The organism is Pseudobdellovibrionaceae bacterium, assembly GCA_020635075.1.
Lineage (GTDB): Bacteria > Bdellovibrionota > Bdellovibrionia > Bdellovibrionales > UBA1609 > JADZEO01.
In genome coordinates this window covers 1845485-1903155 of sequence record JACKAM010000001.1, presented here as the reverse complement: position 1 = coordinate 1903155, position 57671 = coordinate 1845485, and the positions used below count along the sequence as shown (strand labels likewise).

50 protein-coding genes and 1 tRNA gene (2 of these 51 running past the window's edge) are annotated in these 57671 nt (G+C 49.3%); 33 read left to right on the top strand and 18 right to left on the bottom strand.

From position 1 onward, the window contains the following. Positions 1 to 137 carry the end of a hypothetical protein gene (locus H6624_08265; GenBank protein ID MCB9084326.1) on the top strand. 469 nt of this gene lie to the left of the window's left edge, so only the last 137 of its 606 coding nucleotides appear in the window; the start codon falls outside the window, past its left edge; its stop codon occupies positions 135 to 137. Positions 138 to 227: 90 nt separating this feature from the next. Here H6624_08265 and H6624_08260 read toward each other — a convergent pair whose 3' ends face one another. Further along, entirely contained in the window at positions 228 to 479 is a 252-nt protein-coding gene (locus tag H6624_08260; GenBank protein MCB9084325.1) for a hypothetical protein, read from the bottom strand. 219 nt (positions 480 to 698) lie between these two features. Here H6624_08260 and H6624_08255 point away from each other — a divergent pair, with 219 nt between their 5' ends. The 18 genes from H6624_08255 (at position 699) to H6624_08170 (ending at position 22666) form a co-directional block, all read left to right on the top strand. Further along, positions 699 to 1169 (top strand): hypothetical protein, encoded by a 471-nt coding sequence (locus tag H6624_08255; GenBank protein MCB9084324.1) that lies wholly within the window; start codon positions 699 to 701, stop codon positions 1167 to 1169. Further along, positions 1139 to 2485 carry a nodulation protein NfeD gene (locus H6624_08250; protein ID MCB9084323.1) on the top strand — a complete coding sequence of 449 codons (1347 nt, stop codon included), beginning with the start codon at positions 1139 to 1141 and terminating at the stop codon, positions 2483 to 2485. The genes H6624_08255 and H6624_08250 overlap by 31 nt, the downstream gene beginning before the upstream one ends. An 18-nt stretch (positions 2486 to 2503) precedes the next feature. After that, the gene (locus tag H6624_08245) at positions 2504 to 3241 is read left to right on the top strand and encodes a slipin family protein (GenBank protein ID MCB9084322.1); all 738 of its coding nucleotides are present in this window, start codon (positions 2504 to 2506) and stop codon (positions 3239 to 3241) included. A gap of 12 nt (positions 3242 to 3253) precedes the next feature. Continuing rightward, positions 3254 to 4510 (top strand): SpoIID/LytB domain-containing protein, encoded by a 1257-nt coding sequence (locus tag H6624_08240; protein ID MCB9084321.1) that lies wholly within the window; start codon positions 3254 to 3256, stop codon positions 4508 to 4510. A gap of 488 nt (positions 4511 to 4998) precedes the next feature. Further along, the gene (locus H6624_08235) at positions 4999 to 5760 is read left to right on the top strand and encodes a hypothetical protein (protein MCB9084320.1); all 762 of its coding nucleotides are present in this window, start codon (positions 4999 to 5001) and stop codon (positions 5758 to 5760) included. Positions 5761 to 5771: 11 nt separating this feature from the next. Continuing rightward, on the top strand, positions 5772 to 6419 hold the full coding sequence (locus tag H6624_08230) for a hypothetical protein (protein ID MCB9084319.1): 648 nt from the start codon (positions 5772 to 5774) through the stop codon (positions 6417 to 6419). Positions 6420 to 6442: 23 nt separating this feature from the next. Continuing rightward, on the top strand, positions 6443 to 7099 hold the full coding sequence (locus H6624_08225) for a hypothetical protein (GenBank protein MCB9084318.1): 657 nt from the start codon (positions 6443 to 6445) through the stop codon (positions 7097 to 7099). Positions 7100 to 7306: 207 nt separating this feature from the next. Next, positions 7307 to 9106 (top strand): hypothetical protein, encoded by a 1800-nt coding sequence (locus tag H6624_08220; GenBank protein MCB9084317.1) that lies wholly within the window; start codon positions 7307 to 7309, stop codon positions 9104 to 9106. 106 nt (positions 9107 to 9212) lie between these two features. Beyond that, the gene (locus tag H6624_08215) at positions 9213 to 11075 is read left to right on the top strand and encodes a cytochrome c biogenesis protein ResB (protein MCB9084316.1); all 1863 of its coding nucleotides are present in this window, start codon (positions 9213 to 9215) and stop codon (positions 11073 to 11075) included. A 4-nt stretch (positions 11076 to 11079) separates the two neighbouring features. Continuing rightward, entirely contained in the window at positions 11080 to 12762 is a 1683-nt protein-coding gene (ccsA, locus tag H6624_08210) for a cytochrome c biogenesis protein CcsA (GenBank protein MCB9084315.1), read from the top strand. A 47-nt stretch (positions 12763 to 12809) separates the two neighbouring features. Beyond that, a complete protein-coding gene (locus H6624_08205; GenBank protein MCB9084314.1) occupies positions 12810 to 14138 on the top strand; it encodes a hypothetical protein in 1329 nt (442 codons plus the stop codon). After that, positions 14138 to 16672 carry a hypothetical protein gene (locus H6624_08200; GenBank protein ID MCB9084313.1) on the top strand — a complete coding sequence of 845 codons (2535 nt, stop codon included), beginning with the start codon at positions 14138 to 14140 and terminating at the stop codon, positions 16670 to 16672. Before H6624_08205 ends, H6624_08200 begins: the two co-directional genes overlap by 1 nt. Beyond that, the gene (locus H6624_08195; protein ID MCB9084312.1) at positions 16673 to 17218 is read left to right on the top strand and encodes a TlpA family protein disulfide reductase; all 546 of its coding nucleotides are present in this window, start codon (positions 16673 to 16675) and stop codon (positions 17216 to 17218) included. A 168-nt stretch (positions 17219 to 17386) separates the two neighbouring features. Next, positions 17387 to 18733 (top strand): NAD(P)-binding domain-containing protein, encoded by a 1347-nt coding sequence (locus tag H6624_08190; GenBank protein MCB9084311.1) that lies wholly within the window; start codon positions 17387 to 17389, stop codon positions 18731 to 18733. 23 nt (positions 18734 to 18756) lie between these two features. After that, a complete protein-coding gene (locus H6624_08185) occupies positions 18757 to 19602 on the top strand; it encodes a hypothetical protein (GenBank protein MCB9084310.1) in 846 nt (281 codons plus the stop codon). A gap of 124 nt (positions 19603 to 19726) precedes the next feature. Next, positions 19727 to 20599, top strand: coding sequence for a tyrosine-type recombinase/integrase (locus tag H6624_08180; GenBank protein ID MCB9084309.1), 873 nt, complete (start codon positions 19727 to 19729; stop codon positions 20597 to 20599). 404 nt (positions 20600 to 21003) lie between these two features. Further along, positions 21004 to 22494, top strand: coding sequence for an ATP-binding protein (locus tag H6624_08175; protein MCB9084308.1), 1491 nt, complete (start codon positions 21004 to 21006; stop codon positions 22492 to 22494). 98 nt (positions 22495 to 22592) lie between these two features. Next, a tRNA-Cys gene (locus tag H6624_08170) sits at positions 22593 to 22666 on the top strand. A gap of 488 nt (positions 22667 to 23154) precedes the next feature. On the opposite strand, the gene H6624_08165 is transcribed toward H6624_08170, so the two are convergent. Continuing rightward, the gene (locus H6624_08165; protein MCB9084307.1) at positions 23155 to 24735 is read right to left on the bottom strand and encodes a cytidine deaminase; all 1581 of its coding nucleotides are present in this window, start codon (positions 24733 to 24735) and stop codon (positions 23155 to 23157) included. A 401-nt stretch (positions 24736 to 25136) separates the two neighbouring features. Here H6624_08165 and H6624_08160 point away from each other — a divergent pair, with 401 nt between their 5' ends. Further along, on the top strand, positions 25137 to 25781 hold the full coding sequence (locus tag H6624_08160; protein MCB9084306.1) for a hypothetical protein: 645 nt from the start codon (positions 25137 to 25139) through the stop codon (positions 25779 to 25781). Between the two features lies 1 nt (position 25782). Further along, complete coding sequence (locus H6624_08155; GenBank protein ID MCB9084305.1) at positions 25783 to 26859, top strand: HNH endonuclease; 1077 nt, start codon at positions 25783 to 25785, stop codon at positions 26857 to 26859. A gap of 495 nt (positions 26860 to 27354) precedes the next feature. On the opposite strand, the gene H6624_08150 is transcribed toward H6624_08155, so the two are convergent. Then, positions 27355 to 27969 carry a hypothetical protein gene (locus tag H6624_08150; GenBank protein MCB9084304.1) on the bottom strand — a complete coding sequence of 205 codons (615 nt, stop codon included), beginning with the start codon at positions 27967 to 27969 and terminating at the stop codon, positions 27355 to 27357. Between the two features lie 179 nt (positions 27970 to 28148). Between H6624_08150 and H6624_08145 the strand changes: the two genes are divergently transcribed. The 4 genes from H6624_08145 (at position 28149) to H6624_08130 (ending at position 32521) form a co-directional block, all read left to right on the top strand. Beyond that, positions 28149 to 28535: a hypothetical protein gene (locus H6624_08145; GenBank protein ID MCB9084303.1), complete on the top strand. Its 387-nt coding sequence runs from the start codon at positions 28149 to 28151 to the stop codon at positions 28533 to 28535. Next, a complete protein-coding gene (locus H6624_08140) occupies positions 28535 to 28732 on the top strand; it encodes a helix-turn-helix domain-containing protein (GenBank protein ID MCB9084302.1) in 198 nt (65 codons plus the stop codon). Before H6624_08145 ends, H6624_08140 begins: the two co-directional genes overlap by 1 nt. A gap of 10 nt (positions 28733 to 28742) precedes the next feature. Further along, positions 28743 to 29879, top strand: coding sequence for a site-specific integrase (locus tag H6624_08135; GenBank protein ID MCB9084301.1), 1137 nt, complete (start codon positions 28743 to 28745; stop codon positions 29877 to 29879). A 569-nt stretch (positions 29880 to 30448) separates the two neighbouring features. Next, positions 30449 to 32521: an amidohydrolase family protein gene (locus H6624_08130; GenBank protein ID MCB9084300.1), complete on the top strand. Its 2073-nt coding sequence runs from the start codon at positions 30449 to 30451 to the stop codon at positions 32519 to 32521. 15 nt (positions 32522 to 32536) lie between these two features. Here H6624_08130 and H6624_08125 read toward each other — a convergent pair whose 3' ends face one another. Together H6624_08125 and H6624_08120 are read right to left on the bottom strand one after the other, a co-directional pair. Continuing rightward, positions 32537 to 32692: a hypothetical protein gene (locus tag H6624_08125; protein ID MCB9084299.1), complete on the bottom strand. Its 156-nt coding sequence runs from the start codon at positions 32690 to 32692 to the stop codon at positions 32537 to 32539. Between the two features lie 104 nt (positions 32693 to 32796). Continuing rightward, on the bottom strand, positions 32797 to 33207 hold the full coding sequence (locus tag H6624_08120) for a VOC family protein (protein ID MCB9084298.1): 411 nt from the start codon (positions 33205 to 33207) through the stop codon (positions 32797 to 32799). Between the two features lie 231 nt (positions 33208 to 33438). Between H6624_08120 and H6624_08115 the strand changes: the two genes are divergently transcribed. Further along, positions 33439 to 34689: a hypothetical protein gene (locus H6624_08115; GenBank protein ID MCB9084297.1), complete on the top strand. Its 1251-nt coding sequence runs from the start codon at positions 33439 to 33441 to the stop codon at positions 34687 to 34689. A gap of 15 nt (positions 34690 to 34704) precedes the next feature. Here H6624_08115 and H6624_08110 read toward each other — a convergent pair whose 3' ends face one another. Together H6624_08110 and H6624_08105 are read right to left on the bottom strand one after the other, a co-directional pair. Beyond that, positions 34705 to 36846 (bottom strand): hypothetical protein, encoded by a 2142-nt coding sequence (locus tag H6624_08110; protein MCB9084296.1) that lies wholly within the window; start codon positions 36844 to 36846, stop codon positions 34705 to 34707. Continuing rightward, the gene (locus H6624_08105) at positions 36836 to 38224 is read right to left on the bottom strand and encodes a hypothetical protein (GenBank protein MCB9084295.1); all 1389 of its coding nucleotides are present in this window, start codon (positions 38222 to 38224) and stop codon (positions 36836 to 36838) included. The genes H6624_08110 and H6624_08105 overlap by 11 nt, the downstream gene beginning before the upstream one ends. A gap of 302 nt (positions 38225 to 38526) precedes the next feature. Here H6624_08105 and H6624_08100 point away from each other — a divergent pair, with 302 nt between their 5' ends. Both H6624_08100 and H6624_08095 read left to right on the top strand, forming a co-directional pair. Next, positions 38527 to 40299 (top strand): hypothetical protein, encoded by a 1773-nt coding sequence (locus H6624_08100; protein ID MCB9084294.1) that lies wholly within the window; start codon positions 38527 to 38529, stop codon positions 40297 to 40299. Between the two features lie 102 nt (positions 40300 to 40401). After that, positions 40402 to 41142, top strand: a complete 741-nt coding sequence (locus H6624_08095) for a matrixin family metalloprotease (GenBank protein MCB9084293.1) — start codon at positions 40402 to 40404, stop codon at positions 41140 to 41142. 10 nt (positions 41143 to 41152) lie between these two features. Here H6624_08095 and H6624_08090 read toward each other — a convergent pair whose 3' ends face one another. The 3 genes from H6624_08090 to H6624_08080 form a co-directional block, all read right to left on the bottom strand. Further along, positions 41153 to 41806, bottom strand: coding sequence for a hypothetical protein (locus H6624_08090; GenBank protein MCB9084292.1), 654 nt, complete (start codon positions 41804 to 41806; stop codon positions 41153 to 41155). A 17-nt stretch (positions 41807 to 41823) separates the two neighbouring features. Further along, a complete protein-coding gene (locus H6624_08085; protein MCB9084291.1) occupies positions 41824 to 42306 on the bottom strand; it encodes a hypothetical protein in 483 nt (160 codons plus the stop codon). 154 nt (positions 42307 to 42460) lie between these two features. Further along, a complete protein-coding gene (locus H6624_08080; protein ID MCB9084290.1) occupies positions 42461 to 42847 on the bottom strand; it encodes a hypothetical protein in 387 nt (128 codons plus the stop codon). Positions 42848 to 43063: 216 nt separating this feature from the next. Between H6624_08080 and H6624_08075 the strand changes: the two genes are divergently transcribed. Next, positions 43064 to 43927 (top strand): aspartoacylase, encoded by an 864-nt coding sequence (locus H6624_08075; protein MCB9084289.1) that lies wholly within the window; start codon positions 43064 to 43066, stop codon positions 43925 to 43927. A gap of 3 nt (positions 43928 to 43930) precedes the next feature. On the opposite strand, the gene H6624_08070 is transcribed toward H6624_08075, so the two are convergent. After that, positions 43931 to 45064 (bottom strand): GNAT family N-acetyltransferase/peptidase C39 family protein, encoded by a 1134-nt coding sequence (locus H6624_08070; protein MCB9084288.1) that lies wholly within the window; start codon positions 45062 to 45064, stop codon positions 43931 to 43933. Between the two features lie 29 nt (positions 45065 to 45093). On the opposite strand from H6624_08070, the gene H6624_08065 reads away from it, so the two are divergent. Next, positions 45094 to 46569, top strand: coding sequence for a RimK family protein (locus H6624_08065; protein MCB9084287.1), 1476 nt, complete (start codon positions 45094 to 45096; stop codon positions 46567 to 46569). Positions 46570 to 46571: 2 nt separating this feature from the next. Here H6624_08065 and H6624_08060 read toward each other — a convergent pair whose 3' ends face one another. Genes H6624_08060 through H6624_08035 form a run of 6 tightly spaced genes read right to left on the bottom strand, consistent with a single transcriptional unit; the run spans position 46572 to position 53418 of the window. Next, the gene (locus H6624_08060) at positions 46572 to 47759 is read right to left on the bottom strand and encodes an aminotransferase class I/II-fold pyridoxal phosphate-dependent enzyme (GenBank protein MCB9084286.1); all 1188 of its coding nucleotides are present in this window, start codon (positions 47757 to 47759) and stop codon (positions 46572 to 46574) included. 2 nt (positions 47760 to 47761) lie between these two features. Continuing rightward, positions 47762 to 48379 (bottom strand): hypothetical protein, encoded by a 618-nt coding sequence (locus tag H6624_08055; GenBank protein MCB9084285.1) that lies wholly within the window; start codon positions 48377 to 48379, stop codon positions 47762 to 47764. Continuing rightward, the gene (locus H6624_08050) at positions 48376 to 49968 is read right to left on the bottom strand and encodes a hypothetical protein (GenBank protein ID MCB9084284.1); all 1593 of its coding nucleotides are present in this window, start codon (positions 49966 to 49968) and stop codon (positions 48376 to 48378) included. Before H6624_08050 ends, H6624_08055 begins: the two co-directional genes overlap by 4 nt. Before the next feature lie 3 nt (positions 49969 to 49971). Continuing rightward, positions 49972 to 50550, bottom strand: coding sequence for an OmpA family protein (locus H6624_08045; GenBank protein MCB9084283.1), 579 nt, complete (start codon positions 50548 to 50550; stop codon positions 49972 to 49974). Between the two features lie 2 nt (positions 50551 to 50552). After that, on the bottom strand, positions 50553 to 51350 hold the full coding sequence (locus tag H6624_08040; protein ID MCB9084282.1) for a MotA/TolQ/ExbB proton channel family protein: 798 nt from the start codon (positions 51348 to 51350) through the stop codon (positions 50553 to 50555). Next, on the bottom strand, positions 51334 to 53418 hold the full coding sequence (locus tag H6624_08035) for a hypothetical protein (protein MCB9084281.1): 2085 nt from the start codon (positions 53416 to 53418) through the stop codon (positions 51334 to 51336). The genes H6624_08040 and H6624_08035 overlap by 17 nt, the downstream gene beginning before the upstream one ends. Positions 53419 to 53648: 230 nt before the next feature. Here H6624_08035 and H6624_08030 point away from each other — a divergent pair, with 230 nt between their 5' ends. Together H6624_08030 and H6624_08025 are read left to right on the top strand one after the other, a co-directional pair. Next, complete coding sequence (locus H6624_08030) at positions 53649 to 54563, top strand: acyltransferase (protein ID MCB9084280.1); 915 nt, start codon at positions 53649 to 53651, stop codon at positions 54561 to 54563. A 94-nt stretch (positions 54564 to 54657) separates the two neighbouring features. Next, the gene (locus H6624_08025) at positions 54658 to 55443 is read left to right on the top strand and encodes a DUF2799 domain-containing protein (GenBank protein ID MCB9084279.1); all 786 of its coding nucleotides are present in this window, start codon (positions 54658 to 54660) and stop codon (positions 55441 to 55443) included. Here the strand turns inward: H6624_08025 and H6624_08020 are convergent. Beyond that, positions 55437 to 56708 (bottom strand): hypothetical protein, encoded by a 1272-nt coding sequence (locus H6624_08020; protein ID MCB9084278.1) that lies wholly within the window; start codon positions 56706 to 56708, stop codon positions 55437 to 55439. The two genes, H6624_08025 and H6624_08020, sit on opposite strands and share 7 nt — an antisense overlap. A 193-nt stretch (positions 56709 to 56901) precedes the next feature. On the opposite strand from H6624_08020, the gene H6624_08015 reads away from it, so the two are divergent. Beyond that, positions 56902 to 57671, top strand: the beginning of a protein-coding gene (locus tag H6624_08015) for a HAMP domain-containing histidine kinase (protein MCB9084277.1). Its footprint extends 805 nt past the window's final position; the window shows 770 of its 1575 coding nt (coding positions 1-770); the start codon lies at positions 56902 to 56904; the stop codon falls past the right edge of the window.

Genomic DNA, 57671 nt, shown 5'->3' with positions numbered 1-57671 from the left:
AACGTGAGCTTCAGGAAATGCTTGAAGAATGTAAGAACAATGGGGGCGAAGAAGGCGGCGGCGAGGAAAAACCTGAGGAACCAAATGAGCCTCGGGAGCCGAAAGAGTCCAACGGCAACGAGCCCTCAGAAAAGTAAATATTGTCCCTTAGCGTCCAAATGGTTCTTGGGTAAACCAAAATGGGGGAAGCACAAGGGAGGCGTCAGCCTCCCTTTTTTTGGTGGCCACTAATGAAGACGATGGTCATCTTGCTTGGTGCGAATGTTACATGCTGTGCAAAAGGCCTCTTCTTTGACTTCCAAGGTAATGAAGTTCGTATTGTGAGTGAATACGAGCTCACTACCGCACAGGCAGCAGTGGTGGTAGTCCTCAAGAAATTCCTCGCGGTGATTCGGTCTATCGATAATGTGGAACTCGGCCACAATCTGGGGTTCAGTTGAAGGAGTCTCTTCTTCCTTAACTTTCTTGAACGCGTCCATGCGTTTCCTCCTCGCTAGGTGATTAACCTTACATAGGCGCTATCGGAGTCCCATCTGTTTGCTTAAGGCAAGCTCTGGAAATAACTGCTAATTTAGTCTTCAGACCGAAGAAAATTTTGCCGGGTCCTGGAGTGATTACGCGATAAGACAACCGGTGACCTCACGACTAGACTTCACTAAGGTAGGGCTATGTTGTCACCGCAAGGGATCTCTCCAGAAATGTTATATCTCTATCAGGTGTTGGGAGTGCGAGATCTACTCCTTCCTGAAAGCCTTTCATTGACTCAGGGATCTAGTCCTCAAACACCGAGTCGTTGGAGTTGGGAAGGTGATCCGGAAGGACAATTTGTTCTCTTTGTGCCGGAACCCATGTCGATTCAATTGAGTGAATTGTGGGAGCGAATTCGTCAGGCCCTCAAGGTGTCTTCGGTCGTTTATTTGCGTGGTGAAGGCAGTGAAGAGGAGCTGACAGACTTGGTTTCGCAAATCACGGTGAAAAAGGGTCTGGTGTTTGGGCGGCAGTGGGCGGAGCAGCTCGGAGTTGGGAGCTTGAAGCTGGGCCAGACCCAGGTGTTTGGTGGCGTCAATTGGAAGCTGACCTACGGATTGGCAGATATGTTGGGGAGTGGTCGAGAGGTGGCGAAAAAGAAAAAAGAGGCGTGGGAGCACATGAAGGAGCTGCTCAAGTGAGGGACTTGGGGCGATTGCTTTTGAGCATTTTTTTTCCCTTGCTGTTTACGGTTCAGGTGAGTCTTGGTGAAGAGTCACTTGAACCTGGAACCTGTACTTTGCAAATAGAGGTGGTCGGAGCCATTGGACCGGCGACTTTGGATTTGTTTCAGCGGGGACTCGCCCGTGCTCAGGACAACAAATGCTCCTCTTTGCTCGCACTCATTAATACTCCCGGTGGGAGTCTCCAATCCACTCGTCTCATTGTTGAGGAGATTCTGAACTCGCCAATTCCGGTCCTCTGTCTTGTGCATCCCAGTGGTGGTCACGCAGGAAGTGCGGGAGCGATCATTCTTCAGGCCTGTCACGTCAGTGGGGCCGTGGAGGCCACTAACATTGGGGCGGCAACTCCGATTGCCTCAACCGGCCAGGAGATTCCAGAGGATTTGCGCAAGAAACTTCTCAACGACACTCGCAGCTGGTTGGAAGGTCTCACCAAATTGAGAAAACGGAGTGAAAAGTTTGGTCAGGACATTATCCTCGAAGCCAAGGCTGTCAGTGCCAGAGATGCGCTAAAGCTTGGAGCTATTGATTTTGTTGGCCGTCAGAAGCAGGAATTTCTGACCTTTGCTCATGGGCGAAAAACCCAAATCAAAGATCAGCCGGTTGAGTCCCCTGTAGTGGTCGGCCCTCTGGAAATCTGGGAGCCGGATCTTCGCCATCGACTGGTGGCCTTTTTGACCGATCCGCAAACCGCTTACATGATGTTTATGGGAAGTCTGGCCCTGCTTTACTACGAGATCACTCATCCTGGTTTGTTGGTTCCGGGTGTGATTGGGGCGGCCGGTCTGATCATCAGTCTGGTGAGCTTGCATCGCTTGGATGTAACATGGGGAGGACTTCTTCTTTTGTTGTTGGGGGTCGTTCTGATGATTGCCGAAGCCTTTGTGGCCGGATTTGGCGTATTGGGCATTGGTGGTGTGATTTGTTTTGTGGTTGGCAGTCTAATGTTATTTGATCCGGCTCGCACTGGAGTAGAGCTTCCGATAGCCTTGATTGCTCCCACCTCCATTGGGCTTGGGGCGATCATGTTTTTGGTTGCCTATATGGCTTTCAATACGCGTAAGGTACAAAAACGGGGGAGTTTTGACGACATGATTGGCCTTGAAGGTAAAGCCGTCGTTATAGACCCTCAGGATGCTCGGGAGGGCCAGTTGGAGGTGGCGGGGGAAACCTGGCACTTTCGTTGCCAGGAAGAGGTACAGGTCGGTGAGCACCTCAAAGTGGTGGATCACAAGGGCTTGACTGTTGAAGTGGAAAAACAAAAGGAGACCTAAAGCATGTTTTCGCCGCAAATGGGATTTCTCATTGCCTTTATTGTTATAGTTATTTTCTCGATCATCAAAATCCTTCCGGAATGGGAAAGGGGCGTGGTATTGCGGTTTGGTCGCTCCATTGGCGTTCGCGGCCCTGGACTGATCTATTTGATTCCGGGAGTGGAGCGATTGATTCGAGTCGATACCCGAACCATCACCATGGACATCCAACCTCAGGACGTGATAACTCTCGATAACGTCAGTATGAAAGTCAATGCAGTGATCTATTTCCGGGTGATGGATCCCGAAGCAGCCATCACCAAGGTGGAAGATTATTACTTTGCAACCAGTCAACTGGCGCAGACGACTTTGCGATCGGTTCTAGGTCAGTACCAAATGGACGATTTGCTCGCCAGTCGTGATCAGATCAATCATGCACTTCAGGAGATTTTGGATAAAGCGACTGAGCCCTGGGGAATTAAGGTGACGGTTGTGGAGATGAAGCACATCGACTTGCCTAAAGAAATGCAGCGGGCAATGGCTCGTCAGGCTGAGGCTGAACGAGAGCGCCGGGCAAAGGTGATCAGTGCTGAAGGTGAATTGCAGCGTTCAGAGCGCCTAGCTGAGGCTTCAAAAAAGTTGTCTGAGTCGCCGTCAGCTCTGCAGTTAGCCTACCTTCAGGCTTTGAATGACATCAGTGGAGAAGGGACGCGGACAATTATATTCCCTCTGCCACTTGATTTTCTTACGGCCTTTAAAGATTCGTTGAATAAGTGAGGAGGTCCTGATTTGAAGGAATGGATTCTTTCAATATTGGCAATAGCGATCGTTGCGGGTGGGCTCGGCACTGGTGCTCAAGCTGAGCCCGTTAGAGTTCGACTCCGTCGCGCTCTCCAGTCCGTGGATATTCAGGCAATGGACTTAAAGTTGAGCTCTTTAGGTTCTCAAAGATCAGTTGTCCCGGTTGCGGCTGTCGCGCCCCGGTTGGAGTCCATACGTATTCGCTTCAAACCGACCAAGTCCGGGATTCCCATTTGGAAAATTCAATATCGTGATTCCAAACAGACTGTGGAGTCTCAGACTTTACCTCTGGAGGTCCATGGAGAAGTCATGCGTTTGGGGTTAGAGCCGGTACCCCGCCACCTCAAACTTTTTCCACGCGAGGATGGGCGCATTGATGTGATCACTGAGTTGGATGTTGAAAGCTACCTGTCTGGAGTCTTGCCCTCGGAAATGCCGGCGTCCTGGCCTCTTGAGGCACTTAAGGCTCAGGTGGTTGCCAGTCGCTCCTATATGTATAGCCTGATGAATGAAAAACAAGGCGAGCACTTTCATCTGGAGGCGTCAGTTTTTGATCAGGTCTATTCCATGATGAATGATGTGATAACCAACCCCCATCACAGGGGAACCATATCCCAGGTGATTCGCGAAACCAAGGACCAGGTGTTGGTCGATGCGCAAGGGGAGATCGTCCGAGCGTACTATCATAGCGACTGCGGGGGACAGACGGAGGAGCCAGGTCGAGTGTGGGGGACGGGCGCGAAAATGGGAACGGTCAAGGACCCCAGTTGCCCATTGAGTCCCCATGGCCTGTGGACATTTAAGATCAAGCGCAAGGAATTGGGCGAAAGGTTGGGGCGCTATCTTTCCTGGCCGACTGATGATCCATTTATGAGTCTTGAGGTTATCGACCGCAGCCCATCTCGGCGAGTCGGAAACTTGCGGGTTTTGTTTAATCGCGGGGAGGCGATACTTTCAGCTCAGGATCTGCGGCGGGTGCTGGGTTTTTCCCGGATCAAAAGCACCAATTTTCAGCTTCACTGGGGTGCAGAGGATTTGACTATTCATGGCCGTGGATTTGGTCACGGTGTGGGAATGTGTCAATGGGGGGCTCGAACCTTGGCTAACCGGGGTCTTAGTTATCAGCAGATTCTCAAACACTACTATATGAAGGCTCGAATCCAACCTCTATCTGAGGTGGGGGGCTGGTCTGCACAGGATTTGAAGAAAAAGGCCAAGTCAGGGCAACAGGCTATCACCCTTTGAGGACTTCCAAGGGTGGGTATCATAAGATTTGGTTGGTGGGACTAGCTCATCACCCCAATTAGCACCCTAACTACGAAAAAAACAACGGCGCTGGCGGCGAGCAGGTTCACAGTATTCACTCTTATCATTTCGACACTCCCTCAAAAGACCTGTCGGCAGAAGTCTGCGGAACTTTAGTCGAGGCTCCAGATTTTCTTAAAAAATTCCAAATCTTAGGAGCCATGTTGAGGAAGTGCAGATCTCCTTTTGGCAGGTGAGAATAGGTCTAAGTTATTGGTATCTATGCGGTAATCGAAAAACTGACAATAATTGGCTTTACAGTGGGGGTTTGACACTTCTACAAAGTGGCCAATGGATCCACAATACGAGTCTAAAATTGAGTCATTTCAGTGACTTGTCTCATTTTGAGGAAATCGGGCACAGGCTTGGCACTACCAGCGGGTAGAAAAGACCAATTAAGGAAAGGTCTACTTAACGAGGGTAGAAGTATGAAGCACTGGAAGAACATTCTGATCGCATTGACCAGCCTGGTGGTACTGGCTGGTTGTGCGAAGGAAAAGAAAAAGAAGACGGAGCCTCCACCGGAAGCTCCAATTGTGGAAGTTCCACAGGGTCCCTATGTCCCACCGGGAACAGGACCTGGTGAAGGCCCAGGCGACAACTGGGAGTTTGGTGGAACAGCTGCACTTAATATTGTGAGCTTGTCCCGGATGTCGGATTACACCGGCCGTCCCATGAACAATCCCACAGATATTAGGGTCAATGTGAACTTGGAGAAATACGGTAACGGCTACGGTGGCCATGTGACTATTAGTTATGTGGACAATGGTTACCAGGAAACCGGTTACTTCACTTCGGGATCAAGTGACAAAGAGGTGAAGTACAACGTGTGGTTTCACAAAAGTGGCAAATATGCTTACCACGGGTTTTTTGAGGACTTCCTGGGTGGCATTGTGCTTGTGATCGACGAGTGGATCGATCTAGGTGATGGAGCTGGGCCCGATGACAAAGTCGGTGGCTCAGTGTGGTTTAAGAACTTCGGTTTCACCTACGCCCCTCATCCGCCCACTCGTTGCTGGTTTGTCTCTCTTGGACCATATGATTGCCGCGCCTGGAAGACCGACCGTGCTGTGGACACCACTCGGGCCATCAACCCTGACAGTGGTTATCAGAAGTTAGGAACCTTTTCGGGAATGAGTTTGAAGGAAGCGTTTAACGGCCAGACTGAGGATATTCTGGCGAATTTTTGAGGGTTAGTGATATGAAAACGTCAGCAGTAAATTACCGAGTGATTTTTGTGTGGTCTTTGTTTGCCGCACTGATGGTCTCCATGGCGATGATGACCACAGCTTGTGGAAAGAAAGACGGCAAGAAGTCTGCGGCCACCCCTGGTGCTAACCGCTATGACCCTAACTGCCCCAACTGTAATATAGATGGAACCTTGTTGGGAGCCGCTCTGGGATTTAATGGCGGAACCAGTAGCTCAGCCTACCGCATGCAGATCGGTATGAACCTGGTCGGCTCTGCAGGAACCACTGGAGGCTCTTGGGGCTATAATGGCCCGGTTTCAGCGACAGGAGTGATGTTCGTCAATAGCTCGGACCAGTATTGTCCGATGCCGATTGGAGGCTACACCTTGACGACCTACCAGGCCGGACAGTGGGATGGCGGAAGTGGTATGTTCCAGAATTTGGGAATTGATGCTCATCATGGAGATGGCACTATTCTTCATATGCGTATTATCTATGGAATTGTGGACGACGTGCAACCCAACCTCATCGATGCCGAAGGGTTCTCTTACCCTTATGGATTCATCGGTGATGTGGTGGTTGAATCGGTGAACAATGTTCCCTGCGTTCAGGGCTTCCCTGGATTGCCGCCATTAAATCAGTTTTTCTTTAGCTATTAATTGTCGAATATTGAGGAAGAGCCGTGAAAACCATCACCGCACACACAATTACAATAGTCAGTCTGGTGCTGGCGCTCTTCCTTTCAGGCTGCTCCTACCAGTGGCGGGAGGCCGACCCCGGCATCACAGACGATGAATTGATTGATTTGATTGCCGAGATTGGCAAGAACGCCTCGGTCAGTTCTGGTACTGGCAACATGCAAAAGTTCATGTCCATTGTGGAGAATCCCAACTCGACTATTTTCTTTGCCGAAGGATTTGTCGATAATAGCGGAACGATGGGCCCACCGGCCGCCATTCTCTCCTTGCTCGATTTTTACTTTATGGGCCGTGAAGATATCACGGTTTGGGATCTCAGTGAGGCGCGGGCCATTTTTCTGGACTTGATTGACGATTCAGGTGTTCGCCAAAACGCCTTGCTCCTCGATATGCAGGTAACAGGGGAATCCAACTTCGTCACCAAGGTCTTTGTCGACACAGGCGATGCAGCCGTGATTGAAGACGAATTTTCCGTCACTCTCAAAGGAGAGGGTGCAGGTGCCGCGCTCGTGGCTCGTTCCTATGACTTGGTCGAAGGGTCAGATGAGTTGGCAGGAGTGATTCAGCTTCAGCTTTGGGACTTTAATGACCAGGGTGAAGATTACCTTGGCAAGATCTCCACCATGGTCGGATTTGACTAATCTCACCCGATTCCTGGGTGAAATCCACAAGAATATTTCGACAGAATTTTTCTCTTCTCAATCTGAACCGCCGGAAATTGGCTTAATTTGAGACAGTTAAGGGTCCTCTATTCACTTCTTTCGCCAATCGTACGAAAATAAAAAGGTCAGTCAGTACGGGGATTTGAATGTAATCAGTGTGAGCCACGACGGGAGTGGCAATTGGCAATGCGCGAACAGAGAAATAAACAGATCGGGGCACGGCTGTTTCTATCGGCCGTTTTGCTGGCTCTTATTGTTTTGCCCTTTCAAAACTGCCAGGTACAAAAGCCTGGTGTGACTGATTTGGAATCCCAACAACTACAGAATTTTGATCACAAAGTGGTGATGGGCGTTGCCTGTACCACCTGTCATGCCGACGAGTTACCCAGTCCAGACCACGGTGGTGGACGCACCTGTGAAACCTGTCACAACTTCAATGGCTGGAAGAATATTCCCGATGCCCATAACCCCTTCCCGACAGCATGTAATGTCTGTCACGCTGATGGAGCCGAGTTTGACTCTTATCCCGCCACTCACTTTGATGTGGCTGGTAAAGATTGCGTGGAATGTCATACCAGTACAGCGACTTGGACCAATGGAGGCTATTCACACAATCCGCTTCCAGATCAGTGTGCCAGTTGTCACGCCGATGGGGAATTTCACGATTCTTTCCCAACTAACCACTTTGATATCGGAACAAAGGATTGTAAACAGTGCCATACCGATCCAACAAAATGGAAGGGCGGAAATTACGACCACTCACCTTTGCCTACTAATTGCTCTAGCTGCCATGGTGTGGGCCGCCCTCGCGAGAGCTATCCAGCAAATCATTTTAATGTGGGGACACGTGACTGTTATGAATGTCACAAGAACCCCTCGACGTGGGCTGGTGGATCATATGATCATGTTCCCAAGCCGGCAAACTGTAACAACTGTCATGCCGACGGCATGTTTAAGGATTCCTTCCCACCCACTCACTTTGCCGTGAATGGACAAGACTGTGCGAGTTGTCACCAGAGTACAACGACCTGGCAGGGCGGGACTTACAGTCACACACCTATGCCTACTTCGTGCAATGCCTGTCATTCAGATGGTAAGTTTAAAGACTCATTCCCTGCCACTCACTTCCCGATTGGGGCCGATGATTGTTATAGCTGCCACAAAAACACCACAACTTGGCAGGGAGGCACGTTCACCCATACGCCCATGCCGACATCCTGTAACAATTGCCATGCAGATGGCAAAGCCAAGGACTCCTTCCCGCCGACCCATTTTGCGATTGGTACGGAGGACTGCTACAGCTGTCACAAGAATACAACGACCTGGCAGGGAGGGACCTACAACCACGTGCCGATGCCGACGTCTTGTAACAATTGTCACGCGGACGGCAAGTTCAAGGACTCCTTCCCGCCGACCCATTTTGATGTGGGCACCGAGGACTGCTATGCCTGTCATAAGAGCACAACGACCTGGCAGGGTGCCACATACAATCATGTGCCCATGCCTACATCCTGCAATAGTTGCCATGGTGATGGAAAGTCCAACGATGCCTTTCCACCAACCCACTTTTCAATTGGCACTCAAGACTGCTACGCCTGCCATCGGGACGTAAGTAACTGGAGAAATGCCACATTCAATCATACCCCAACGCCACAGAGCTGTAATTCCTGTCATGCGAATGATCGGCCCAATACGGGTAATCGCATGACCAAGGATCCGAATTTGTCGAACAACAGCCACTATGGAGCGACCGACTGTTTTGCCTGTCATTGGAACAAAGATCGTGGAGGAACCCCTTGGCAATTTAAACACCAAGAAGCTGATGGATCCAAAATGCAGCACTGTTTGCCCTGTCACTATGACAAAGGCATTAAGGAGCACGGCAATCGGCCAAGCTGGTTCCAGTCGCCCATCTATAATTTTAGCAATGGCCAGCTAGGTAATTGCTATGATTGCCACAACAGAGGTAAGTCCTGGTCCCGATAGTTGAGGGGTGGAGCTGTGAGTCTCCTGCCCCCCCCTTTTCCCTTGCCCCGGCCGGGCCTCACTTCTATCCTAGTACAAATTGAATCGATCGAAGTGAGGATCTGCTATGGATTGGCAGCCAGTTTTGGAAAAGTTTAAACTCGTTCAGAGAAACCCGGTATTCCGAACTCTATCCTCAGTTCGCCTGGCCATACCTGTAATGGGGACTTTGGGAGTTGTCGTGGCTTGGGGAACGATCCTGGAAAGTCGCTATGGAGCAGCCTATGCCAAACTTGCCGTGTATGAGCAGAATTGGTTTTGGGGTTTGATTGGACTTATATGGCTCAACGTGCTTTTTGCGGCACTCTCAAGAATTCCTTATAAGAAGCAGCATACGGGTTTCGTAATCACCCACTTGGGCATTTTGATTCTTTTGGCAGGTAGTTTTGTCACGGGGAAATGGGGCATTGATGGAAGTCTGAGGATAGTCGAAGGAGGGCAGGGGAATCATGTACAACTTCCCAGCCTGGTTCTTGAGGTGGCTGGTGACGACATCTACCGCAAAGTGGAAATTCAGAAAAGTCTTTGGCCACAAGAGGTGAGTGACCTGACTTCTCACAATGATGAACTTAGGGGGCGCTTGCGATTGTTTCGCTACTTGCCCTTTGCCAAAATGGAATCTGGAATGGAGGCTTCTGTTGAGGCTGATGCAGGTGTTGCCGTGGGCTTTCTAATGAAGAGCCCCTTTTTTCAGGTGTCCGAGTGGTTGCACGAGACCGAGAGGCCTGTCTACCGGATGGGTCCTGCCGTCCTGCGGTTAGTAACTAGCGAGGCATCCTCGGCCCCGACACAAGTTTCCGCCAGAGCGAATCCAGTCAATAGCCCCAAACAGAGGGTAACAAAGGTGGCCCCGGGGGCCGCAAAAGTCCTCATACGCTCGGCAACGGACGGCAAAGTTGTAAAAACCCTAACCGTCGGCGAGTTTAAAAAGGGGCCAGTGAAGATTAATGGTGTTGAAGTGTCTCTGGTCAACGTCTTTCAACGAGCTGTGGTCAGTGACAATCGATTGGCAGAAAGTGAGGAGGGTAAGGAGAATCCGGCTTTGGAGTTAAAACTTTATTCCGAGGGAAAAGCCAGTAGAGAAGTGGTGTATGGCCTCTTTCCACAGTTTTCTCTTCACCCCAATGGCGCCTTTGGGCTACGCTTCGAATACCAAATTCCTGATGATGTATTTCCGACGGAGGAAAAGGAAGACAGCCAGCTTCCTGAAGGGCATGTGCCCGTGTCTAGTGCTGCAGGTAATCCAGGTGAAAGCAATGTGATCGAGTTTATAGTGCCCAAGGAGGGCGAGCAACTGGTGTTGCGATTGCTAAAAAATGGGGAGGAAGTTTTACGCCAGCAGGTATCTGCCGGTCAAAGTGTGCAAACCCCCTGGATGGGCATGACTTTAACACTTGGCTCCCTCAAAAGGGGAGTGGCTCCTGTCGAGAGAGTGACTGAAGCGGAGCTGGAGGAGAAGGAACCCCTGCCATTAGGGGCCGTGCAAATCATTCCCTCGGGCAAGGGTGTTGATGGCGGAGTCTGGATTCAGGAGGGGGAATCGCGGGAGCTCAATATTGAAGGTAAGTCCTACCGGGTTCGTTTTGGCCCAGATAATTTTCGGCTGCCCTTTTCCCTGCAGCTGAAAAAATTCATTAAGACCGACTATCCCGGAAGCTCAATGGCTCAGGAGTACGAAAGCCACGTTGTGGTCTCAGGTACTCAGGACATGCAAATTATATCCATGAACGAGCCACTGAAGAGAGATGGCTTTACTTTGTATCAATCGAGTTTTGAACAAGGTGGCGGGCGACCAACAGCCTCCATTTTTTCAGTGAATCGGGATCCTGGCAGGTTTTGGAAGTACCTGGGAAGCCTGATTATGTCGATCGGAATCATTGTCTACACCCTTCATCGCAGTCGTCTTGGACGGCAGGTGAGAAAGGCTTAGAGTTTTGCGCTACCTAATTGCAGTTTTTATTCTATTGGTTTCCATGTCGGCTGTGTCCCAAGAGGGAGGTGCTGGCTTTGAAGATCCTCGGCAGGGTTTTTTGGACAAAGCCAAGAGTCTGCCAACTGCACAGTTGGCCAAAATTCCCGTCCGCCATGAGGGGCGCATTAAGCCCTTTGACAGTTTGGCTCGCGAGACAGTGTTGTTTATTACGGGAAAGTACAAGTTTTGGGGTCTCGATCCTGTGCAGATGTATTTCGGGATGGTGCTGTTTGAGCAGGTAGATCGACTGGAAATCGTTAATATCCGGGAGCCGGACATCCGAGAACAGTTAGGGTTTGCCAGGGATCGTCGGTATGTTTCTGTCAAAGAGCTGACGGATACTAACCTGCAGCAGCTTGCCATGCCTTTGATGCAACAACAGGAGGCCAGCTCAAAGAGTCTTAAGCCCATGGAAAAGCAACTTCTCGACGTGTTTCACCAGGTGTGGCTTGTTCGGCAGGTGCAGAGCGCTGATCAACTTTTTGAGGCTTTACAGTTTTCGGACGCTGCCCGTTCCGGCCAGGATGGTGCTCCCCATGGAGGGGGGGAAGGTAAGGCAATATTGTCAGCAGGCACAGTTCTTCTTAAAAGTCTGGCTATGGGTGCGGATCAAGGGGTAATTGCTGATCAGGTTTCCAGCTTGAATCAACTGTTGCGTGCTCAACCCATGGATAGTCGTCTTCAAGAACAGTTGGGCAAGGTGTCGATGGAAGTCACCTACACACGTATGCGCCTCTTTTTTTGGACGGCAATTTTGCTTTTGTTAATGGGTGGATTGGCATTTTGGTCACCAGTGGCGGACAGGCTAAAGGGGTCTCTGTGGTGGTTGGCAGGAGTACCGGTCTTGTTGATGTCCTATGGCCTTGGGCTGCGTACTTGGATCACTGGGTTTTCTCCAGTGACCAATATGTATGGAACCATGATTTGGGTGGCCCTTGGTGTTGTACTTTTCAGTATTATTCTCCTCAAGTTGTACAAGCAGGCGACAATGGTGGGAGTGATCTGGTTGGCCGCGGGTGGAAGTCTTCTGTTTACTGAAGGAATGCCATTGGTGCTGAGTCCGGATTTGGATCCCATCATGGCAGTCCTGAGAAGTAATTTTTGGCTCACGACCCACGTATTGACCATCACCATTTCTTATGCAGCCTTCAGTATTGCAATGATGATTGGCAATGCGGGATTGGTTCGACAGCTACTCTTTCCCGAATCTCGGTCGGGCTGGCTAAAGTCCTGGTCCCACATGGTCTATCGAATGGTCCAGTTGGGTGTATTTTTGCTCAGTGTTGGAATCATTCTTGGTGGAGTGTGGGCAGACTACTCCTGGGGTCGTTTTTGGGGTTGGGACCCAAAGGAAACTTGGGCTTTGATTGCGGACATTGGATTTTTGTTGCTGCTTCATGGTCGTTTTGTGGGGTGGATCGGTCCCTATGCACTTTTGGCCTGGTCACCAATCGCCTATTTGTTGGTGATTATGGCCTGGTATGGGGTGAACTTCATTCTTGCAACTGGTTTACATTCCTACGGATTCTCCAGTGGTGGAGCCAAATTGGTCGTGACTTACATGGTGAGTCAAGTTACCCTGGTAGTGATAGCGGTTCTTGGGGCAAAACTTCGTTCCCGAGTTCAAATGGAAACAAAATCCTGATAGCTGGGTGAGGCAGGAAGCATCACTCATCAATTGGTTGCAAGGGAATGCTTCGAGTTCAGTGGCTCTTTGGTTCAATCCTTATTTTACTTCTATGTGAGCCGGCGCAGGCCTTTCGCTACCACGGACGCCTAGCTCTTGGTGTTTACAATTCCATCGAGGAGTTTAAAAATCCCGGAGTCAGCTCCGAACACAACGATGTGAGAAATCTTTCGGGGCGGTTTTATCTAGGCCTGTCTGAAGTCGGTTCCTCAAAATTCGATATCACGGCCGATGTTCGCGATAAGCATGAGTTCTTCGGCAAGCTCACTAAAGATCAATTGGCACTTGAAGAGCGCAACACCTTTCAGGTGCGCCAACTGTCCATAGGTGACCCTCAGGTTTTCGGCAGAGGCTTCTATCAGGTGGGGCGATTTGCCGTTCTTGATGCGGGATCGGTCTTTAATGACGGAATTGAATTGGGTTGGCGCACCGGTGGCTGGAAATCCGGCCTATTTGCCGGCCTCAATGCTAAACGCCATGAACAGTCCTACGTGCAAAGTAACGCCGAATCCAAACAGGGTGGACTCTACTCCACTTACGAAAGCAAAGGCGGAGGCTGGAGCCGGGTCTTTCGTATGACCCACGCCTTTGTTCAGCAGATGTACGAAAGTGACGTGGATCGTCAATTTCTGTACCAAAACATCCTTTATCAGTGGGGACTATACAATCGAGTTTTGACATTACTCTATTTGGATATGGTCCCTCGGACCAATGTTCAAAACGCCCTCATGTCTCTGCAAAACCGCCTCACCACTCGATTGGAAAATCAGTTAGACCTCTCTGGTGTCGACGTGATCGAGTACCAAAGAAACCAGGGTGTTAGGGAGAAGTTAGACCCCAGTCCCTACCAGGAAGTTAAGGATAAGATTACTTTTCGCCAAACTCCGCGTTTTTCATGGATCGCCCAGGGACGATATGGCATCCGCAAAGTAGATGATCTCAAGCGGACCGAGGGGGCTCTCGGCATCGGCCTGCCGGGTTACTTCTCCAAGCGTTGGGACATGTTTGTCCTACTTGGCTCTCGCGAGGAGTTCAATTCCAAAGGTGTGTTTGTCAATTACAAGGTGGGATACTTTAGCGACAAACGGGAGTTGACGTTAAGTGTGGATGCGTCGACAGAAAAATATGAAGATGGAACAAAACTCAATCCAGTTGTTGTTGAACTCAGTGCCAGCCAGCAGCTGTCAAAGGAGTTATTTGGCATCATTTCCCTTCAGGGAGCTGCAGACGAGGAAGTGACCATTATGGGAGCCTTTGTCCGCGTGGGCTATCGCTTCGGCAATCGGGAGATTTCTCCACTTCGTGATGGGGCCGCTCCCAGAGGGCAACTGTGATGAAGCGAGGCCTCTGGGTCACGTTACTTCTTACCTTGTTTCCCCTCCTTCTTTTTGCGCAAACGGAGGAAAATGCAAAAGACAAGGAGGCCTTGCTCAATCGCTTGTTTGCGCCGGGCCCTCTGATTATGGGTCACAGCGATCTGGAAAAAAAGGACTGTCTTAAGTGTCATGATGCCGGCAAAGGAGTGCCGGATGAAAAGTGTTTGGATTGCCACAAAGAGATCCGCCCATACGTGGAGAAAAAGCAGGGCTATCATGGTTTGGTGACAAAGAGCTGCCGGGAGTGTCATGCCGACCACAAGGGTCGAGACCATGATTCAGCCGTCGTCGATCCAAAGAGCTTTGATCATGGGCTGACTGGATACAAATTGGAAGGCAAGCACGCCGAAATCAAATGTCAGGAATGTCATCAGGAAAAACGCAGCAAAAAGCCCATACGCCCTAATGAGACCCGCTATTTAGGAGCAGCCACGAGTTGTCGAGATTGTCACATTAAAGAAGACGTGCATTTCTATACTGGCAAGTGGAAGAAGGCCGACTGTGGAGAGTGCCACGGACTGATGGCCTGGGATAAGGATATCCGTTTTGATCACTTAAGGGACGGAGATTACAAACTTGAAGGTGCCCATGCCAAAGCTGACTGCAAAGACTGTCACATTGTCGACAAAAAGAAAAAACTGAGCCGCTACAAATGGCCAAATCTGAAGACAAAAGTGTGCCTATCTTGCCACGAGGATACTCACAAGAACAACCTGAGTCCCAAGTTTCGTAATGGCAAGTGCACCAGCTGCCACGGTCAGGAAGAATGGAAAATCAAAAAATTCGACCACCAGGCGGTCGCCAAATTTCCTTTGCGTGGGCGGCACAATGAGATCAATTGTACCAACTGTCACGTTCAAGCACCAAAAACCAACATGAAAAAGACCGGCCAATTCAAGTACACGGGCCTCGGCGAAAAGTGTTTGGACTGCCACAAGGACTTCCATTTTTTTGGTGCCCACAAGTCCAAAAAGTTGGGGAACCTAAATGCCTGTGAAGCTTGTCACTTTGAGGACAAGTGGACTGAGATTCATGACTTTAATCACAACCGCAACACCCGGTACCCAGTGGATGGGGAACACCTGGAGTTGGATTGTCTCCAGTGTCACGTTTCCTCTCTGAGAGAAAAGGGTCAAAAAGCCTTGGATTTGAAGGAAACATTGAAGCCCCAGTTTTGGTTGAAGCCCAGTGCTCGGGGCAAGCTCCTTAAGAGTCAGTACCACTGGCAGCATTTGGACTCCAAGACCTGTGAAAACTGCCACGAGTCACCGCATAAAAAAGAGTTCTCGGCTAAACTTCTTAAGAAGAAGTGTACGGACTGTCACGTCACGACTGGCTGGAAAGATCGGCCGCGGGATGGCGATTTTGATCACGAAGTTACGCGCTTTAAATTGACAGGGGAGCACACCAAGCTCAAGTGTGCCCAGTGTCACGTGGTAAATAAGAAGCAAATATTTAAATTCCCATCCAAGGAATTACAGTTCTGCGTCGATTGTCACAAAGATCCACACAAAGATCAGTTAGGCCCAGAACTAAGAAAGCAGTCTTGTGCCAATTGTCACGACACGAAAACTTTTACCAAGATAAAACAATTTGATCACAAGGAAACTAATTTTGATCTGAAGGGGAAACACAAGAAAGTTAAATGTAATGACTGCCACAAGCAAACTAAGGAAAGATTTCCTTTTAAACCAAATCATAGGATGAGGCAGTATCTGTTCCCCGATCTTGAAAGGAAGGACTGCGCCCAGTGTCACAAAGATTTCCACCTGGGGCAGTTAAAAGAGAAAAAGTGCAGCCAGTGCCACAATGAAAACAACTGGAAGAAGGTGGACTTTGATCACAATGAAGACAGTCGCTTTAAACTCAAGGGTGCCCATGGTGATCTAAAGTGTAGTGAGTGTCATCGTCCAACGAAAAAAATTATGAGATTTAAGAAGAAGAAGCGCCGGGTGGTGCGGTTTAAGCCCATGGACACTGAGTGCATTGCTTGTCATGCCAAAGACGATAAGCACAAAGGTGAAATGGGCAAGAAGTGTGAAAGTTGTCATCGGGAAGATGATTGGACTATTGTCAAGGACTTCCATCGGAATTACACTTTGCACGGAGTTCACTACACCCTTCAGTGTGCTGAATGCCATGGGGTGGAAGGGCGCAAACTCAGTGGCCTGAGCGATCAGTGTCTGCTCTGCCATCAAAAAGATGATGTTCACAATAGCACACTTCCTTATTGCGGTGAGTGTCATCGGCAGAGTTTTTGGGAAGATAGTCAGTTCAGACACTCGCTGAGTAGCTTCCCACTGCGGGGAGTCCACCGCACTCTTGATTGTGTGAACTGCCATACGAGCGGGGTGTACCAAGGCACTCCCAACACTTGTTTTATCTGTCACCAAAGCGATGCAGCTAGCGTGAGTTCTCCTCCACACATCATGCCCAACTTTATGGAGTGTTCTCAGTGCCACAATCAGTTTACCTTTACGGGGGCTAACTAGATGAGGAGCTCAGGAGTTTTTTGGCTTATCGGGTTATTAGTTGCCGTTCTTCTCAGTGGGACTTTGGGGTGGGAACTGTATCATTCTTTTTCAAGGGACGAGGTAAGTGGGAACGTCGCAGGGAAAGGGATTCATGATTTTTCTCTGCAATCACTTGATGGAAATGGGGTCTCTTTGCGCCAGTTTTCCGGGAAAGTGGTGCTGGTGAATTTTTGGGCCAGTTGGTGCGGTCCGTGTCTCCAGGAGTTTCCCAGCATGGTGAAGCTGCTTGATCAGCATTCGCAGAAGTTGGCAATGGTGGCCATTTCGGCCGATCACCGTAAGGAGGACATCGCCAACTTCTTGAAGGCTTTTGATGGCAAACGGCCCAACCTGTTTGTTGCTTGGGATCCCAGCAGTTCAGTTTCCACTCGCTATGGAGTGGATGCCCTGCCTGAGACCTTTTTGTTTTCGCCTACTGGCGAGCTCCTCGATCATATTGTTGGCGCCCGGGACTGGTCAGATCCCCAGCTGCTTGAGAAGGCAAGATCTCACCTGACCCCCTAGGGAGTTCGGTGGATTCGATTTGATATGAAGCGAAGGGCCGTGTGAGTCTGTCTCATTTTGAGATACGAGGGGTTAAATCTCCGGATTTTCTTTGATAATTCACCAATTGCGAGGGAATTCCGATATAATTTTAGAATCAGTGGAGGTCATAGCAAAGCGGGGGCTGTTATGGCTATAGTGGAGTTGATCTCCAATCATCTTGAAATCATCACAGTGGGAATCGTCTCAGCGGTCGCCTATTATGGCATTCGTGGGGAGAAAACTGCATCTGATGCGGCCGTGAAGGTCTTGGCCAAAGCCAAAAAGTCGGGGATGGACACTCCATTTACCCTTCATCCGGAAGTGGACCCCAAAAAATGCATTGGGTGTGGATCCTGTACGCGGGTGTGCCCCGAAGGCGATATTCTGAGGCTTGTGGATCATCTTTCCACATTGGTATCACCTACCAAATGTGTCGGCCACGGTGAGTGTGCGGTGGCCTGTCCAGCTGGGGCCATCACCTTGGTGTTTGGTACCAAAAAGGTGGGGCTCGATATGCCGCGCCTCTCTCCCAACTATGAAACCAATGTATCTGGTGTTTATATCGTCGGAGAATTGGGCGGTATGGGCCTGATTCGCAATGCGGTTAAGCAGGGCAAGATTGCGGGTGAACACGCTGTTAAGAACCTGTCTGGACGGGGAGGTCAAACCCAGACAGATGTGGTGATCATCGGCGCTGGCCCAGCAGGCCTATCCGCAGCGCTTGCGGCGATTAAAGCAGGCAAACGCTATATCGGTTTGGATCAGAACACTCTCGGAGGGGTGGTCAACAACTTCCCTCGACAAAAAATCGTCATGACCTATCCGGCTGAACTGCCGATCGTCGGTCTGATGAAGTTTGCCAGGAACAAGGTGACCAAAGAGGAGCTCTTGGCCTACTGGCGGGCTGTCATGAGGAAAACGGGTCTCAAGATCCGCGAAAAAGTAAAATTTCAAGGTTTTGTCGAACACAATGGTGTGATCACGGTGAACACCAGTGAGGGATCTATCACCACCAAAAAACTCATCCTGGCTCTGGGAGTGGCTGGAAGTCCTCGCAAATTGGGTCTGCCCAATGAAGATCTGGCTAAAGTCACCTATAGCCTGATTGATCCTGATCACTATATGGGTAAAAAGATTGTGATTGTTGGCGCAGGAAACTCGGCACTTGAGGCGGCCAAAATGCTAGCTCATGCCAAGCGCAGTAATGAAGTTACAATTCTCGTAAGGGGCAAGGCCATTGACCGAGCCAACGACGAAAACCGTGAAGATGTGGAAAAACTAGAGAGGCAGGGAAGGCTCAAAATTTGGTTTGAATCCCAGGTCTCAGAAATCCATGAGGACCGGCTCGTCGTCAGCAAACAAGGCGAACCGGTGACGGTAGCCAATGATTTCCTTTTTGTGTTCGCAGGAGCCGAAAAACCCTATGGCCGTTTGACGAAACTTGGGATTACAATAGAAAAGAAATTTGGCGAGGCCTTTCAGCAGGCCGCTTGAAAGTCACCTAGGAGTCGCAAGCATTGAGATTTGAGCGTTTAGTCTGGCTTTGGCTTTCGTTGATGGGCCTGATGGCTTGGGAGTATTGGTGCCTCAACCATTATATGTCAGGCAGTATCATTGTTGCCTTGACCAAAGTGGCCCCCCAGCTCAAATCATTCAATTTATCTACTGAGGCCGGAAAGCCCATTAGCTACTTTTTGGGTTGGGCCGGCCTCTCCGTCATGCTTGTGACCAATCTTTATGTCCTCCGCAAGAGAATTCCCGCCATGCACAAAATGGGGAGGCTGGACGCCTGGCTGGACTACCATATTTTCTGTGGACTGTTGGGTCCGACTCTCATTGTCTTCCATACAGATTTCAAAGTGGGAGGCTTGGTGGCTATTAGCTTTTGGAGCATGATGATTTCGGCCGGTAGTGGAGTTTTAGGCCGTTACTTTTTTGTCAAAGTCTCGCGTTCCAAGGCTCAGCTGGATTCCAATGCGGACACTTTTAGGCGAAAACTGTTCAATGCCTTGGAAAAAGCCAATATCTCAACTGACGACCCTGACTACCTCATCACCCGTAAAAGGTTTTTTGATTTTGTTGGTGCTCCTGATAGTCGCGTGGATTTTTTGGGCGCTGTGTGGGGCTCCCTTGCGGGTGATGTGCGGTTAATGATGTTTTCTATCCCTCGGGTTCAGCCGGAGTGGCCTCAGCAGACGCGAAAATATCTCTATGGGTGGGCGATGACTACCAGAGATAGTGTGTTCATGGAACCGTTTAGAAAAGCTCTTGGCTACTGGCATGCCTTTCACGTTCCATTTACGTCCTTGATGTACGTGACGGCCTTAGTTCATGTTGTTGTGGCACTCGCATTTGGTGTGTGACGATGAATGAAAAACTCCCGAACATAAGGTTCGCTCTTGCTTGCCCATCAGTTTTCTGTAAAAATTCTCGGACAAAAAATTATTAGGCTTGATGTGAAATATTTGGTATAAAGAGCCTAGCATTATGGCATTAGACTACTGGGTAGAATTCTTCGAAGATTTACAGCACGTGCGTGGTCGTTCCCTCAACACGGTGATGGCCTATCGTCGCGACTTAGAACTGTATGAAGAATTCAAATCCAAGCACTCTGAGATTTCCCACATTTATGAGTATATGAGCAAAAAGGGTTTGAGCGTTAGGTCTCAGGCGCGGGTGGTTTCCAGTTTGCGCACCTATCTTCGTTTTTGCGAAAAACAAGGACAAAAGGTGCCCGAGCTTCGCCAGTTGCGGCCACCAAAGGTCAAAGTGGGGCTGCCTCGTGGTTTGACGACTGAAGATTTTCTGCGGCTGTTCAATGCCTGTGAGGTGGAAAACCCTTATCGTACGGCACGCAATCAGGTCACGCTTTTGATGCTCTTTGGACTGGGCTGTCGGGTCAGTGAGCTCATTGGTCTGGACATTGCGGATTTCAACGAAACTGACGGTTGGGTGCGGGTTCAAGGCAAAGGCGGCAAAGAGCGGCTCATTCCCTTGACCGAAAAGCTTTTGCGGGAACTAAAGGACTATTTGGTTCACGTGCGCAGCCACTTGGTCAAAAAAGCCGACAATGCCATTTTGATTAATGACAGGGGGCGACGTCCCAGTCGGGTGGATATTTGGCGATGGCTGTCGGCTTGGTCCGAAAAGGCCGGTTTTGACGAGCCGGTGAGTCCCCACAAGTTCCGTCACGGATGTGCCACTGCTCTTTTGGAATCAGGTGCTGATTTACGTTCCATTCAAATGCTTTTGGGGCATTCCAGTATTCAGACCACCCAAATCTACACGAACGTGTCGGCGGCCAAAATTCGTGATGAGATCGACCGCAACCATCCCCTGTCTGAAGAAGCCAACTCCTAAAAACTGGTCCCTTTGATTGTTGATCCACAAAATTGTGTTTTGCCTTTGTCCGGGGATTGGTCCGATTGCCGAGCCATTCCCGGAAATCCGAATCCTCTGCCGTCGCGCGGGGCGGGAGGCTGAGTGACCGAAGGGAATAGGCTCAGCCGAACGAAGCGCAGCAGCAAAGCTGATGCGTTCCGAAGACGCGCCCGCGGCCGAAAGGCGCGTGAGGATTTGCGGAGGATGGTCGGCAAAGGACCGACTTCACTGATAAAGGATTTTGTGGATCAACAATCAAAGGGACCAGTTTTTAACTCCTAAGCTTCAAGTATCACATTCAAGTCCGATTGTCGGATCACTCTGGAATCAAATCCAATACTTTAACTTTTGGCCCTGGTCTAACTCGTGCAGAACCCAGCCGCATGAGAATCTATTCGTTTGTCCGCAAAGGTTTAGAATTGGTGCCCATCGAAGTTGAAATCAATTTGATGGCGGGAAGTAACCAACTGCAAATCATGGGCTTGCCCGACACTGCCATTAAGGAGAGCGGTTTAAGGATCAAGTCGGCACTTAAGAGCCAGGGCTTTGAGTGGCCGGCAGGCCAGCAGATATTGGTCAACTTAAGACCCTCTCACTGGCGTAAGAGTAGTCGCGGCTTGGAACTGGCCATTGCCTGCGGCTATCTTTGGCGCTCGGGACAAGTGGAGCCTCCGGGCGAGCTTAAAGATGAAGCATTTGTTTACGGTGAATTGGGCCTGGACGGAAAGGTCTATGCCCCGGGGGATTTGGAGTCCCTGTTTGATCACCCGGAGTCAGTTCCCATTTTGACCGGAAAAATTCGCGGTCGAACCCCGCACCGCTTGCTCAGCCTGGAAAATCTCAGTCAGGTAACAGAACCCGATGTTCAGGTTCCAGTCCAAGAAGAAGAGGCCCAGTTCTCTGATCTTCATGTGACCGATGAACGCGGTTTCATCTTCCCGGCTCAGGTGGGTCGCCTCCTCACTATGGTTGCCTGCGGGGAGCATCCCACTTTGCTCGCCGGTCCCGCCGGATCAGGTAAGACCACTTTTGCTCAAGCACTACATTCACTATTGTCTCCTCCCTCCCCCGATCAGGCTCGGGAGATTTCCCGCATTCGCCGCTGGTTTAACTCGCCCGAGGAACGCCAAAGACCTTTTGTCTGTCCTCACCACACCATTCCTCCCATGTCGATGATTGGCGGTGGGGTGCCGGTGTTCCCAGGGGAAATCACCCGAGCCCACGGGGGCCTTTTAGTCATGGATGAGTTTTTGGAATTCCACAATCAGGTTAAAGAGGCCCTGCGGGAACCACTAGAGGGGGGAGAGATTGTCATCTCCCGTGTTGGCCAGACTCAAGTTCTCCCTGCTCGCTTTCAACTTTTGGCCACCACCAACCTTTGCCATTGTGGGCGCTTGGTTCCGGGCAAGCGAATGAACTGCCACTACAGTTTGACCCGATGTCGTTCTTATTTGGAAAAACTGAGTGGTCCACTGCTTGATCGGTTTGATGTCTTGGCCTTTAGCGACAGTTGGCTCAAAGGTGGTGGGCCCTTGGCCAGCAAGAAGAAACAGGGCCCAACCATGAACTTGATCCAAATCAGCGAGCAGGTCCAGAAGGTTCGAGGCTTTCAGATGCAGCGAACCGGGGAGGCTTGGCCCCGCCCTAACGGAAGGGCCGATGGTCTTCAGATTGCTGAAAGTCTGGACGAATTCACCCGCGAGAACCTCCTACCCTCAACTGGTGGTTCCCAGCGCCGAGCTCGGGCCATGATGCGGGTAGCCAGGACATTGGCTGATATGGATTTGGCTGAGCAAATCACCACCAAACATATAGATGAGGCCGCCCAGTGGGCCTGGCAGAGCTTCGAAGACCTTCATAGAATATTTGCCTGAGCTCTCCGCCAATTGAATAAGGCTTGAGTTTTACAAGCCAATTTGCTTTTATCTGATCTCTTCGCTGATCTCAGTCAGCGCAAGACCATCAAATCGAGGGTGGCGTAGCCAAGTGGTTAGGCACCGGACTGCAAATCCGTGAACGCCGGTTCGAATCCGGCCGCCACCTCCAAATTCCCAAGCGCCATGATCCGAGTTGCGAATAAGTATTGAGAACTCAAAACGATTTAATCGATGGCTCGCATGGCTTTTTGGGTTTTCAATTCAACATGATTCGTCTCAGCATCACATAGTTTAGTGCAGAAAAAGTGCAAACAAAGTGCACCTTGGATACGGTGACCGTGTTCGGAAATCCGCTATGGCCAAGGCTTGGCACCTGCCCTCGGTCTCAAAATAAAAAATAGGTATTTTTGGAAGAAATTGGACTAGCAGCACTTATGACTTGTCATCGCGAGTCTGAAGAGTAATTTGAGGAGCTAATGGACACAATTGATAAAGTGAGAGCGATTCGAAAAAGAGTATCTGATATCCGTTCAGAAGTTGCTTGCCAATCTTCGGTGCGCGGATCATCGGCACAGGTTGACCGATTGTGGGATGAGTTTTATCAACTCAAAATGGAATTTGAAAAGATTCTTAGTGAAACTGAGAAAAAAAATGGAGTTAGGTTTCTTCGTCAGCCCTATTGATTTTCACGGCGGATCTAGAATCTAAATACTCCTTTTCGCCTTCCTTAAATTCATTATTAGCCTTTGTAATCTCTCTTCCTTCAATATCCTTAATTTTCGCCTCGATATTACCAATAGACTTCTTTTCGGCTTCACTTCCGTGTCGTTTGTATCGGAAAGTTTTCTTGTCACCAGAATACAGGAGTTTTTTGCCAGTTTCTTTATCTTTGCGTTCAATGGTTTTACCGAGACGTTTTAGATTGGTTGCGAAAAGGTCAGAATAACGGACGGGACTCACTCCGACGAATGGTCTAAATTCAACCTGAGTGGGATTGTCAGAATCTAATGCGTCCTTGTGAAGGTAGCCGGCAAGACTTTTTGGGTAGGGCTCAATATAAATGACCTTTGTTATCCCAGCTGCAATGATATGCTTAGTGCAGTTGTGGCACGGGAAGGTTGTACAATAGAGAACTGAGCCTTTTGTGCCAATACCGATTCTAGCGCTTGAAATTATCGCATTCATTTCAGCATGCACCGGTCTTCCATATTCAGTTAGATCTCGAAGAGAAGTTTCGTCTATAGACTTCTTGAAGTCTTTGGAATTGTAATTTTCAATAATTTCCGTAATCGCGCCATTGGAGCCGTTATCTAGTTTCAAATCCTTCTCTAATTTGTGCAGAAGAGAGATAATGTTTTGGTGATGCTTTTCACAAATTTCATCATAAATCATTTCACGCCGTTCATGATTGAAGTCTCGACCAAGTTGAAAGTCTCTCTTGTCAAAGGGATCTCCAGGCCAGTAGTTGCCACCGCCCGGAGAAGGCACCTCGTTACAGCCCGCTGCGATTAGATCCTTTTCGGGCGAAACTATGACTGCACCAACTTGCCTAGATAGGTCACTAGAACGCAATGAAGATGCATATGCTAAAAACATAAAGTATTCGTCTGGTGTTGGAGTTTGAAAAGGATTGCTAAATACTAAATCGACGAACCTATTAATCTGATTATCTATGAGGTCGTTTGAGACGAAGACATCCGCAAGTTGAAAGGTATCTTCCATTCTTTGTCCGAGCTTGTTGCCGTCCTCCTTTTCATCTCTCGTGATGAGAGTGTCGGCCTCGTCAGAGCAGATGTTTTTCACATTGGTAAGATATGATTTGCGATCTCTTTTCGATGTATTTACTCCGAGAAGAAGAAACTGGTCACCAAATATCTCTTTCATCCTTTCGATTTCTTCAGGTCGTTTGAATTGCCTGATGATATGTACAGTTGGCACATTTGATGAACGCTGGGATTCAAACTGCCTAATCTGATAAATCGCATACTCAGCGAAAACGGCATTGTTGCCGCTCTTTCGGATTTCATTTCCTTTGTCGATTTTCCAAGAGACTTCTTCAAAATAGGAATTAAATCTGGGTGCAGTGAATTGCTTGGTTAGCCAGTCCGTTAGATTAATTTCATTCGGCTTGTAATCTAAATTTTCAAATGCAACCGATAAGGGCTCAATATATTGATCAAGATCAGTACCCAAAGGTGCGACAAGTCCAATAATGAGATCAGTGGTAGAGGCAAGCATAGTCGAGCCCTCCTAAAGGTTGGACTCTCTATCGGAGTAGCTGGACCAATAGTTGATGTATTTATATGAAGGGAGAAATTTGGGCGACCTTGAACCTTATGGAACTGAACTGTCCCTATCATCATTTGGCCTGGGTATATTATTTTTGACTATTCTTGGGCCTCTGTTTCTTGAGCTTGGAGCTGTTCCATTGAGCCGGGTGGTCCACTTGATTTCTCACTAGGTTGACTGAATCACGAAATCTCAGTTTTCGATTCATTTGAGTTGATCCGAAAATATATTTCGCATCGCACCAACACGCTAATGCTCTGCCTTATCAAGGCTACTGCGTCGGTTGACAGGTTGTTTTTAAATTAGTTATGTTACTTTCTTGAGAAGTAACGAGACCAAGGGAGGCGGTTGTGGAAACGAATTCGAATGCGGAAAAGCAGGCTAGATATAGAAAAAAGGAGAGGTTGAAACGCAAAGGAGATCAGCTGATCCGAAAATGGCAACTTGAACCCTGGAAGCATCACCAAAAGAGTTTGCAGGAGATAAACCAGTTGGTAGAGGCGGCGACTAGACTGCCGACGGGTTGGACCGACGAAGATTTTTTGAAGGCAGAGGTGAAACTCAATCAGGTTTATTCTGAAATAGTCTCGCCAGTGAACCAGCTCTCAAACGATGTTCACGAAACCAGGAATGTATCTGAAGAATTCTTGAAATCTCCTGACCCATCAAAATTTAGTGCTGATTTGAAGCGCGCAGAGGAAGAGACGAACGCGCTTGCTGCCCACCTAATTTCTGCACTCAACCTATCGAGATGCAATGATGCGGATAAAGCGGCTGCTGTAATGGAGGCCGTCCGATTTATAGGTAGAAGCTTGGCGATGAATGACGAGGTGCCTTGCTCTCAAGCGACTACCATATGCCTGGCAACCATCAATTTTAGCTACGAAAGACCTGAATGGTTTTCCAAGAAGTTTGCGAAAACGCTTGCTCAACGGGTTCAACCAAAGGAGGTGTCTGAAATTGTAGGACACCTGAACCCAAACAGGAATTTGTAAAATGGAGGCAGTCAATTTGTTGGATGAGTATTCGGTCGAAATAGAATGTGTGTTTGAAGGTGAGCGATATTCAGTTAGAGACAATGGAGCTATTCTCCGACATGAAAGACCGGGCGGTAGATCTCGTCCCAACGACAACAAGTGGACATTTGGAAAACCGAATAGGCAAAATGCATATTTGATGTTTTCCGGCGTGAGGGTACACAGGATTGTTGCGACCGCTTTTCATGGCGATCCACCAGATCCCAAATATGTAGTTGATCATATCGACACCAACTGTCGGAATAATCGGCCGGAAAACCTGAGATGGTTGACCCGACTTGAAAACTCGTTACAGAACCCAGTCACTAGGAAAAAGATTGAGTATCTTTGCGGCAGTATCGATGCATTTCTTGAAAATCCATCTATGCTAAATGGCCTGGCGACGGGTTCAAACTATGCCTGGATGCGGTCTGTGACGCCAGAGGAAGCTCACAATTGCAAAGTTCGGATGTCGGCTTGGGCAAAGTTAAAGAAGAAGCCTAGCAAGCCAGGAGCCAAACCAATACAGTCGTTTGGATCTAGAGTCTATAAACCGCTACAAAAATGGGAAGTTGGACTAGCTGGAGAACCGGGACTTGAGTTGACCTGCACTCCTGGTTGCGCCAGTTTCTTTTGGAGAGGCAGAGACAAGTTCCCATGTAGTCCCGAGGAGACCGGTATCAACCCAATCTCTGATTACTTTCAGAAGCTTAAGCCGGGTTTGGAGTTTTCTTATAGCGATTTAGATGATTGGAGCCCAAGGCTGTTGATCTGCGACTATGAGTTAATAAATGAAGGAACACTAATTTTGGTGATGTGTGAAAGAGATGATGGGAAGTGGACGGTTGCTGGCATTGAATTTCATGGAAGATCTCAGCACTTTGTTCACTTCCATCTAGGCGATTATGGCGAGAGAGGTGAAGCGGAGTCTGCATTTGAAGGAAAGAGGAGGCTCAAGGATTTTTGGAGTGAGGCGTATAAATCGCAGAACAAAGTCATCTCAAAACCAACCGTATCGTCGATAGAAAGTATAGAGTGTAGTGCTGGGCAGTCGTGATGAACTATGTTGACTTCTGACTTTGATGTTAGCTCTTTTTGGATTTTTTAACTGATTTATGGTAAACTAAATTCGATTTTTTCGGCTTGAGCATTACCACAAAGGAATGCGAAGAGCCGGAGTTGATGAATGCATTTGTCAATCATTCTATCATCGACCTCGTTTCACTCCCAAAAGGCAATATCTTTATTGCCACAAGCGCTCAGGCGCATTGTGGGTTAACGAGACTCGTACCACTTAGCAGGTAATCATCCGTCGCTCTCTCTGTGAGAGCTCCGGGAAATTGAACCGTATCAGCGTAAAAGCCCGAAAATCGCATAACGCTTAATTATGCGAATTTGGATGCATGGAAAAGGTTATCAAAAACAAGAGCTTATGAGATGCGGCCGAGAGGAGTTTAGGAAAGGCGGCGACGTTGACCGCCTGGCAAGTCGCCTCTGAGCTGTACTAGAGCGCACCTTGAAGTGCGCCTCGGGCAATTGAAGAGCGCATTTGTTAGGGTAGTGATTTGGTCAGTTGTTGCTCATACTCATCTAGGTACGACCGAAGGTGGGCCATTATTTTTTCGAGCGCCTGTTTACTGTGTACCCTTTCTGGCCCAATCATTCCCACCAAAATGGGACCTCCGTCTTCAACCGAAATCGAGTGTTTCCAATCAATTGCACATGGATTTCTGCTGTCGTATATCAAGTTTGCGAGAGAGGCCAAATTTCCTTTGTAAATGCCATCAACATGCCTTCTTAGTCTTCGAACGGCTGAAGCTTTAGCCCTATCGATCTGACCAACTGTGTGTTGAGCCCTGGGAGATGGATTATTCTCAAGGCTTCCAAGAACCATTAGGGCGCTAGGGCTCCACTCAAACTGCCTTCCTACGACCTTCCCGTAATGGAGGTCTGCAAGACGAGTAAAAAACTCTCGCACCGGAATTTTGACTTCTTTGCCAAGTCCTTCCTTTTCCTTACATCGACTTGCCAAGACGTACATGTCGGAGATTCTATTTGTTTTTTGTTTGGCATTGGAAAGGTGCCGGATCATGGCCTTTGCTCCGGAGCCCAAGTCTTGCTTGATTTTCTCAAGGTCCACTTTTCGGTAAACAATTTCGTTTATCATAGCAATCCTCTGCATTTATCTCTATTTAACTGAATGATACAAAAAATGCAATCTAATGTCAAATATCGACTATTGACATTATCAAATGGTTAATGTTACAAGATATGTAGTGCCGATCTTTCTGGTCGGCAATTTGTTAAATGGGCTCTTCTTCGAGCGTAACTGTCCGGAGGCAATCCATGGACGTAGAAACACAGGGACGTAAATACCGAGTGCGCCAGTCCCGGCACAAACTTGAAACGGCGTTACTTGCCAAATTTCCAAACAAGCTGATTTCGCCAGCAACAATCGCTGACTTTCTGAGGGAAAAATTCAGGGTAAGGATTTCCAGCGAAAAGGGCCCTCACTGGGTATACCACAAGATTGATGAGGCCGGCTTTAGAGATAGGCCCGGTGGCCCGATTAAAGAACAGTATGTTCACGTATTTGAACTCATAAAGGAAAAATCCAAGATTGATCCCAAAAAAGACTTTTGGATACCTTGGGTGAAAAGAGAGCATGTGGTTGAGTTTGTAATTCGTATTATTGAAACAGTTGGCTATTTCCCAAGTAAAAGAGAATTCTGATGGGCGAATCACTTCCGCCCGGAATGCAGGGAAATCGTTGGATTGATGTGAAGACAACCGCCAAATTGCTAGGGCGATCAGTAGCCGCTGTGAGGGCCCTGATCTACAGAGGAAAGTTACCTTGCCGAAAGTATTTGGGAAGAATATACGTTGATCAATATGAGCTCATGCGAGCCATCGAAAACTCTAAAATGTAGGAGCTTGACGATGGTTAGAGAGTATTTCGTTGATGGCAAGAGGCTCTTTCGAGCCTCTGTTGTTCGAACTAGTAAGAAGAATCCTGCGGTTACGGTTAGAAAGACCAAAACAGGAATACATACTTTGCAGGAGGCTAAAAGAATTGAAAGGAGGCTAGAGAAGTTGGTGTTGAGGCTCGTCACCGAGAGAGAAAATGACCAGGAAAAATGGGAAACGTTGGTCGAGAGGTGGGAGCTTTCAGTCAGGAGGGATTGTATTTTCACATCGAGAATTAGTGTGAGAACCCTGGCTGATTATCTTTCAGTCATTCATAAACACACCTCGGACTGGATGAGTCTTCCTGTGAATAGGCTGGATAAGGCTCAGGTCTGGAGAAGGTTGCATGAGGTGGAGTCTTCTTTGTCAATCTCACGCCAGAAGAAGTTGCGATCGGCGATCGACTCTGTATTGAAGTGGGCTGCGCTTTCTGGAGCGCTTCCCAAGTCATTTAGCCTTCCTACTGAGGGTTATAGGGCCACCCGGAAAGAAGAAGAAAAGAAGCCCGAAATTTTAACCATTGAGGAGGTAAGGACTCTCTTGAAGCGAGCAAAGGAACTCAAGCACCCTTGGTACCCAGTCTGGGCTGTAGCGCTCCACACGGGAATGCGTAGTGGCGAGCTTATCTCGCTGAGGTGGCAAAATGTGGACATGGAAGGCGCTGTTATCTTTGTTCACGAGAATTGGACCAACAAGACCGGGTTTGGGCCGACCAAGGGAAGGTACTGGAGAACTGTGCCCATAAACTCAGAACTTGCCTCTCTCCTTAAGGAACTGAAGGGCATCTGTAAGGGCTCAGAATTCGTTCTCCCGAGGTTTCAGGCGTGGAAGGATGGACGGCAGGCAGAGGTACTCAGGGCGTTTTGTGTGGGCGTAGGTTTGCCTTCAATAAGGTTTCACTCCCTCAGAAGTTGCGCCTGTACAGCCCTTTTGCGTGATGGCGTTGCACCGGTAATTGTTATGCAGATTTTCGGGTGGAAATCACTCCAGGTCATGGAGAGGTACCTCAGGTTGGCTGGTTCGAGTGTTGCTGGAGCAACCGAGGGATTAAAATTTCTGCCGCCAAGCGATGCAATGGGACGAGTAGTGAAGCTATTTGGATCTGAGTGAAGGTTGGGTGCCCGAGGTCTCCAAGCCCTTGTTTTTCTTCAAGGTGCGACGAAACCTCCAGTTTTCAAAGCGACGTAGGCGCGACTGAAAACTGGATAGGAAAACGAGTGCAGTTAGCGCGTCCGTGCCAATCGCACGGCGCGAGAACAAGCGAAAGTCCACTTTTTCAGTTTAAAGGTAGTAGTCGGATCCAAAGGTCCATTCCGGAGACATACTTTACACTTTTTAGCAGGATGCTAAAAATTTAGTTGCCGACTGAAAGGAGGCTGAGCAACCAGGATGGGAGCGAATAATCCGGACTCCGCCGTAAATTCGGTTCACACTCGTTAAATGCTCAGAATCCTGATAAAACCTTCGACACTCCCTAGGGCTGGTCGCCCAGTCCGTTCTATTTGGCCTGGTACGGCCTTTGCCTCTTTTAGGTACCAAGGACCGGTGTAGTCGTTCATTCAGACCTTCCGTGGGTCGACAGATCGGGGTTGTAAGTCAGCTGACGTTGGGTAACCACATCAACTAGTCCCTTTACAAATTGGTAGGTTAAAGAATTCGTTGTCACGGTTGGGAGTGATATGAAATCTGTTTCGAGTCATCTATTGGCGTTGGCTTCCTGCGCCTTGGTCGCCCTTCTTCAGTCATGCACCGGGGTTCCCGTTCCCCTCAAATCGCAAGCATCTTGCGAAGGGAAAACTTGTTCCTCTGGCAGCCCTGAAAACCCCGGGAATCCTGGCAGTAACCAATGTCCCAACGGTGCCATGGACTTTCCAACCTGCAGTCTACCTCAGCAGCCCCCAAAAGATGTCTGTCAAAACGGGGGCAACAACTATCCCTCTTGTACGACCTTCAATGTCTGTTTGAATGGAGCCAAAAACTATCCGGACTGCAGCAGCTTTGATAGCTGTAAAAACGGGGCTGACAATCCACCCGCCTGCACGAATGTTGTGCGGGATGTCTGGCAAGGCGTTCCTCCTATAATCGACTTTCACGCCCATATTGTTCCCTCGTTGGGCAAAGCGGGTAATCAGGCCTATATTGCCAAGTTGATTGCTGAAACCAAGAAAGCGAATATTAAAGTTTCAAAGACTGTTTTAGCTCTACATGCCAAACATCAACACGACATTCAGGCAACTGGACAGCCTAAGTATTCGCCCTCTCATGACCAATGGATCTCTGAACTCTATCAGGCCAACAAAGAGCACATCATACCATTTGTGGGCGGTTTTGATCCGGCAGATCCCCAGGCCCCCGCCTATGTGGAACGAATGCTTAAATCTGGCGACTGGTTCGGAATTGGTGAGCTCGACCTGCGCAATCAACCTAAAGATACCAAAACTCCAGCTAACACTCCGATTATGATGAAAATCTACCAGGTTGCGGCCAAGTATCAGGTGCCGGTTTTAATCCATTACGACATGAACTATGGAGTTCCAGAGTCGGTGGGACTTGCCGAACTTGACGATGCCATCACCAAAAATCCCGAGACCACCTTTATCTTTGCTCACTCTTGTCCTCTCGGGCTACTTGAGCCGTATTCAAATCTGTACTGCGAAACCGAACCCGCCATGGAGTTTCCCAGCTACAACCAACTGTCGGAGCTAAAGATGTTCGACAGGATTATTCTTGGTACCGATATTCAGAATAACAATCTACAGCTTTTCTTTCCGGGTGGATCATACTCCTACTCTCAAGGAATCGGAATTTTGAGGACTGCGGTCATAAATAACACGGGCGGCAACTACAAATACCGCGATATGATTACTCACGGTAACGGGCAGAGAATCCTCAAGATGGATCGGTTGCCAATTATTGATCTTCACGCTCACATTATTCCTTCACTGGGCAAGGCAGCCAACGAACAGTATATTGCCAATCTCATGGAGGCCTCGGAGCAGGCTTTTGTGGTTAAAACGATTCTTTCTCTCCACGCCAAACACAAACCAGAAAACCAGGAGGGTAACCTGGGCGGCAACCTTCCCACCTACTCCCAAGATCACGATCAGTGGATTGAAGAGTTCTATCGAAAATACCCAGATCAGATTATTCCCTTTATTGGGGGCTTTGATCCGGCCGACCCTCGGGCCCCTGGTTATGTAAAAGGGCTTCTGCAAAAGGGCTTCTGGAAGGGGATAGGGGAGCTGGACCTAAGGAATATGCCTAAGGACACCAAAACCCCAGCCAACACCCCCATAATGATGGAGATTTATAAAATTGCCTCTGAGTTCAAGGTACCAGTTCTCTTTCACTACGACTTTGACTATGGCACTACGGTGGACCTGGGACGAAGAGAACTGGAAGATGCGATCACCAAAAACCCAGCCACCACCTTTGTTTTTGCCCATTCCTGCCCCATTGATTTGATGATGAAATTTAACAACCTCTACTGTGAAACCGAGCTAGGTGTAAATTTCCCTACGGAAGACCAACTGGTACAAAACAACATCTTTCAAAGAGTCCTCTTGGGAACTGACGTGCAAAGCCCCGAGTTGGGACTCTATCTCCCAGAGTCAGGTCAGAGCCAATACTACGCCAAGGGCCTAGAGAATTTGCGGGCTAAGGTCAATGCTGAAACCAAGAATCATACCCACTTCAGAGAGTTCATCATGTACAAAAATGCCTCAAGGCTTTTGAACCTGAATATAAAATGAGAGAATCGGGTCAGATCAATTCTCAATGAAACCAAACCAGTCCGGAGCGGCCCGGTCGGAGTACTTGTAGGTAGTCTGATCGGGAAAAATAATTCGGATCTCGTTTTTTTGACCGGGATAAGGGTCCAAGCTGTGGGCGAGAAAGGCTTTGCCAATTGTCATGGTCGCCATGACCTCAGGCCCGTCGTTGAGTTGAGCGGAGGAGGTGACAATATTGACGATTGGTGGGTAATTGAATTACATCCCTATCGAAGGAGAAATATTTTTTCGGCACTTCAGAGAATCTCTACTGACACATCCCAGGGGTTCTCAAGCGCACTTTGCAGGCGCGAGCGCCAATCTCCCACATGAATTTCCAGTTTGTGGCCGTTGGGGTCGAGAAAGTAAAAGGAGTCACCTTCTGAGATATTTTCTTTCCAGGCTTTGGCACCAGACTCGCGGATGCGTGTTACCATCTTTGGGAAGTCACTCTGTGAAATGGTAAAGGCAATATGGGTGTACTCAGGCAGGGCTTCTTTGCGAGTCGATGAATCAAGATCGAGACAAAACCACAAATCACCCGCAAGAAAATAGGCACCACCCTTCCAGCGCAAGATGGGCTTAAAACCCAAGACATCCTGGTAGAAAGAAAATGACCCTTCTAGGTCGCGAACAGCAATGGTGATATGATTGAGCGATGTAATCATGATCATTTTCTATCATTTTCAACCGCGGCGGCCCAGCCAAAAACCAGTTCGGGTCGGCGCCGCACATTAGGACCAGAGTTTGGAAACCCCTTCCAAAGGCCTAGGTCCAAAGTCTGTTCTCACACAAAAGTCAGTCTCCAGGACTAAAGCATCCTCAATCCAAAGTCGATGAGTCGTTGATCCTATGCTTTTCCGGTCGTTGGTCTTTCGGAAATTCAAAGGAGTGCATCTATGCGACGACATCTTCTGTTCTCGGTGCTGATTGGACTGGTCTTTGTTTCAGTGGCCCATGGCCAAACTTGTCCGTCAGAGCATTCTCCTGGTGTTCTTTGGTCCGGAGCCGAACACTGGTATTTGGGTGATCAGGGATTCTCTGAGGCCTGTGCTGAAACCCAGTCGACCAATGTCTACTGCCAGGGACCCAAGGTTCCCCGCAAAGATAAAAAGCTCTCCCTGACCTACGGTCAAGTTCTCACGCTGGGTGACTTTTATCTGGAAGAAGAGCTGGCCTGGGAAGAGGACGGGAATACTGAGATCTCAAATGGTGGGATGAAGCGCATTTTCAAGTGCATAGACAAACAGGGAAAGGTTCACGAGGAGCAAAGGGAAAAACCAGAAGTGGATTATCCTCATTGCCAATGGGCCATCTTCTTTAACAGTCGGCATAGCCTACAGACGGTAATGGCTAATATCGAACATTTCGGATGGAACAACATGAAGGCCTATGTGCGGGCGCACACCAAGGCTCTCAATGAGGCCAAACTGGCTGGCGAGTTACGTGCTCAAGGAGATTTAGAAGGCAGCGATCTCCACTTGCGTAAGGCCCTGTACCTAAATGCCTTTGGCGATCACTTTCTCACCGATGCCTTCGCAGCTGGACACATCCGAGTGCCCAGGAGGCAGTTGAAATCTTGGGGAGAAGATCGATTGGGCGGACTGTTTAAGAAGTTCAAAGGCGATATTTTGTCGATGGCCCTTCACGATACTGAAGCCAAAGATCCCCAGGGTTTTGAAATTGGCTTTCCGGTGAAGAACTCGGAGAATCTGAGGTGGCGAACACGCTCTGATTCAAAGCTGAATGAATGTCGTCAGGAAAGTCACATTGGTATACGAATGCCGGTTGAGGCCGTATCCCAGTCAGTGAGAGAAGTCCTACTAGCTTATGAAGAGGGGAGCATCCCAATTGGTGTTTTTGCTGCCGCTGCGCTAGTCCCCTACGCAGATGATTCGGGTCTTGAAGCCAAAGTGGCTGCCCTTGCCGGAGAAGAGGGGCTTGACCATTTGGCTGAACGACTGCGTGATGCCTTGCCCAGCGTACTCAAGTTGATTATCAGTGAAGGGGATTTTCGCAAGATGCTGACCAATATGGGTTCGATTATGGGTCTTTTTCGTCAAGACGTGGCGCGGGATTTGGAGAGGGACTCAAAGTTGAGTGAAAGACTTCCCCGCGCCTACATTGATGCCTATCTGAATGTGAACTAGAGGAGAGGGCCGGGTTTACTCCACCAACCACTTCATGTCGGCAAACAAGGTGATGAGCTCGGCTCGATCAAAGCTAAAGAAGGTGGCACCGATGCTGAGCAGAGAGCCCCAGGAGCCTCCTACCTTGTCAACGGCATCGGTGAGTTCCGATCCGGCCAGTTTCCCATTCTGATTATGGTCAAAGCGCAGAACAAAAGTTTCCACATATTGTAGAAATACAGATAATTCCACCAGTCTGGCTTGAGAAAGGTATTCCAGTTCATCGTCTTTTAGACCTAAGGCGACAAAGGCCTTGGAGAGCATTTTGTCCCACTCCTTCGAACTCAGGCCTTGCTGGAATTTTACCATTTCTGGCAGGTGGTGGTAGTACAGGGCAAAGTTCTGGCCGATAAATTTTCTCACACAATCGCCTTGAATAAAGGGCGCACCAAAGCGTTCACCCATGCTTTCTTTAAAGTCACAGGCTGTTTTTAGGTCCTCGACCATTTTAAGAGTGATTTCGGTGCCCGAAAGCACATTGTAATAGTACTCGACCCCTTCGGTGAACTCGACGATGTCGTTGCCGTTACTCTGAGGCATAAAAAAGCGGGTGTCGCGGACGATATCCTTGTAGTAGTCGTCATCATTTTTATCCACAAGTTCCAAAGCGACCAGTAGAGGTTTCAAATCCCGATAGACCCGACCCAGCTCCTTTTCAGTCAGGCCAGTGCGGTTCATCTGTCTTGTGGGATCAGTCGCGTAGGCATTGGCCAATAGGTGAACCAGAGCCCTTTGCCAGTTGAGAGTCGACACGGAAAAGCGCTCCGGGATGTGACTATAGTTGTTGTAGTCCAGGTAAAGACGGTAGTCTTCATCCTGCCTCACCGCCCAGGGGGCACAGTCCGTGATGCGCTTCATCTCCTCAAAGCCATAGTCGGATTTTGGAAACCTCAGCAGAGGGGAGCCGCAACTGGGTAAAGCGACAATCGAGGTAAAGATCTTGTTGATTTCGATCTGGGGTTGAAACCACTGATCATACTCGCGCAAGAGGTTTTCCATATGCCTCATGCTAAATCCGTCGCTATTGCTGATGCCGCTGGCCAGCAGTTTATCGACGAGAATCTTCCAGGTGGCGAGAATGGTAGACACGTCAAAATCTTCCGGAAGCAAATCCGCCGCAGGTAAGGTGGACAGCAGGCCCTCAATCTCAGCGTGGGAAAACTTGAAATCCTGATGGCGCCGTAATCCCTCAATGAGGATGCGTGAGAGATCACTGACGGTCTGGTCCACCTGATGCAGGGGTTCCCCTTGCGTGAAATCCTCGTCAAGGATATGAGCAGTGAAGCGAATGGTGATACCATAAGCCTGTCCGGCGAGATCGAACAGATCAACCCATTGGTGGCTCAGAATTGATTCATGACCTGAGCCCAATAGAAGCCCCTTAGCATGGGCCAAAATGGGCACGTAAAGGCTGAACTTTTTTAAGCGGTCAATCGGGTCTTCGTAAATGAGAAAGTCGTCCACCTCGGAGACCAAGCGTTCCAAATTTGAAAACTCGTAGTTCCCCTGGTACTTATTAAACATCTGTCCAATCTGAACCAATGACTTGCTGAGAAGGGCAATAGCCGCGTCTACAGGGGGATGGTGGCTGGTGTCCGAGTTTTTGTCCTGCAAAGGCAGATTGATGACCGACATGTGTGGATAGAGGTCAAGGGTGATTTGTTTGGCCTGTTCAAATAGGCCGCGCATTTCATCCAGTTGCACTTTGGTCATGTAGGTGAGATCTCCTCCGAGCAACAGGGTTTTGACCCGCATAATCTCAACCAGAAAGCTGTCGCTAATCTCTCGATCCGTCATAAAGTACTGCTGAAGGAAGTCCCTTAATTCGTTTTTGTGGAAGCGATGCTGCTCTTCACCCCGAACGTACTTGTTCAAGAGCTGAACGGCGTTGTTCAAGCAGTCCCAGAACTCGACCACTTCTTGCTCAGAGAACTTGGCGTAGACATAGCGCTCGATGGAGTCAGCAAAGTGATCCACGCAAATACGACTGCCTGGAATGGTCACGCTGGTAAATTGAACATAGGGTTGATTCTCGTTCACACACCCCAGACTGAAGGTCAAAGTTCCGGAAATGAGGAGGGTGAAAACTGCTAGGCACAGGGCTCTCCTAAAACTCATAGGATACCCCCAGGCTAACGCGATCGTTTGCGCGGTAGTCGCGGATCACTCCGCCCTCAGACTTCACGGGTTTATCACTAACAATTCCTAAGAGATCAGCCTGAAAGGTTGCTGTCCATTGTTCGCGAAAGGTCCACCCCCACCAGGAGTGAAAGGCCAATCCCATTTGGTCGGCGTCATAGGTGATGCTGGTGTTGGTGGTGATAGATTTCTCCGGACATCCGGGGATTTGTCCTTGGTATCCCAGGCGCAGGGATTTGGTGTACTGGTAACGATGTTCATAGTAGCTGTTGTCTTTGGCAAATTCGCCCTGGTCTCGTGCGTCGCCACCGTCGACAAAGCTATAAGTGACATAGGCCTGAGAATTCTGGTTATCCTCCCCTTCAAAGTCATAGCCAACGTAAGCGGTCCAAACAAAAGCCCGGTCCACGGTTTGCGTGATCCATGTGTCCGGGAAGTCATTGGGTTGAGGATCGTCACTGATGATAGACGCCCAGGTCTGCCACCCATCTAAGTTGGCCATGCCAACTTCAAGGGTTCCGATGTGGTGATAACGAAGGTTGGCTTCTGAAGTCACGTCCATGCGGTTACTGGGGAGATCCAGAGTGGTAGAAGCCGCCGGCATAATTTGATTCATGGGTTTATGGGCGTAAGAGGCACTCCACTGAAAATCATCCCAATTGCTTGACCACTGAATAGCAAAAGTGGGGCTACCTATCATTCTTTCCTTGTCCGGATCTTTGAGGGAGTAGTAGTTGACCACTTGCTGGGAAAACAATTCGGTGGTTCGTGGTGGTGGACGAAACCAGGGACTTTTGGATTTGAACTGCCCCTCTGAGTTGATGTCAAATGATGGACCAAACTCAGGAATGGTAAAGGGACTCACCAAAATGTAAAGTCGGTGATTGTTGCCAATTTCCTTATCTATGTGGATGCCGAGCATTCCTTGTTGTTCCGGACGCAGCTTGTCCCAGAAAAAGCGGGGCTGCCAGAGTCCTCGTTCCCAGGTTTGGTCGGCCTGGCTCCAGGTGTGCCTCTTAAATCCCCAATAGGTCTGAGTGTCCAGGATCTGGGTTTGGTAGTAAATGTCGCGCAGGTGGAAATTGTGGCTTTGCTCCCCACCACTATATATATAGGATAAATCGACAAGGTAGCTGGGGTTTTCGGCCCACCGGTAGTCAACGCCTAGAACAGAAGTGTTGCTGGATACTTGGTCGTCGCGGAAAAAGGCTTTGTCTGAACTGGTGTAGTGCCACTGTTCAAAGGAACCCACGAGAGAATAGGATCTTTCCTCCGCCGCTCCCGGCTTGGACATGAGAAAGACAGCCAAATAACCGCAGCCATGGCCGATGATGTGTACCCAACGCAGCTGACTCATTCTCCCCCTTTTTGCAGCGAGCCTTCGATGTCTTCGAGTCAGGGCAGCCGACTTTCAATTTCTAGCCATCCTCTAGTCGAGGAATGCCAGACAAAAGCCTATCGGAAGTGGTGGAATGCAGGGTTTAGGTCTGGTCGAGTAAATTGGCCAAAGGTCCAGGAAGGTTTTCAGTTGCTCAAGTCTTCTGTCGCAATGCGGATCGCATCATGGGCCACCAATGGGAGGGGTTGCCTTGAATTTCCTTATCCGGCCTCCGATAAAATAGGTATCACCCAATTGATTCCATCTCCCAGGAGGGCAGGTTGGCGCCTGGAAGTAATTTGATCGTGAATGAAGATCTTAAAGAGCGAATCGCAAGTTGGAGTGTGGTTTGGCCACGTGACCAGAGGGAACTGTGGACGAACCTTCTTGCCAGTGAATCATCAGTTTCTTCCAGCGGCTTTCCCATTCTATCCGAACAGGCCTTTTCACTCTTTCTGGAGCAGGTGCCGCACTTGTTTTTGGATGGCTTGGAGATTCTGAATTTCATTTCCCAATGTCGCTATATGCTTGAGGCCAGTCACGGATGGGAAGACAGTGATGAAGTCAGCGTAGACCGGGCCTTGAGTGTTGTCCGCAATATCGTCAATACAGCGGGGGTCACTTCCGGAACGGACCTGTGGACTCTCAGGCACATCCTGAATTCCTTCCATCAGTTGGGCTTGGTCGAAGCCTTTAAGCAAAACAAGCCGCTCACGACCGAGGGCTTAGCCAAGAAATTCGCCCTGGATTCTGCCCAGCTGGAGCAGGATTTAATAATGCTCCATTCGCGTGGCATTCTCGCTTTGTCCTCCCAAGGGTATGCACTCAACTCTCGCCCCTGGGCGCAGAATATTTTTTCCCAGATCTCGCCACTGGACAGACGATTTTGTGAGGATATGGTGGAGAAGATTGGCCAGGGCTTGGCGCTCGGATCGGGCACTGATGAAGTGAATGAATTTTTTCAGCTTTCGAACCATCCCTCGGACAGTGAAGGCTGGTATCCTACACTAAATGATATCGAACTTGGATTTCGCATTGTACCTTTGGTGATTGCGCTAAGGACCCAAGGATTCACTTCTCAGCTAAAGTATGAGACTTATATCCAAGAGATAGTCCCAGGCCTGACTCCCAATCAACTCAGTTGCCTGCGACGAGCCGGACTGATTGCTGACAACGACGCCGTAACGCTGCTTGGGGACCGAGTATTTGCCCGGGCACCAGGACCCTACGGAATTATTCACGCCTATCACTCTTATATGGCTCATCATACGACCTTGTTAAAAGGTCAAAAGACCGAGGTGTGGGTGTCTCGTGGGGCAAACGTCGTCGCGAGTCAGCAGGCCAACGCCAAAACCTTTCATCTGATCAATGAGAGTCTGTCCCGGTACTGTGAAGCAACGGGCTTTGATTATGACGTGTACATCGAACATGCCGTCGGCCAAGGTGAAGCAACCCGCCAGCACTACAAAAAACATCCTGACAAGACTGTGCACTATTTTGGTGCCGATCTAGAGGAGGCGGCCATCGCCCGAGCTGAGGAGGCACGGAGTCGGGGTGAACTGCCGGCTGATATGCGCTTTGTTCGCAGGGCAGATATTGGCGAGCCCGAAATCCTCATCGACGCCATCATGCGGGCAGGTTGTAAGCCCCAGGGAGCAGTGATGGTGGTGGGAAATGGTTTTCATGAAGTTCGAAATCAATCTAATGAGAAGATGATCCAGGTCTTTAAGAAGTATTGTGATGCGGGGATTCTCGTGATCTTCACAGAGGAATCAGCTCTTTCGGATGAGGATCTGCTGGCTACGGGTTGGAACACCTATCATGCGGGTTTTCGCTATTTTCATGCGATATCCGGGCAAGGGCTGAGGCCAGCAATTGATGATCCCAATAGCCCCTGTGATCGACTTAGTTGGCACAAGTGCGCCTCTTTGGCGGGTTATGAGGTCAACTCTGAGTACACCACCCGCACACGCACCATTTATCCTTATCCACGCAAAAATGGCACCAACCCAGCCATCAGCGTGAACTACTTCTGTATTCCACGAAAAAACTAGGGATACAGCCGCTGTCTCAAATTGAGACGTCGATCGGCCCTGAAAAGTCTGCAACTTTTTGAGACACCAGGGGTTACTGAGACATCAAAGGGGGATAAACCGATGAGTACGGACTTACATCTTCGGCTACCTGTTGTCGCAAGCCTATTTCTTTTCATTCTAAGTGGATGTAGTGGATTCCAGGACTTCCAGCCTCGCCAGGAGGGTCAAGTCTATGAGCAGGAGGGCGGAGAAGACCTGGGCGGAGAGCCTCCAGGGGTGGAAATCCCCATCGAAGAGATACCTGGAATGATCGCCGTTAAGGTTCAAGTTTATCTCTATGAGTTTGAGGCCGCACCCTCCTTTGGCGCCACATTTTCAGATCAACAGGTCTTGGAGGCATTTGATGTGACCAATGCCATTTGGCAGCAGGCAGGAATTAAATTTGAGATTACGGATATCCAAACCAAATACGTCACGGCTCAGGAGTTTCCAGCCGGAAGTGAACTTCTAGGATCTCAGGAAATCAAACCAGTCCTGGCGCGCATTGCCCCGCCGACGACTGATTCCCTGACCTGGAAGGTGGCAATCATTCGCAAGTTCAATTTTGGCGCCGCCGGTCTATACATGGGTGGAGTCGGCACAGCCTATTACACAGAACTTAACCGACAAAATGAAACTCACTATAACATTCTTGCTCACGAGCTGGGACACAGCTTGGGCCTAGGTCACGAAGAAATCTCTGGAAATCTCATGGGCCCAAGTGGCGATCCGTCACAGGCTATTCAATTGAGTGAACAGCAAATTGCCACCGCCCGGGCTCAAGCCTTGATTGGTCCCATGTCGTCAGTCCCACCCAAATAAAACAAACGGCTTATTCGGGAAATCCCAGCCGAATCCACTCCAAAAGAGTCGAGAGTTGTTCTTGATCCAATCTCTTAACTCGGGAGTTCTTCGGCGGCATGGGCTCAAAGGGATCTAAAATCACCTGAATCAAATAGGTCTTTTCGGCTTCCGGATGATTAAATAACAATTTGCTTTGTGACATCGTGGAGTCGTAACTGGAAAAATCCAGATATTTCACCTGACCATTGGGGTTGTGACAAACAACGCAATGGGGGCGAAAGAGGTTTTCCGATAGGGATTCCCATGTGGGCTGTAAATTCCTCTCAGGGATGTCAATGGGTAGGTCACCAACTTCGCGGGGACCACCGGCATCCACCCAAGAGAGAAGAAGCTCTCGCTGGCGGCGCGAAAGGGCCGGGCCATCTTTTGGCATTCGGCCGGCGCGTACAGAGGTTCCAATCTCTCTGAGTTCACGCACAACCGAATCGTAGTCACTGTAGTGCTCATGACACCTGACACAGCTCCTGTCTAAAACTTCAGAAGAGGTGGTGGCGAAGTCCAGACTCTCTGTGGTCTTGTCAAATCCCATGCCGTCATCGGCGGGGATATCGTGGTGGGCTTTGCAGCCCACCATGATTAGAAGAAAGGATATTAGGGAAAGGTGGTAACGGATGGGTGTCATGGTCGGTGCCTGCCTTTTTAGAAGCGTGGGCCCTCACCAGAAAATTGAAACCAAGTGTCGTCGGCCAATTTTTCGTAGTGGGGAATGTTGCGGTCAAAGTTGCGTTTGGCCCGTTGAGCGATGAAAAAGTGCAGGCGGTTGCCATTGATCGTGTAAATGGTGGGATCAATATCAACCCGGCTGCCATTGGCCATCGCCCATGCACACCAGCCACCGTAGGTAGGCTCATACTTTAGGGGATTGGCGACGAACAGTTCCCGGTTTTCTTCTGTGGCAAAAAAGTATTGAACCCCATCATGGCTGGCGGAGAGTTCGGGGCTTCCCTGCAGTGGTTGGTTTCCTCCTTCAGCAAAATAGGAGACGGGGTCAAAGCCCTTGAGTCCTAACGCGGCAGTGCCCAAATTGTACTCGGCCACGTTGCGATCCGGTTGGATTTCGCTGGCTCCCGCAGAAGTGGTCCAGCCCAAAAATAGAAACGATAAACTTAAAAGTGCTTTCATGATTCCTCCCTTGTCCAAAATGACTTTGGATAATTGTTCTCACCCACAGGTATGAGGGTGACGGGAGAAAGTTACGAAAAAAAATAAGGCACAAAGCGTTGATCACTTTGTGCCCATTCATATCAGTCAATATATATGGAAGGCTCGTTATCTCTTACTGTTTGACGCCGTTATGCCAGAAAGTCATGGACGTGACTTCCTGAACAAAGGGGCCGTAGTCGGGGAAATCGCTCCCCTTGATGCAAACCCAGTAACTGTTGTTCTGGTCATCTTTGGCCCGCCAGTCAAAAGAAGTGTAATCGGCCGGGTAATCGGGGTTGTTCTTGGCCACAAGTTCCATGGCCTTGGCAACAGCTGCTTCGTCTTTAACAGTCACGTACTGGGGCTCCCGACGATCCTTGTTCAGGATTCCCATGCGGTAGTTGGTCCAGATGTCGTTTTCATATCCAACACTGGTGAGTTTGCCGCAGTAATTCACTTCCGCCTGAGCACCTGATTGGATCAGTAGAGCGAAAACACACAATAATAGAGTCTTTGCCATAAGCCCGTTCTCCTCGACGATTAGGTTGGTCCGCTTTTATCAATGGGTGGCAAAAACCGCAGTCCTTTGCCTTGACTTGGAGGGTTTACAGGTCTTGGCCTTGGGTAAAATTGCGGGGTTTGGTAAATTCTCCCGGCTAGGATGTGAATTCCGCTGGATCTGGGCTGTCCTCACGTGTAGCCTCTAAAGTATTGAAATGATTGGTTGGGAGGCCAAATGAAGGTGGTTCTGGTGGGGGGAACTCACGGTAATGAGAAGACGGGCGTCTACTTGATAAAAAAGTGGTTGGCCACTCAGGGCAAGGGCTTACCGGCTGATCACGAGTACCTATTTTTGTTGGCTAACCCTAGGGCAACCGAAGAAAACCGTCGATTTATTGATAGTGACCTCAATCGAAGTTTTGGCCATCGAACTCAAGCCCAAGCACATGACTATGAATTCAGCCGGGCCCGGGAGCTAACCGAGCAAGTTCAAAATTGGTCGGATAGCGAGCCCTATTTTCTGATTGATCTCCACACCACCACATCCAACATGGGCGTGACCTTTGTTTTGTCGAGAATGGATGGCTTGTCGGCTCGGGTTGTTCAAAGTGCCAGTCTGAATACGGAAAATAGCCGGATTCTCATGAACGCTGATTTGGACGGGGACTGTGTATTTGTGGAGTCCATAGCTCCTCATGGAATCATCATTGAAGTAGGGCCGGTGGCCCAAAACGTCTATGATAGTCGCAGGATTGAGCTGACTGAGATGGCCGTACATCGTGTATTGCAGGCTCTAGCCGACATGGAGTCTGATAAGGAGCGGCAGCCACCAGCTGAACTCGACTTGTACCAAGAGAAGAGGATCATTAGGTTTCCCCAAGTGCCGCATGAACACCCTCCCTGTGTGATACATCCAGATCTGGTAGGCGGAGACTATTCCGTCTTGAGGAATGGGATGCCAGTTTTTATTCAATCAGACGGGGAGGTTATCTGTTGGCAAGAAGAAGAGATTTACCCGGTCTTTATCAATGAGGCCGCCTACCTACCTCAACAGGTGGCTTTTATGGCGACTCGTAAGGTCAAGGTGGCTTTTCCTTAGTGGTCAGCGGCCTTTTTTGGAGACAAAGACTGCGGATTCAATTTTGGATTTTCCATACCTGGCCATCTTAATGAACTCAGACTTTTTTACCGGCATAAAGGCAACATTGAGCCATGCGGGACTTGTCTCCGGATGCGGGTGAGGCTCGATTTCAAGCTCCAGCTCTGGATCGTGAACATAAAAGTGATCTTCATCAAATCCCGCAAGAACGACCCAGTGGGGAGACTTTGAGCGAACCAGTTTGTAAGAGCTGATAAGGACTAGGGGAATTCGATTATTTCGCAGTGCCTTTTCCAAGTCAGATATTGATAAGCGCTGGCAACGAATTGGAATCCGGCTTTTGGAAATTTGCTTTTCAAAAACCTGGTAGACAGCTTCGATCACCTTTTTCTTCTTTTCACTGCGTACGCCATCCAAAAACAATGGATTCGCGTGGGAAACCCAAACTTCAGATTTGAAACCTCGCCGGTGGGCGGCAAGGGCAAGCCCACGGGGGCCACATCCTCCATGACCCGAGGTCATAAAGACGGTTGTTGCTTCCCGCCAAATCGCCATTTCTTCCTCTAGGCAGGGTTTGATCTTTTTTGACAGGGCGGACATGGCCATTAAAAGGGAGGCCGGCCCGCAGGTAAACTCTGTGTTTTGGTGATAATAGGGAACCTTGGTGGTCGTGCCCAGTTGAAGGGGGAGGAGGCGTTTTTCATAGCAATGGGCTTCCGTTCGGTCTTCGTAAAAGGCGGGAGTTACGCGAAATTTTCGATACCCTCTGGTCTTATAGAGTTTAATTGCCCTTTTGTTGTCTGGTCGAACCTCCAGGCGAAACCAGCTCTTTTTCCTTTCCCGAGCTGCGTTTTCAGCCTCCTCCAAAATCAAACCGCCAAGGCCCTTGCCACGGTACCTTGGGTGAACGGCAATGGAGTAGAGACGGGCAAGGGTGGTGCCACGGCGGTAAAAGATCAAAAAGTAGCCGACGATGGAATGATCATGGGAAAGCGCAACAAAAAGATCCGACTTGTCAGACTTAATGAAATGGCGAAAACTGGCCCGTGAAAGCCGGTCGGACTTAAAGCAAAGAGATTCGATCTCTATAAGAGAAGTGAGATCCCCCAGCCTGGCTTGCCGAAAATTGAGTTTCATTTCTACTTTCTACCGTGTGGGTCTGTTTGATGGCAATTGTTTACGTGGTTGTAGATCGACTTAAGGATTGGGAGCCCTATTATCCAAGCCAAAACCTTTTGACCTTTGAGCAATATGTAGCTCTGGGCTCAGACAAAGGTAATCCCGCAATGGTGATAAATCTTTGTCGATCCTATCGCTACCTCTCTCGTGGCTACTATACGGCCCTCATGGCTGAGGCCCGGGGACATAAGGTTATCCCCAGCGTGAAGGCCATTAACGACCTTAGAAAAAAAGCCATCTATGGATTGCAGGCAGAGGATCTTGAACCTGCTCTAAACAAGGTCTTTACCAAGCAGAAGTCCTCTGAAGTTAAAGAGTTCACTTTGGATATATTCTTTGGCCAAACGACCCTGACTGAGTTCTCGGATTTAGGTTGGCGGTTGTTCGAATCCTTCCCTTTTCCCATCCTCAACGTGAGATTTGCCAAAGGGAACAATGAGTGGCATGTCTCCAGCATCCGGCCAGGGTCAATCCACATGCTAGGGGAAAAGGCCGAGGACGAGTTTGCCTCCTCCCTTGAGAAATTCGATGCCAAAGTATGGAGAAAACCCCGACGCAAGAAGCAATATCGGTATGACTTGGCGATTTTATGTAATGCAGAGGAAAAAATGCCGCCTTCAAATAAGGGGGCGATCAAAAAACTCATTCGCGCGGCCAAGGATTACAACATCAATGCGGAAGTGATCGACAAGCGGGACCTGTCCCGCATTGGTGAATACGATGGTCTATTTATTCGCGAGACAACGGCCATCAACCATCATACTTATACCTTTGCTCGCGCAGCCGAAAGTGAGGGTCTAGTTGTCATCGATGCCCCCACTTCCATCGTCAGATGCGGTAACAAGGTTTACCTTCATGAGCTGTTGGCGGCCAATAAGATCAAGACCCCGCGCACCTTTATTCTTGATGAGGAAAAGGTATCTGGATTTCTTAAGGACAAGGTTTTGGATTTTCCCATGGTGTTGAAAATTCCAGATGGTTCCTTCTCCATGGGTATCTACAAGGTCAACGACGAAGCCGAATTTAGGGTGAGGTCAGAGGAGTTGTTTGAGAAGTCCGTTTTGATTCTCGTTCAGGAGTATATGTACACAGAATTCGACTGGAGAATTGGGATTCTGAATAAGCGAGCCCTATATTCCTGCCGCTACATGATGAGTAAAAACCATTGGCAAATCTACAAGAGGGAAAAGAGTGAAAAGGGAGAGAAGGTCGTCTCGGGAGGCGATCAGGCTCTTTCCATCCGCGAGACCCCTAAGAAGGTGGTGTCGGTGGCCCTAAAGGCTGCGGGTCTTATTGGCGATGGTCTCTATGGCGTCGACTTGAAAGAAAGCAATGGTGAAGTCTATGTCATTGAGGTCAATGACAATCCCAATATTGATGCGGGAGTTGAGGATCGGTATTTGGGGGATGATCTCTACGCCAAGATCATGGAAGAGTTCTACCGCCGCTTTGAAGGACGGTAGAGTTAGCGCAGAATTTTGTGTTTCTTTCCAGCTCTCTCATAAGCCTCCAAGGCTTGATTGAGTTGCTCCATACTGTGGCTAACGGTGATATGGGCACGTATTCGTGCAAAACCTTTGGGTACGACGGGGTAGCAGAGACCAATGGCGAATACTTGGTCCTTGTAGAGGGAATCAATGACCCTTTGGGTTTTAACCGCGTCGTGGCTGGCGATTCCCACAATAGGATGGGTGCTTTTGATCACACGAAAACCCATTTTGTTAAGGTTGGAGCGGAAGTACTGAATTCTTTCTTCCAGGTCCTGGCGTCGTTTTTGTCCCTGGTCGGCCAGGTCCAGGGCCGTACGCGCCGCCGCTACGGTAGGAGGTGAAGGGCTGGTGGAAAACACATAGGACTTACACTTTTGTTTCAGCCAGCGGATAATGTCTTTTTGCCCAGTAACAAAAGCCAGCTCCACCCCCGACAGGGCCACGCCAAAGCTTGCGGTGAGCAAATCGATCCGCTTGAGAACTCCGTGAACCTCGGCGCTGCCACGGCCGGTTTCACCAATCACACCAACTCCATGACTGTCGTGAACAACAACGATAGCGTCGTACTCATCGGCCAAATTGCATATGCCATCGAGGTGGGCAATCTGACCATCATTGCCAAAAACCCCTTCGGTAATGATCACGCGGAAGCGGGCCTGGGGCGACCTCTTAAGTTGGTCCTCCAAATCCTCCAGGTCGTTGCGGGCGTAAAAGGACTTTTTGGCTTTGGTCAGCTGGACGCCATCGACCACGGAGGGGTGGGAAAAGAGATCGCAGAAAATGAAATCTTGATGTGTCAGTAGGGATTCGAAGAGTCCAATGTTGGCCTGGTAAAGAGTCGCAAACAAGGCCGCGTCGGACATTTGAAAGTAATTGGCAATTGCCCTTTCCATGTCCTGGTGAATGCGGTGGGTGCCAGTGATAAATCTTTGAGAACCCATACTCACACCATCCTCTTGAATGGCTAATTGGGCTGCCTTTTTTACAGCCGGGTCCAGGGCCAAACCTAGGTAGTCCTGTGATGTGAGATCGATATAAGTTTGACCGTCGACCTGGACCGATCCCTGATCGCGAACTCCAGTCTCGTATTCATCATGAAAGAGACCAGCCGTATGAAGGTTTTCCATTTCCTTTTCCAGTAAGCTAAACATTTCGCGCGACATAACTAGGACCTCTCGTTTCGATTTAAACCAATGTACCAAACCAGACCACTGGCGCAGCCTTGCCAGGAGCCACTTTTGGAGTCCGAATACTTTTCGCAGTAACGATGAATACCTCGGGAAAGACACTTTAGATCTTGCGCATTGCACTCCCAACCCGGGTCAGCCATAAGATCCAGTGAAAGAATGGCATAGTGGCGCTTCATCTCCTCATAAACCGCTTCACGGATAGATCCGGTCGTGGCTTTGGCGATTTTGGACTTCATTCGTCTATCGACAATTCTGGGCTCTTCAAAAAGGGTGGCGATGATCACATCGGAAACTCGCTGGCAAAGGTCCCTGGCCTTTTTCCCCTTGTTGGCGCAGTTCCGTTTGGCCGTTTCGATCATACATTGGATACCCAGCTGTTTCACCACGGGGACACAGTTATTGGTGCGGACAATTCTAAGGAATTTATAGAGATTCTCAATATCCCTTTTCTTGGATTTGCCAAGGGCTACAAGGCTTTGCTCAATGTACACCTGCCTATCCAGTTGGGAAAAAGCGGAGGGGCTTTGTCCCTCACTGGCAAACATTAGTGGTGCAAAACAGATGGATAGCACCAGTACAAATACCTTGTTCATAGACGCCCCCTAGACTGGGCATAGTTAAGGCGGAAGCTGTTAACAAAGTGATTGAGGTGCATGTAATAAGGGTAGACTTCTAACAAGTCTCGGCGGTCCAATATCCAGGATGGCCCGAGAAAAACATCGAGATCTTCGAGAAAGGCCAGGCGGGTCATGCGAAAGTAGGGGTCGGCCATAAGATCTTCCGTGACTTCAATTGGATTTTCGGTGGACAAACTGGCCCGGCTCATGAGTTTTCCGTAGTGGAATTTACCGGTCGCCAGCCGCGAAACCATCTTGAGAACTTCGACGGAGTCTCCAGTCTTAAACTCCAGACTCGGATAGCGGAGGACCTTTAAGGCCACTTTGTTGCCGTTGACCGTAATGGTCCTGCGTAGAGCAGACACCGTGGTGTGGCCGTATTCGAGACAGCTAATGGAGACCACTTGCTCAGTCTTGGGTAGACGAGCGAGGGGATCACTGAGAGCTTTGTGGCGATGACGGGCAAGAAGATCTTCAATGGGCTGAAGAATCCCGAGTCGGACCAGATGAGGTAGGGGCTCTTTGATCATGTCCGTGCAGGTACCAAGAGATACATTCCACAGAAACTGGTACTCCTTACAAGCCGAAACAGTTTGGCGATACTTGGGGTCAAACAACAAGTGGCCTGATGCCATGAGGAAGGATTGGCTCAAGGAGGCTTGATCAGTGGGGTCGGGAATACGATTGGGCAGGATGGAAAATTCATCTATACACCGGCTCGGACGGAAGACGTCCTTTATTTTCATCCAGGTGGGATTTTCCGGAGGAGCAAGATTGCTTAAGATGAAATGACGTGAGCGGGCTTGTCCTGTTGCCTCGGCTACCTTGGAGTGGGTGATGGATTCCAGTCGATCCATGTCCTGTTGCCACTTGGCTTTGGTGGCATCTAGATTCTGTTGATCAAACTGGCTGACGGTGGTGTGGTAGGCACCAGCCAGAAGACGTGATGCATAGTGAAGATAGGGTTCGTCCTTTTGGCGCAAAAAGCAGAGTTTTGGTGGACCCGTCTCTACGTTGCCACAGTCACCCAATTCGGTTGCATAGCCGAGTCGAAAAGCCCGCAAAACCAACTGACATTCAGGTCTCTCCTCGGCCTTCTGCATGGATTCGTTTGGATCCTCACACGTGGGTGTTTTGCCAAGGGACATTTGAGCAGGGAACTTTTCGAGCAAACCAATCTCCCGGTGACTAAAGGCCAAAAGCCCCACCATCAGAAAGCAGGCTGGAGTGAGGAGTCTTTGCAGCCAGTAGGGCATATCAATAACCGGGTCGTCTTCGTTTCGGGCGACTGAAAAGTAAACCTGGCCAATATGAAAAAGGAGAATATCTTCCTTAGGTTTCTTTTTGAAGTGGACATTGAATCGGTAGGCGGACGGGTTTCGCGGGCGGGTGGCGCGAAAGACAATGCCTCCTACCAAGACCGCCATTAAGCCGATGGCAAAGGTGGCTAAGGGTTCTAGCTCACGCAGGTTTTCCACTTGGCTGGAATCAGAAAATACAAGCAGGACGGCGAGAATTGCGGCAAAGAAGCACCAGAATATGAGTTTGCTGCCAAATGAAATCATGTTCTATTTCAATCTATCCAAGACTTTGTCTTCAATGGTGATTCTTCTGTTTCGGGCTTTTGCAGCCCGCAGGGCATCTCTCTGTGCTGTTGTGATCTTGCCTTCAAACTTTGGGACCTCCTGTGCAGGGGAGTTGTCCGCGTGAGTGCAAATGATCACGTGATCCGGAATATTCTCGCTGTGTTTGCGAATTTCGTTGTAGGCGGCCACGGCCCGGTTGTAGCCCAGGTCGATGTTCTCTGACTTTTTGCCGTCGGCATCCGTGTGGCCGTGAATGATGAGCATCCGCTTGGTGAGTGCATTGGTCTCAAAGGTCAACACGGACTCACCATTTGAGGAGAAAAGCTCCTTAAAAATTTCACTGCCCCTTTGCGTGATGTTATGTTTGCCGGGGTTAAACAAGACGTCACCAGGGAGGTTGACCATGTTGGCGGTCTGATCCCCTATTGTGTCACTGATCCCAACGTCCTTGCCTTGGTTGATCGACCACAGAATGACAAAAAACACCATGATCATCGTCATCAGGTCCATATAAATGATCTGCCATGAGCCAGATTCTTTGCGTTGTCCAATCGATCTCATTGTTAATCCACCTCGACGCTAATTTTATTGGCAACCAGAGTTTGTAGAGCTTTCAGGAAGGCTTCGTAGTCGTAGTCCAGGGCCTTAAGGCGCTGTTGAAAACGGGCGCCAATGATCTTATAGATCGACGAAAAAACAGCTCCATACAAAGTTGTCTTAAGAGCGAGAGCAAGCTGAGGCGACAAGGCTTCAACAGTGACATCCGCCCCCAAGGTATCGAACATGGCAATCAATCCGACAATGGTTCCAATTAGTCCAAACAGCGGCATGGCATTACTGACAAAGTCAAAATTGTCCGAGGAAAATTCATAGAGTTCGTGGCACTGAACGTAATAGGAATGAGCCAGGTACTCGGCGTACTGACTGTCCTTTTGGTGTTCCTGGAGTTTCTGAATATCCAGGGCCAGCGGATTGTTCGGCAGGGTGATCTTAGACTTTTCTGCAATTGGGTTGCCAACGTAATCCCCGGTCTTGCTGCGCTTTATGCGGAGAATCTCGGTAAGAGCCGCCAAGGTGTCCTGCATATAGGCGGCGCGGCCGACCAAGTGTTTGCTGGAAAAGAAGATGGTAAAGGCAGAGACACCAATTCGCGTGACGTCTGAGCCGCTGACGTAGATCAGCAGACCAATGGAAATAGTGAACATGGAGATGAAATAGTTCTCAGTGATAAAAAACACCGAGGCAATGGCCCCCATGAGAATAAAACCCAGCAATCCACTGAGTCCTGCTCCTGCAGCTGTCTGATTGATAATCAGGGCTCGCCGGGTAATTGCCTTGTAGAAGCTACCTTCCTGGGCCATCTTCCTTCTCCTTGTTCTTGTAGTAGTCTTCGATTTGTTTCTTCACATCTTCAATGCGCTGATCATAGACCTGTCGGTATTCCACGGCTTCCAATACCTTAAAGCCTAGGAGTGTAGCGGCCAGAAGCCCAACGGTAATTGGAATATAGGGTTTGGACTTTTTGATGGGAAAATCAGGCAATCCTGAAGAAAAAAATTGGGAGAGCCAGATAATCCTGTTAAGGGGCGTGGCCCGGTTTCTCTTAAGTTCCGCATCGCCTGGCGGTACAACTCGGAGGGTGTCAAATATAGTGTCTGAAACCTTGAGTAACTGCTGTCGGTTGGCACGATGGGTGAGGAGGTGAGTCCGACCGGTCATCCAGTAATACATATATTGAGCCAGGTGATGGCGACCGTGGTGGAGGACGACGTAGGCATCGGCCAAATATGCCGGGTGTTTAGAAAAGTGATCCTTGTAAAAATTTAGACACCAATCGTAGACTTTGGCGAGACGGTCTGAAAACCCGAGGCGCCAGTCATTCAAGTAATGAGCCCAGGTGAGGATGTAGTGCTCTCTTCGGTGAACGCGGCCAATTTCACGAAGAAGAATGCCAAAAAGAAAATCCAAATCTGTGGGATCGGTGTCGTCGTAATCTTCCTCAAACTGTAGTTTGGCAAACTTCACATGGTGTTCAGTTAAGAGCTCTTCGACGATCTGTAAATCCTGAAGACTGTCGGAGATCAGCGGTACCGAATCTCCACTGCGCTGTGGACGGATGTGTCCCCACACGCCGGCGGAGGCCTCCATGGGAGGCTGGGTGTGATCTTGGAGGTAAAGCATGGCTTGCTTGGGGGTAAGGTAGAATTTGGATTTGGTGATGGCTTTTTCCAAGGCCTTCTCCGAAGTTTTTCCGCCTAACACCTTGTCGCGCTTCTTGGGCAGTACGAGGCCGAGACTCTCGTTGGCGGCGACCGGCGCCCGATCCAATTTATCCTGAGTAGCCACCTCCGGTTCGCCAATGGCATAGTCCAACATCTGAAAGGGAATGACGATGCGGGGGCGTGTGAACAGTCCCCCATAAGTCAAAATGTCCAATGAAGTTCCTGGCAAAAAGCGGATGGGCTCGATGATCGAGAGTGGAATGTCTAAGCCGAGTCTTTGATAATACCCCATCAGGTAGCGGCTGATTTCGGCATTCCAGACATCGTTGTCTTTGACCCTGTCTTTCACTTTTTTGCGATCCAGCCTCAGAGTAAACAGGCTGGACAACAAGACAAAGATAGCGATTTGAATAAGCCCAATTGTGGGAAAAATCAAAAACCAGGTGAGCTGTTGTATAGCATCTTGCTTTCCGGTTAGGAACAGGGCTAAGCCTAAAGAGGGTGTCAGATAAATGAGGAGGAGAAAGAATTTCGCAAGAAAAACTTCGATCCACGAATGAACCAACTGAAACAGGTTCCAGTGCCAGATGGTCTCGATTCCGTGAAAGGTCCCAAGTACAAAACGTCCGCCAATGAGGAGCAGGTATCCCCATGCGACTCCTCCCAGCAGGGCGAGAAGGGCTGACCAAAATCCGAACTGCTGTAGATTCACAATTGCTGAAAGAGCCTCGGGAACCAGCCAGCGGTGCGCCTGTTGACGCGCAAATACCTGGTCGATAATTCCTCCCTTGCGGACAAGTGGGCGAACGGCCTGGAGAGCCTGCACCTGAGAGGCGACGGCTGTCCGTCCGAGGGTCATAGTGCCGGAGCTTAAGATAGCCCGGGAGGGAATCTCCATGATCTGGAATTGAAGCCTTTGATCCTGAAGCTCCCCCATCCACAGGTAAGAGATTCTTGCATCATGGAGGGCATTGACCCGACAGTGAAGTTTTTGGCAGTCGAGAAATTTTTTGGGCGCGGTCACCACCTGGAGCTTTTGAAACCCCGCTATGAATTTTTCTGACGAGTCCTCAAGTGCCTTGGCCTGCCACCACTGTTGCGAGTCCGCCGCGCCAAAGTGCACAACCATCCTGAGGCGATCATCTTCCTTTGCCAAGGCGGGGTTGGGAAGGAGAAGAGTGGCCAAAAGCAAAAGGAAGGGGAGCAAGTCTTGATTCCTTGAGTGAGATGATATCGAAGGTTGATCTATCTATATTAGGAATGGCTTCTTTGAGAGGGGAGTCCGGTTTTGGACTAGGGAGGGGACAACCTTGCTGAAGTCAGTGGGACATAGAGAGGGCAAAGGTCAGGGGCTTTCGAACTAGGGCATTGCGTTAGGTGGACCAATTGAGCATGTAGTGATATATGGTCAGGTCAAATAGATCCAGAGGTCCAATTATGCTGTCTTTTCTTCCTGGTTCAGTTGTGGGGTGTATTTCCACAGCTCTTTGTCTTCTCAATGTCATGATTTGGGTGCCGACTCTGTATTTGGTGACCTTTGTGAAAGTCATCCTACCCTTGGCCGCCTGGAGACGTCTGTGGAGTCCAGTTTTGGTTTGGATAGCCGAGACCTGGATTTCCGGAAATAGCGCTATCGTGAGTTTAGGCCAGCCGATTCATTGGGACATTAAAGGCCTTGAGAACCTGAGCAAAAAGACATCTTATTTTATCACCTGCAATCATCAATCATGGGTTGATATTTTCGTTTTGCAGCACATCTTTAACAGGAAGATCCCGTTCATTCGTTTTTTTCTCAAGCAACAATTGCTTTATTTCCCGATGCTGGGTTTGGCCTGGTGGGCCTTGGATTTTCCCTTTATGAAAAGATACACGCCTTCTCAATTGTTGGCTCATCCAGAATTGAGAGGCAAAGATCTGGAGGCAACTCGAAAAGCCTGCCAGAGATTTCGGGGGGTCCCGGTTTCGATCCTCAATTTTCTTGAGGGCACTCGCTTTCGGCCGGAAAAGCACGAAAGGCAGAATTCACCCTATCGCCATTTACTCCGCCCAAAGGCTGGTGGTTTTGCCTACGCTCTGGAAGCCATGGGAGACCAATTTGCCGCTATTTTGGATGTGACGATTGTCTTTCCCGAGGGAGCCACCAAATTTTGGGATTTGGTGACAGGACGGATGCGGCGAATCGTGGTGCGGGTCTCTCAGTATGAAATACCTCCTCGCCTCCGCAAAGGCCATTACTCAGATGATCCAGCCTATCGTCAGGCAGCTAAGGACTGGGTCCAAGAGTTGTGGGAAAGAAAAGATGAATTGATGGATCATCTGGGGCAATCGCAGCCTGAACCTTGCCTGACCTGACGACTGAGCTCTCCCTGGCCTTTTGGCTGATCCGGACCACATTATTGACTGCAGACCATTGGTGGCTGACCCTAAGACAAAGGAGGAATCCACCATGGTATGGCGTCACCTGATCTTGTTGGCTCTGAGTTTATCCCTCTCCAGTTGTGCTTCCTATTTTCTGCGCAAAGAGTGCAACAAAACCAATTGGTTTTCTCATGGACAAAAGGTGGCCATGTCGGGCAAGCGCTTGGACGCTGACGACTATGTCAAGAGTTGCCAAAAGGTGGAGGCAGAGATTCATTGGGGAAATCTAGATCGCGGATTCAAATCCGGGATGGACGACTATTGTAAGCCGCAGTCGGCCTATGGAGTGGGAAAGAAGGGCGAGAACTTCAACTACGATATGTGTAGTTCCTCTGATGTCCCCAAACTGAAAACCGCTTATAACAAAGGGATTGTTGCTTACTGCAAACCCGACAATGGCTATCGAGTTGGAGCCCAGGGGCAGGCCTACCAAAATGTTTGTGTGGAACAGGACGAAGAGGCCTTTTTGAAGCGCTACTATGAAGGCCGAAAGGTTTATTTAACAACTCAAATTGAAAATAAAGAGGCCGAGATAAAGGCCCTTGACGCTAAAATCGCTGAAGGGGAGAGGGAAAGGAACAACCTGACCTTTCGACTTCGCCGTGTTCCCCTTGTTCAAAAAAAGGCGGTAACCAAGGCCTCGGCGGGGCAGCAACAGCTATCTCCGGCGGAAGAGGCAGCGATCAGGCAACGGGAGGAGTTGACTGACGATATCCGTCGGGTCGAGCGTTCTATTAAGTCCGCCAGAAACCAGCAAGATAGTTTGCGCAAAGAGATTGGAAGTCTCAAAACTGAACGCAACTCACTTCAGTAGTATTCGAACTCAGGGCATCCCGGTGGTTTTGGCAGATCCATGTGGTTGTTGCTGACGACGGGGAGACTGGCTCCAGCCCTTGAGCCATAAGATTGGGTGTTGTTTTCAGTTACAGTCTCAGTTCCACTGTTGTTATTCACCTTGATGGACCCGGGGCCTACAGTTGTCAGGTTGCTGAGAGTTAGTCTAAAGCCATTAAACGCATTGTACAGAATAAAGCTGCCACTGCCTTTGTCATTGATCATCAAGGTGTCTTGAATTGTCAGGCTCTGAGCCGAGTGACGCCGATCCGGGTTTCCGGACTCAGTGGCAAAACCAATCAAGTTGGAATTTGAGCTGTTAACACCTTGTTGAATCAAACTGTTTTTTATGACGACATCTCCACCTTCTGAGATGTCCATTTCTCGGCTGTCGACGCCGTCAAGGGAAGCGGAAACAGAACACTCAAATGTCATTTTCTGAGCCCTTGATTTGAGATTGTTCCCCTCATGGCGGGCACGGAGAAAGAGACTATTGCGTATTATCAAATGAGTGACTTCTGAACCCATGTAGATGTTGTGAGTGTAGCCTGGATCAACCGAGGATCCGTTAGCCTCAAATTTGGACGATTCAAGCAAAACCTCGCCGGCACCGCCAAGAATTCCATTTTGATTGTGATGGAAGTAACTATTCCTAACAGTAAGGCCGCCGAGGCTTTGATCGCGAATGGCAGCCCCGTTGCCCCCATCACCAGCTGAGATGCTGACCCCCGTAATCTCCAAATGAGTGAAGGTCATGTTCTTTCCTAAATTAAGAAAGTAACCCTTCTTTTGACAAACGCTATTGCGCAGCACTGGGCGTCCGCAAACACCAACGATCTCAATTCCCTCCTTGGTAACAGGGATTACCGCACACTCTTGATAATCGACGCTACCGTTAACGACTTCGATTCTTGAGCCATTGCCAGCGCTATTGACAGCTGCTTGAAGTGAGTTGGTGTCGCATCCGGGTCGATTATCTCCCGGTGGGCAGACGCGCGTGACCGTCCGGCCGTTAAAGTCGTCCGGAACAGGCGAGAGTGACATTGGGCAGTAGGTCAGAATGTCCTGATTTGATTCAGGTTGCGGCTGTGGTTGTGGTTGAGGTTGGGGCTGCGGTTCCCCTCCTGCGCTGTGAGAGTTGTCAGAAGATTCTTCGCCCACGTTCGATTCAAAAGAAGCCCCACATCCCATCGATAGGATAATGAGAGTCGCAGCTAAAACCTTATCCAATTGACACTTCCCCATGTCCAGGTCCCCAATCTATAGCACTGCAAAACCTATGCATGGTTGGAGACCGCAGGGGTGCCCTCATAAGGACCCTCTGTACAAGTGTTGGTCCCTGAACAAACTTTACTCATCTCAATGTGAGATCGGCAGGGTTTCTTTGCAGAGTGTAAAGGGTTGCGGTCATCCAAGAATGCAGATGCAATCATGGGGGATGAGTTTGCGAGTTACTTCACTCTTGTTTATTCTCTGTCTGTTGATCCTCGGCTACACCTATGGTCATGGCAGAATCATCAGTCGATTTCTTGGGGAATCCACGGAAGAGCTGGCCGATGATGTGAGTCATACCCTTGGCAAAATTGCTCACCGAGGCCGAGCCGTTGGTGAGTTGAAACTGAGCGATGTTATTGCGCTGAGGGAAAAATTTGAATTAGTAGACCCCCATGAGTACTTTCCCTTGATGGCTCCGGAGGAAGAACAGCTTTTAGGCTCCCTGCTCGAATATGCAGAAAACTGTGAGCCCGCACTCACTGTCGACAGCCGCTCGCCTTTAGTGAATAAGTTTTTCCTCTGGATTCAGTTTCAATGCGGACATGTGCAATCTTTAGGTAAGGAGTTCTTCACGTCCGAGCCTTTTTTGAGTCCGTTGGGGCCAAGCTACGTTCTACTGGCAATGGAGCACTCGAAGAAAGATGGATTACAGCTACCTGATCAGGCATGGAAATGGACTCACGTTTTGGAGAGTCGAAGTCTACTCAAGCATGGAGTGGCTCTCGGTGAAACAGAACAACTTCTTGCCCAATTGTGGCCTGGACAAATTCTGGCCATGGAGGAGCAAAGTCCTCTCATTCCTGGGCCTGAGCTTGTAGGAATTCGCGATGGGAATGGATCTTATTTATTTATTAATGGTGCTTCATTTCTGCGGGCTCTCCAGGCTAACTATCTGCAAATGATTTCGAGTCAGAAAATGGGCTGTGTGAGAGC

What these genes read in the sequence shown, in the direction of transcription:
- H6624_08260 (MCB9084325.1), bottom strand. Translation starts at nt 479, where the DNA reads ATGGACGCGTTCAAGAAAGTTAAGGAAGAAGAGACTCCTTCAACTGAA.
- H6624_08255 (MCB9084324.1), top strand. Translation starts at nt 699, where the DNA reads ATGTTATATCTCTATCAGGTGTTGGGAGTGCGAGATCTACTCCTTCCT.
- H6624_08245 (MCB9084322.1), top strand. Translation starts at nt 2,504, where the DNA reads ATGGGATTTCTCATTGCCTTTATTGTTATAGTTATTTTCTCGATCATC.
- H6624_08235 (MCB9084320.1), top strand. Translation starts at nt 4,999, where the DNA reads ATGAAGCACTGGAAGAACATTCTGATCGCATTGACCAGCCTGGTGGTA.
- H6624_08230 (MCB9084319.1), top strand. Translation starts at nt 5,772, where the DNA reads ATGAAAACGTCAGCAGTAAATTACCGAGTGATTTTTGTGTGGTCTTTG.
- H6624_08220 (MCB9084317.1), top strand. Translation starts at nt 7,307, where the DNA reads ATGCGCGAACAGAGAAATAAACAGATCGGGGCACGGCTGTTTCTATCG.
- H6624_08215 (MCB9084316.1), top strand. Translation starts at nt 9,213, where the DNA reads ATGGATTGGCAGCCAGTTTTGGAAAAGTTTAAACTCGTTCAGAGAAAC.
- H6624_08205 (MCB9084314.1), top strand. Translation starts at nt 12,810, where the DNA reads ATGCTTCGAGTTCAGTGGCTCTTTGGTTCAATCCTTATTTTACTTCTA.
- H6624_08200 (MCB9084313.1), top strand. Translation starts at nt 14,138, where the DNA reads ATGAAGCGAGGCCTCTGGGTCACGTTACTTCTTACCTTGTTTCCCCTC.
- H6624_08195 (MCB9084312.1), top strand. Translation starts at nt 16,673, where the DNA reads ATGAGGAGCTCAGGAGTTTTTTGGCTTATCGGGTTATTAGTTGCCGTT.
- H6624_08190 (MCB9084311.1), top strand. Translation starts at nt 17,387, where the DNA reads ATGGCTATAGTGGAGTTGATCTCCAATCATCTTGAAATCATCACAGTG.
- H6624_08180 (MCB9084309.1), top strand. Translation starts at nt 19,727, where the DNA reads ATGGCATTAGACTACTGGGTAGAATTCTTCGAAGATTTACAGCACGTG.
- H6624_08175 (MCB9084308.1), top strand. Translation starts at nt 21,004, where the DNA reads ATGAGAATCTATTCGTTTGTCCGCAAAGGTTTAGAATTGGTGCCCATC.
- H6624_08165 (MCB9084307.1), bottom strand. Translation starts at nt 24,735, where the DNA reads ATGCTTGCCTCTACCACTGATCTCATTATTGGACTTGTCGCACCTTTG.
- H6624_08155 (MCB9084305.1), top strand. Translation starts at nt 25,783, where the DNA reads ATGGAGGCAGTCAATTTGTTGGATGAGTATTCGGTCGAAATAGAATGT.
- H6624_08150 (MCB9084304.1), bottom strand. Translation starts at nt 27,969, where the DNA reads ATGATAAACGAAATTGTTTACCGAAAAGTGGACCTTGAGAAAATCAAG.
- H6624_08145 (MCB9084303.1), top strand. Translation starts at nt 28,149, where the DNA reads ATGGACGTAGAAACACAGGGACGTAAATACCGAGTGCGCCAGTCCCGG.
- H6624_08140 (MCB9084302.1), top strand. Translation starts at nt 28,535, where the DNA reads ATGGGCGAATCACTTCCGCCCGGAATGCAGGGAAATCGTTGGATTGAT.
- H6624_08135 (MCB9084301.1), top strand. Translation starts at nt 28,743, where the DNA reads ATGGTTAGAGAGTATTTCGTTGATGGCAAGAGGCTCTTTCGAGCCTCT.
- H6624_08130 (MCB9084300.1), top strand. Translation starts at nt 30,449, where the DNA reads ATGAAATCTGTTTCGAGTCATCTATTGGCGTTGGCTTCCTGCGCCTTG.
- H6624_08125 (MCB9084299.1), bottom strand. Translation starts at nt 32,692, where the DNA reads ATGGCGACCATGACAATTGGCAAAGCCTTTCTCGCCCACAGCTTGGAC.
- H6624_08120 (MCB9084298.1), bottom strand. Translation starts at nt 33,207, where the DNA reads ATGATTACATCGCTCAATCATATCACCATTGCTGTTCGCGACCTAGAA.
- H6624_08115 (MCB9084297.1), top strand. Translation starts at nt 33,439, where the DNA reads ATGCGACGACATCTTCTGTTCTCGGTGCTGATTGGACTGGTCTTTGTT.
- H6624_08110 (MCB9084296.1), bottom strand. Translation starts at nt 36,846, where the DNA reads ATGAGTTTTAGGAGAGCCCTGTGCCTAGCAGTTTTCACCCTCCTCATT.
- H6624_08105 (MCB9084295.1), bottom strand. Translation starts at nt 38,224, where the DNA reads ATGAGTCAGCTGCGTTGGGTACACATCATCGGCCATGGCTGCGGTTAT.
- H6624_08095 (MCB9084293.1), top strand. Translation starts at nt 40,402, where the DNA reads ATGAGTACGGACTTACATCTTCGGCTACCTGTTGTCGCAAGCCTATTT.
- H6624_08090 (MCB9084292.1), bottom strand. Translation starts at nt 41,806, where the DNA reads ATGACACCCATCCGTTACCACCTTTCCCTAATATCCTTTCTTCTAATC.
- H6624_08085 (MCB9084291.1), bottom strand. Translation starts at nt 42,306, where the DNA reads ATGAAAGCACTTTTAAGTTTATCGTTTCTATTTTTGGGCTGGACCACT.
- H6624_08080 (MCB9084290.1), bottom strand. Translation starts at nt 42,847, where the DNA reads ATGGCAAAGACTCTATTATTGTGTGTTTTCGCTCTACTGATCCAATCA.
- H6624_08075 (MCB9084289.1), top strand. Translation starts at nt 43,064, where the DNA reads ATGAAGGTGGTTCTGGTGGGGGGAACTCACGGTAATGAGAAGACGGGC.
- H6624_08070 (MCB9084288.1), bottom strand. Translation starts at nt 45,064, where the DNA reads ATGAAACTCAATTTTCGGCAAGCCAGGCTGGGGGATCTCACTTCTCTT.
- H6624_08065 (MCB9084287.1), top strand. Translation starts at nt 45,094, where the DNA reads ATGGCAATTGTTTACGTGGTTGTAGATCGACTTAAGGATTGGGAGCCC.
- H6624_08060 (MCB9084286.1), bottom strand. Translation starts at nt 47,759, where the DNA reads ATGTCGCGCGAAATGTTTAGCTTACTGGAAAAGGAAATGGAAAACCTT.
- H6624_08055 (MCB9084285.1), bottom strand. Translation starts at nt 48,379, where the DNA reads ATGAACAAGGTATTTGTACTGGTGCTATCCATCTGTTTTGCACCACTA.
- H6624_08050 (MCB9084284.1), bottom strand. Translation starts at nt 49,968, where the DNA reads ATGATTTCATTTGGCAGCAAACTCATATTCTGGTGCTTCTTTGCCGCA.
- H6624_08045 (MCB9084283.1), bottom strand. Translation starts at nt 50,550, where the DNA reads ATGAGATCGATTGGACAACGCAAAGAATCTGGCTCATGGCAGATCATT.
- H6624_08040 (MCB9084282.1), bottom strand. Translation starts at nt 51,350, where the DNA reads ATGGCCCAGGAAGGTAGCTTCTACAAGGCAATTACCCGGCGAGCCCTG.
- H6624_08030 (MCB9084280.1), top strand. Translation starts at nt 53,649, where the DNA reads ATGCTGTCTTTTCTTCCTGGTTCAGTTGTGGGGTGTATTTCCACAGCT.
- H6624_08025 (MCB9084279.1), top strand. Translation starts at nt 54,658, where the DNA reads ATGGTATGGCGTCACCTGATCTTGTTGGCTCTGAGTTTATCCCTCTCC.
- H6624_08020 (MCB9084278.1), bottom strand. Translation starts at nt 56,708, where the DNA reads ATGGGGAAGTGTCAATTGGATAAGGTTTTAGCTGCGACTCTCATTATC.